The 56,026-nt window shown below is 70.3% G+C and carries 50 protein-coding genes and 6 pseudogenes (2 of these 56 running past the window's edge); 40 read left to right on the plus strand and 16 right to left on the minus strand.

What is annotated here, in order from left to right; all coding sequences use genetic code 11:
• A protein-coding gene (locus AB0O76_RS05515; RefSeq protein WP_365485774.1) for an ROK family protein crosses the window boundary here: on the plus strand, positions 1-229 show its 3' end. 752 nt of this gene lie to the left of the window's left edge; the window shows 229 of its 981 coding nt (coding positions 753-981); its start codon lies off the left edge, out of view; its stop codon occupies positions 227-229.
• 106 nt (positions 230-335) lie between these two features.
• Here the strand turns inward: AB0O76_RS05515 and AB0O76_RS05520 are convergent, their stop codons facing one another.
• Positions 336-2,420: an NPCBM/NEW2 domain-containing protein gene (locus AB0O76_RS05520; RefSeq protein WP_365485776.1), complete on the minus strand. Its 2,085-nt coding sequence runs from the start codon at positions 2,418-2,420 to the stop codon at positions 336-338.
• A gap of 267 nt (positions 2,421-2,687) precedes the next feature.
• Between AB0O76_RS05520 and AB0O76_RS05525 the strand changes: the two genes are divergently transcribed.
• Genes AB0O76_RS05525 through AB0O76_RS05540 form a run of 4 tightly spaced genes read left to right on the plus strand, consistent with a single transcriptional unit; the run spans position 2,688 to position 6,486 of the window.
• Positions 2,688-3,956, plus strand: a complete 1,269-nt coding sequence (locus AB0O76_RS05525) for an ABC transporter substrate-binding protein (protein WP_365485778.1) — start codon at positions 2,688-2,690, stop codon at positions 3,954-3,956.
• Between the two features lie 19 nt (positions 3,957-3,975).
• Positions 3,976-4,890, plus strand: a complete 915-nt coding sequence (locus AB0O76_RS05530; RefSeq protein WP_365485780.1) for a sugar ABC transporter permease — start codon at positions 3,976-3,978, stop codon at positions 4,888-4,890.
• Entirely contained in the window at positions 4,887-5,813 is a 927-nt protein-coding gene (locus AB0O76_RS05535; protein WP_365485782.1) for a carbohydrate ABC transporter permease, read from the plus strand. The genes AB0O76_RS05530 and AB0O76_RS05535 overlap by 4 nt, the downstream gene beginning before the upstream one ends.
• A 55-nt stretch (positions 5,814-5,868) precedes the next feature.
• On the plus strand, positions 5,869-6,486 hold the full coding sequence (locus tag AB0O76_RS05540) for a GNAT family N-acetyltransferase (protein ID WP_365485784.1): 618 nt from the start codon (positions 5,869-5,871) through the stop codon (positions 6,484-6,486).
• A 37-nt stretch (positions 6,487-6,523) separates the two neighbouring features.
• On the opposite strand, the gene cpt is transcribed toward AB0O76_RS05540, so the two are convergent.
• Positions 6,524-7,057, minus strand: coding sequence for a chloramphenicol phosphotransferase CPT (gene cpt / locus AB0O76_RS05545; RefSeq protein ID WP_365485786.1), 534 nt, complete (start codon positions 7,055-7,057; stop codon positions 6,524-6,526).
• A gap of 91 nt (positions 7,058-7,148) precedes the next feature.
• Positions 7,149-7,529 (minus strand): STAS domain-containing protein, encoded by a 381-nt coding sequence (locus AB0O76_RS05550; protein ID WP_365485788.1) that lies wholly within the window; start codon positions 7,527-7,529, stop codon positions 7,149-7,151.
• Between the two features lie 306 nt (positions 7,530-7,835).
• Here AB0O76_RS05550 and AB0O76_RS05555 point away from each other — a divergent pair, with 306 nt between their 5' ends.
• Complete coding sequence (locus tag AB0O76_RS05555) at positions 7,836-8,903, plus strand: NUDIX domain-containing protein (protein WP_365485790.1); 1,068 nt, start codon at positions 7,836-7,838, stop codon at positions 8,901-8,903.
• Between the two features lie 42 nt (positions 8,904-8,945).
• Here AB0O76_RS05555 and AB0O76_RS05560 read toward each other — a convergent pair whose 3' ends face one another.
• Positions 8,946-9,467: a CGNR zinc finger domain-containing protein gene (locus tag AB0O76_RS05560; RefSeq protein WP_365485792.1), complete on the minus strand. Its 522-nt coding sequence runs from the start codon at positions 9,465-9,467 to the stop codon at positions 8,946-8,948.
• 26 nt (positions 9,468-9,493) lie between these two features.
• On the opposite strand from AB0O76_RS05560, the gene AB0O76_RS05565 reads away from it, so the two are divergent.
• Positions 9,494-10,036 (plus strand): GNAT family N-acetyltransferase, encoded by a 543-nt coding sequence (locus AB0O76_RS05565; RefSeq protein ID WP_365485794.1) that lies wholly within the window; start codon positions 9,494-9,496, stop codon positions 10,034-10,036.
• Positions 10,033-11,262, plus strand: coding sequence for an MFS transporter (locus AB0O76_RS05570; protein WP_365485796.1), 1,230 nt, complete (start codon positions 10,033-10,035; stop codon positions 11,260-11,262). Before AB0O76_RS05565 ends, AB0O76_RS05570 begins: the two co-directional genes overlap by 4 nt.
• A gap of 23 nt (positions 11,263-11,285) precedes the next feature.
• On the opposite strand, the gene AB0O76_RS05575 is transcribed toward AB0O76_RS05570, so the two are convergent.
• Positions 11,286-12,641, minus strand: coding sequence for a dipeptidase (locus tag AB0O76_RS05575; RefSeq protein ID WP_365485798.1), 1,356 nt, complete (start codon positions 12,639-12,641; stop codon positions 11,286-11,288).
• 135 nt (positions 12,642-12,776) lie between these two features.
• On the opposite strand from AB0O76_RS05575, the gene AB0O76_RS05580 reads away from it, so the two are divergent.
• Entirely contained in the window at positions 12,777-13,979 is a 1,203-nt protein-coding gene (locus AB0O76_RS05580) for a geranylgeranyl reductase family protein (RefSeq protein ID WP_365485800.1), read from the plus strand.
• 57 nt (positions 13,980-14,036) lie between these two features.
• On the opposite strand, the gene AB0O76_RS05585 is transcribed toward AB0O76_RS05580, so the two are convergent.
• The gene (locus AB0O76_RS05585; RefSeq protein ID WP_365485802.1) at positions 14,037-14,498 is read right to left on the minus strand and encodes a nitroreductase family deazaflavin-dependent oxidoreductase; all 462 of its coding nucleotides are present in this window, start codon (positions 14,496-14,498) and stop codon (positions 14,037-14,039) included.
• A gap of 155 nt (positions 14,499-14,653) precedes the next feature.
• Here AB0O76_RS05585 and AB0O76_RS05590 point away from each other — a divergent pair, with 155 nt between their 5' ends.
• Entirely contained in the window at positions 14,654-15,352 is a 699-nt protein-coding gene (locus AB0O76_RS05590) for a TetR/AcrR family transcriptional regulator (RefSeq protein ID WP_365485804.1), read from the plus strand.
• 10 nt (positions 15,353-15,362) lie between these two features.
• On the opposite strand, the gene AB0O76_RS05595 is transcribed toward AB0O76_RS05590, so the two are convergent.
• Complete coding sequence (locus AB0O76_RS05595; protein WP_365485806.1) at positions 15,363-16,292, minus strand: BTAD domain-containing putative transcriptional regulator; 930 nt, start codon at positions 16,290-16,292, stop codon at positions 15,363-15,365.
• Positions 16,293-16,412: 120 nt separating this feature from the next.
• Between AB0O76_RS05595 and AB0O76_RS05600 the strand changes: the two genes are divergently transcribed.
• The 3 genes from AB0O76_RS05600 to AB0O76_RS05610 are packed head-to-tail and all read left to right on the plus strand — an operon-like array spanning position 16,413 to position 20,550.
• Positions 16,413-18,578: an MMPL family transporter gene (locus AB0O76_RS05600; RefSeq protein ID WP_365485808.1), complete on the plus strand. Its 2,166-nt coding sequence runs from the start codon at positions 16,413-16,415 to the stop codon at positions 18,576-18,578.
• Between the two features lie 53 nt (positions 18,579-18,631).
• Positions 18,632-19,888 (plus strand): sensor histidine kinase, encoded by a 1,257-nt coding sequence (locus AB0O76_RS05605; RefSeq protein WP_365485810.1) that lies wholly within the window; start codon positions 18,632-18,634, stop codon positions 19,886-19,888.
• Positions 19,885-20,550 (plus strand): response regulator transcription factor, encoded by a 666-nt coding sequence (locus AB0O76_RS05610; protein WP_365485812.1) that lies wholly within the window; start codon positions 19,885-19,887, stop codon positions 20,548-20,550. The genes AB0O76_RS05605 and AB0O76_RS05610 overlap by 4 nt, the downstream gene beginning before the upstream one ends.
• Here AB0O76_RS05610 and AB0O76_RS05615 read toward each other — a convergent pair.
• Positions 20,511-20,828, minus strand: a complete 318-nt coding sequence (locus AB0O76_RS05615; protein ID WP_365485814.1) for a DUF6332 family protein — start codon at positions 20,826-20,828, stop codon at positions 20,511-20,513. The two genes, AB0O76_RS05610 and AB0O76_RS05615, sit on opposite strands and share 40 nt — an antisense overlap.
• An 86-nt stretch (positions 20,829-20,914) precedes the next feature.
• Positions 20,915-22,414, minus strand: a complete 1,500-nt coding sequence (locus AB0O76_RS05620; RefSeq protein WP_365485816.1) for an MFS transporter — start codon at positions 22,412-22,414, stop codon at positions 20,915-20,917.
• An 89-nt stretch (positions 22,415-22,503) separates the two neighbouring features.
• On the opposite strand from AB0O76_RS05620, the gene AB0O76_RS05625 reads away from it, so the two are divergent.
• Positions 22,504-22,908, plus strand: a complete 405-nt coding sequence (locus AB0O76_RS05625) for a MarR family transcriptional regulator (RefSeq protein ID WP_365485818.1) — start codon at positions 22,504-22,506, stop codon at positions 22,906-22,908.
• An 18-nt stretch (positions 22,909-22,926) separates the two neighbouring features.
• Here AB0O76_RS05625 and AB0O76_RS05630 read toward each other — a convergent pair whose 3' ends face one another.
• On the minus strand, positions 22,927-23,670 hold the full coding sequence (locus AB0O76_RS05630; RefSeq protein ID WP_365485820.1) for a maleylpyruvate isomerase family mycothiol-dependent enzyme: 744 nt from the start codon (positions 23,668-23,670) through the stop codon (positions 22,927-22,929).
• A gap of 447 nt (positions 23,671-24,117) precedes the next feature.
• Between AB0O76_RS05630 and AB0O76_RS05635 the strand changes: the two are divergent.
• The 9 genes and pseudogenes from AB0O76_RS05635 to AB0O76_RS05675 form a co-directional block, all read left to right on the plus strand.
• A pseudogene (locus AB0O76_RS05635) lies at positions 24,118-24,426 on the plus strand (hypothetical protein); the annotation flags it as partial.
• Positions 24,427-24,531: 105 nt separating this feature from the next.
• Complete coding sequence (gene gdhA / locus AB0O76_RS05640; protein ID WP_365486329.1) at positions 24,532-25,878, plus strand: NADP-specific glutamate dehydrogenase; 1,347 nt, start codon at positions 24,532-24,534, stop codon at positions 25,876-25,878.
• 120 nt (positions 25,879-25,998) lie between these two features.
• On the plus strand, positions 25,999-27,756 hold the full coding sequence (locus AB0O76_RS05645) for an ABC transporter ATP-binding protein (RefSeq protein WP_365485822.1): 1,758 nt from the start codon (positions 25,999-26,001) through the stop codon (positions 27,754-27,756).
• 126 nt (positions 27,757-27,882) lie between these two features.
• Entirely contained in the window at positions 27,883-28,026 is a 144-nt protein-coding gene (locus tag AB0O76_RS05650; RefSeq protein WP_266869467.1) for a hypothetical protein, read from the plus strand.
• An 85-nt stretch (positions 28,027-28,111) separates the two neighbouring features.
• Positions 28,112-29,851, plus strand: a complete 1,740-nt coding sequence (locus AB0O76_RS05655) for an asparagine synthase-related protein (RefSeq protein WP_365485824.1) — start codon at positions 28,112-28,114, stop codon at positions 29,849-29,851.
• Complete coding sequence (locus tag AB0O76_RS05660; protein WP_365485826.1) at positions 29,829-30,107, plus strand: PqqD family protein; 279 nt, start codon at positions 29,829-29,831, stop codon at positions 30,105-30,107. Before AB0O76_RS05655 ends, AB0O76_RS05660 begins: the two co-directional genes overlap by 23 nt.
• Positions 30,104-30,640 carry a lasso peptide biosynthesis protein gene (locus tag AB0O76_RS05665; RefSeq protein ID WP_365485828.1) on the plus strand — a complete coding sequence of 179 codons (537 nt, stop codon included), beginning with the start codon at positions 30,104-30,106 and terminating at the stop codon, positions 30,638-30,640. Before AB0O76_RS05660 ends, AB0O76_RS05665 begins: the two co-directional genes overlap by 4 nt.
• A 13-nt stretch (positions 30,641-30,653) precedes the next feature.
• Positions 30,654-31,436 (plus strand): class I SAM-dependent methyltransferase, encoded by a 783-nt coding sequence (locus AB0O76_RS05670; protein WP_365485830.1) that lies wholly within the window; start codon positions 30,654-30,656, stop codon positions 31,434-31,436.
• Between the two features lie 287 nt (positions 31,437-31,723).
• Positions 31,724-32,266, plus strand: coding sequence for a hypothetical protein (locus AB0O76_RS05675; protein ID WP_365485832.1), 543 nt, complete (start codon positions 31,724-31,726; stop codon positions 32,264-32,266).
• 321 nt (positions 32,267-32,587) lie between these two features.
• Here the strand turns inward: AB0O76_RS05675 and AB0O76_RS05680 are convergent.
• Positions 32,588-33,050 (minus strand): annotated as a pseudogene (locus tag AB0O76_RS05680) (polyphosphate kinase 2); the annotation flags it as partial.
• 245 nt (positions 33,051-33,295) lie between these two features.
• Between AB0O76_RS05680 and gap the strand changes: the two are divergent.
• The 3 genes from gap to AB0O76_RS05695 are packed head-to-tail and all read left to right on the plus strand — an operon-like array spanning position 33,296 to position 37,442.
• Entirely contained in the window at positions 33,296-34,306 is a 1,011-nt protein-coding gene (gene gap, locus AB0O76_RS05685; protein WP_365485834.1) for a type I glyceraldehyde-3-phosphate dehydrogenase, read from the plus strand.
• Entirely contained in the window at positions 34,249-35,040 is a 792-nt protein-coding gene (locus AB0O76_RS05690) for a beta-phosphoglucomutase family hydrolase (RefSeq protein WP_365485836.1), read from the plus strand. Before gap ends, AB0O76_RS05690 begins: the two co-directional genes overlap by 58 nt.
• Positions 35,037-37,442 (plus strand): glycosyl hydrolase family 65 protein, encoded by a 2,406-nt coding sequence (locus AB0O76_RS05695; RefSeq protein ID WP_365485838.1) that lies wholly within the window; start codon positions 35,037-35,039, stop codon positions 37,440-37,442. Before AB0O76_RS05690 ends, AB0O76_RS05695 begins: the two co-directional genes overlap by 4 nt.
• Before the next feature lie 122 nt (positions 37,443-37,564).
• Here the strand turns inward: AB0O76_RS05695 and AB0O76_RS05700 are convergent, their stop codons facing one another.
• The 3 genes from AB0O76_RS05700 to AB0O76_RS05710 form a co-directional block, all read right to left on the minus strand.
• The gene (locus tag AB0O76_RS05700) at positions 37,565-38,422 is read right to left on the minus strand and encodes a universal stress protein (protein ID WP_365485840.1); all 858 of its coding nucleotides are present in this window, start codon (positions 38,420-38,422) and stop codon (positions 37,565-37,567) included.
• A 30-nt stretch (positions 38,423-38,452) separates the two neighbouring features.
• Positions 38,453-40,804 carry a phosphoketolase family protein gene (locus AB0O76_RS05705; RefSeq protein ID WP_365485841.1) on the minus strand — a complete coding sequence of 784 codons (2,352 nt, stop codon included), beginning with the start codon at positions 40,802-40,804 and terminating at the stop codon, positions 38,453-38,455.
• Positions 40,805-40,890: 86 nt separating this feature from the next.
• The gene (locus AB0O76_RS05710) at positions 40,891-41,757 is read right to left on the minus strand and encodes a universal stress protein (RefSeq protein ID WP_365485843.1); all 867 of its coding nucleotides are present in this window, start codon (positions 41,755-41,757) and stop codon (positions 40,891-40,893) included.
• 169 nt (positions 41,758-41,926) lie between these two features.
• On the opposite strand from AB0O76_RS05710, the pseudogene AB0O76_RS05715 reads away from it, so the two are divergent.
• The 12 genes and pseudogenes from AB0O76_RS05715 to AB0O76_RS05770 form a co-directional block, all read left to right on the plus strand.
• Positions 41,927-42,295, plus strand: a pseudogene (locus tag AB0O76_RS05715) (hydrogenase maturation protease); the annotation flags it as partial.
• A gap of 89 nt (positions 42,296-42,384) precedes the next feature.
• Entirely contained in the window at positions 42,385-43,215 is an 831-nt protein-coding gene (locus tag AB0O76_RS05720) for an acylphosphatase (RefSeq protein WP_365485845.1), read from the plus strand.
• 96 nt (positions 43,216-43,311) lie between these two features.
• The gene (locus AB0O76_RS05725) at positions 43,312-46,005 is read left to right on the plus strand and encodes a GNAT family N-acetyltransferase (protein WP_365485847.1); all 2,694 of its coding nucleotides are present in this window, start codon (positions 43,312-43,314) and stop codon (positions 46,003-46,005) included.
• 45 nt (positions 46,006-46,050) lie between these two features.
• Positions 46,051-46,782, plus strand: coding sequence for a CBS domain-containing protein (locus AB0O76_RS05730; RefSeq protein WP_365485849.1), 732 nt, complete (start codon positions 46,051-46,053; stop codon positions 46,780-46,782).
• 4 nt (positions 46,783-46,786) lie between these two features.
• The gene (locus AB0O76_RS05735) at positions 46,787-47,380 is read left to right on the plus strand and encodes a DUF3592 domain-containing protein (RefSeq protein WP_365485851.1); all 594 of its coding nucleotides are present in this window, start codon (positions 46,787-46,789) and stop codon (positions 47,378-47,380) included.
• Positions 47,381-47,503: 123 nt separating this feature from the next.
• Positions 47,504-48,186 (plus strand): annotated as a pseudogene (locus AB0O76_RS05740) (hypothetical protein).
• A complete protein-coding gene (locus tag AB0O76_RS05745) occupies positions 48,183-48,647 on the plus strand; it encodes a cyclic nucleotide-binding domain-containing protein (protein WP_365485853.1) in 465 nt (154 codons plus the stop codon). Before AB0O76_RS05740 ends, AB0O76_RS05745 begins: the two are co-directional and overlap by 4 nt.
• Positions 48,648-48,680: 33 nt before the next feature.
• Positions 48,681-48,992 (plus strand): annotated as a pseudogene (locus AB0O76_RS05750) (nickel-dependent hydrogenase large subunit); the annotation flags it as partial.
• A 34-nt stretch (positions 48,993-49,026) separates the two neighbouring features.
• Positions 49,027-49,680, plus strand: a complete 654-nt coding sequence (locus AB0O76_RS05755; RefSeq protein WP_365485855.1) for a CBS domain-containing protein — start codon at positions 49,027-49,029, stop codon at positions 49,678-49,680.
• Positions 49,677-50,642: pseudogene (hypD, locus tag AB0O76_RS05760) on the plus strand (hydrogenase formation protein HypD). Before AB0O76_RS05755 ends, hypD begins: the two are co-directional and overlap by 4 nt.
• A complete protein-coding gene (gene hypE, locus AB0O76_RS05765; protein WP_365485857.1) occupies positions 50,639-51,589 on the plus strand; it encodes a hydrogenase expression/formation protein HypE in 951 nt (316 codons plus the stop codon). Before hypD ends, hypE begins: the two are co-directional and overlap by 4 nt.
• A 105-nt stretch (positions 51,590-51,694) precedes the next feature.
• Positions 51,695-52,381 carry a response regulator transcription factor gene (locus tag AB0O76_RS05770; protein WP_365485859.1) on the plus strand — a complete coding sequence of 229 codons (687 nt, stop codon included), beginning with the start codon at positions 51,695-51,697 and terminating at the stop codon, positions 52,379-52,381.
• A gap of 45 nt (positions 52,382-52,426) precedes the next feature.
• Here AB0O76_RS05770 and AB0O76_RS05775 read toward each other — a convergent pair whose 3' ends face one another.
• Both AB0O76_RS05775 and AB0O76_RS05780 read right to left on the minus strand, forming a co-directional pair.
• Positions 52,427-54,148, minus strand: a complete 1,722-nt coding sequence (locus tag AB0O76_RS05775; protein WP_365485861.1) for a GAF domain-containing protein — start codon at positions 54,146-54,148, stop codon at positions 52,427-52,429.
• 569 nt (positions 54,149-54,717) lie between these two features.
• Positions 54,718-55,185 (minus strand): cyclic nucleotide-binding domain-containing protein, encoded by a 468-nt coding sequence (locus tag AB0O76_RS05780; RefSeq protein WP_365485863.1) that lies wholly within the window; start codon positions 55,183-55,185, stop codon positions 54,718-54,720.
• A gap of 354 nt (positions 55,186-55,539) precedes the next feature.
• Between AB0O76_RS05780 and AB0O76_RS05785 the strand changes: the two genes are divergently transcribed.
• Positions 55,540-55,917 carry a SulP family inorganic anion transporter gene (locus AB0O76_RS05785; protein WP_365485865.1) on the plus strand — a complete coding sequence of 126 codons (378 nt, stop codon included), beginning with the start codon at positions 55,540-55,542 and terminating at the stop codon, positions 55,915-55,917.
• Between the two features lie 82 nt (positions 55,918-55,999).
• A protein-coding gene (locus AB0O76_RS05790) for an STAS domain-containing protein (RefSeq protein ID WP_365485867.1) crosses the window boundary here: on the plus strand, positions 56,000-56,026 show its beginning. 282 nt of this gene lie beyond the right edge of the window; only the first 27 of its 309 coding nucleotides appear in the window; the start codon lies at positions 56,000-56,002; its stop codon lies off the right edge, out of view.

A 56,026-nucleotide genomic window follows, 5' to 3' on the forward strand; every position in this document is an offset into this window, starting at 1 on the left:
CGCCGTCATCGGCGGCGGCGTGGCGCAGGCGGGCGACGTCCTTTTCACCCCGCTGCGTCGCGCCCTGCGCGACTACGCCACGCTCTCCTTCGTACGCGAACTCACCGTGGCTCCCGCGCTGATGAGCACGGACGCGGGCCTGGTGGGCGCGGCGGCGGCCGCGCTCGGCGGCAAGCGGCTGAGCGTGGCGCCGACGCAGCCCACGGTCCTCGAGAGCCGGACGGGCTGAGGCGCTGACGGTTTCAGCCCGGGCCGGAGATACATCCAGCCCATCCGGCGCTTGAGGATGAACTCGGCGAAGCCGGTGACAGACGGCAACCGAGTGGCGCCAAGGCTCAGCAGCCCAGCACAGGCTCCGCCCAGTCCGCGTGATCCGAGTCGGTCCCGTCACCGCCGTCGGTGACGACGAGCCGTACCGTCTGCGCACCGCTCACGTCGGCCGAAAGGCCCTGCGCGGGATGGGCGTTGGTCAGCACGCCCGTCGACGCCGCCTTCTTGCCGTCGGCCCAGATCTCGAAGACGACCGAACCCTTGAGGCCCTTCTCGTCGTCGACGCCCACCTTGGCCGTGACCTTCTCGCAGGCCCCGCCGGTGTAGTACTCGATGCTGCTCGACGCGTGGGCGCCGAGCCCCTTGGCGTACACCACCCCGTTGACGGTCATCGGATTGCCGTCGCCGGCCGCGGTCTCGCCGTTGCTCATGTCCCTTTCGACCGGGCCCCAGCCGTTGACCGTGGAGAGCCACGGCAGGTCGCTCATCGCCGAACTGCCCGCGGGCGGGGCCACGACGACATGCGCCGTCAGCGGCAGCGAGCTCTGGGCGCGGGCGCCGGAGGGGGAGCGATAGGCCGTCTTGACGGTCAGGTCGTACGCACCCGGGGACGCGCCCTGAGGCGCGGTCACCGACCACGACGTACTGAGGGACTTGCCGGTGCTCAGGGAGCTCGCGGTGGACGGTGACGTCGCCCTGATCTGCCAGCCGGACGGTCCGCTGATGGTGGCCGACACCTTCTGCGCGGGTGTGCGGCCGAGGTTGGTGACCTTCGACGTCAGCTCGGTCGGCTTGCCGGCCTCCATGAACGGGGCGCCGCCCAGGCCGAGTTCGACGGCAGGTGGCTGCTGCGCCCACTTGCCGTCCGCCGACACACGGAAGAGCACGGTGCCGTGCGCGGGGACGGTCGCCGAGATCGCGCCCGCCGTGTTGTAGCTCTTGTGCTGCCACAGGTCGCGCAGCGTGTAGCCGTCCGCGTCCGGGAGGCCGACGGCCTTCGCCGATGTGGCGATCGACTGGGTGCTGCCCGTCTCGTTGAAGAGTGCGACGGCCCGGCTGCCGTCCTTCATCTCCTTGGCGACGACCCAACGGCCGCCCTCGGAGGAGAGCACCTCGCCCTGCTTGCCCAGCGGATCCTGGTCGACGGCGATGACTTCCTTGTTGCCGATGATCTCGAAGGTCTCGGGCGTGGCCTTGCGCAGGTCCGAGCCGATGAGCAGCGGCGCGGCCATGACGGACCACATCGAGAAGTGCGTGCGGTACTCGGTGTCCGACATCCCGCCGTTGCCGACCTCCAGCATGTCCGGGTCGTTCCAGTTCCCAGGACCCGCGTACTTCGCGAGCGGCAGGTTCTGCTTCATGATCGACAGCATCGAGCTCCAGTTGTCGCTGATGTCGCCGGTGGTGCGCCACAGATGGCCTACGTCGGAGGCCCACTCCCAGGGCTTGTTCTCACCCCATTCGCAGATGCTGTAGACGATGGGGCGGCCGGTGGCCTTCAGCGCGTCGCGCATCGCGATGTAGCGCTTCTTGGCGTCGACGCCCTGGTTGTTGCAGTTGTCGTACTTGAGGTAGTCGACGCCCCAGTCGGCGAACTGCCGTGCGTCGCTGACCTCATGGCCGAGGGATCCGGGGAAGCCCGCTTCGTTGCAGGTCTTGGTGCCGGCGCTGGTGTAGATGCCGAGCTTCAGCCCCTTGGCGTGCACATAGTCGGCAACTGCCTTGATTCCATGGGGGAATCGCTTGGGATCGGGGACCAACTTGCCGTTCGCGTCCCGTTCGGGCAGCGCCCAGCAGTCGTCGAGATTGACGTACTGATAGCCGGCGTCCTTGAGGCCCTTCTCGACGAAGATGTCCGCGATTCCCTTGACCATCGACTCGTCGAACTCGGCCCTGCAGTGGGTGGAGTTCCAGTTGTTGAAGCCCATGGGCGGGGTGAGGGCGAGATCGTCGGGGAGCTTCGACTCGGCACCGGTCGAGGAGACGGGGGCGGGGACGGGGGCGGGGACGGGGGCGGCTCCGCCCCGGGCGTCCATTGCCTGTGCCGCGGCCGGTGCCGAGAGGCCGCCGCCGCACAGCAGCGCGGCGGCGAGCGACCCGACGACTCTTCGGCGGATGGTGCGGGGGGTGCGGGGAGTGAGGTGACGCATCGTTACATTCCTCCGTACTCGCAGGAGTTGGGGGCTGCATGTACGTGTCAGAGGTGCGCGCTTACGGTAGAGCGTGTTGGACTCTGTTGGAAGGGGAGTGGTAACGGTTCGGACAGTCGAACGCCGAAACCCTTGACTGTGGTGGCACTTGGGAGTGGTATCCCAACCCTCGCGTTCGGTTGTGTTCGGTTGCACCCCGAGGAGGGGGACATGGCACAGTCATCGTTCAGTGATCCTGCTGCGCGTCGAAGCATGTCAGGACATCGGATGTCCCGGCGGAATCTGCTACGGGGTGCCGCCGTCGGCACCGGAGCGGTCACCCTTCCGGCCCTGCTCACGGCCTGCGGCGACGGCCCCGGCGGCAACAAGGACGAAGTCACGATGGGCTCCAACTCCTCGGACGCGGTGCCCAAGAAGGCGTTCGCCGCCGCCTTCGACGCGTACGAGAAGAAGTCGGGGAAGACCGTCAAGGTCAACACGACAGAGCACAACGAGTTCCAGCAGAACATCACGCGCTATCTGCAGGGATCACCCGACGACGTCTTCATGTGGTTCGCCGGTTACCGCATGCAGTACTTCGCGGAGAAGGGCCTGCTGATCGACGTGAGCGATGTGTGGAAGGGATTCAGCGGCTTCTCGGACGCGCTGAAGGCTCAGTCGACGCACGACGGCAAGCAGTACTTCGTGCCGTACTACTACTACCCATGGGCCGTCTTCCACCGGAAGAGCCTCTTCGAGAAGCAGGGCTACGAACAGGCCAAGACCTGGGACGACTTCATCGCCCTCGCCAAGAAGATGAGCAAGGACGGAATCCCGGTCTCCTTCTGTGACAAGGACGGCTGGCCCGCGATGGGCACCTTCGACTACATCAACATGCGCCTCAACGGATACGAGTTCCACAAGAACCTGATGGCCGGCGAGGAAGCCTGGACGGACACCAAGGTCAAGAAGGTCTTCGACCTCTGGCGCGAACTCATGCCGTACTACCAGAAGGGCGCGCTCGGCCGGACCTGGGAAGAGGCCGGACAAGGCCTTCAGCAGCGCAAGACGGGCATGGCCGTCTTCGGAATGCCGCACCCCGGCCAGCAGTTCCCGGCGAAGGAACGCGACGACATCGACTTCTTCGCCTTCCCCGAGATCGACCCGGCGTACGGGCAGGACGCCGTGGAGGCGCCCATCGACGGATTCCTGGTCGCGAAGAAGTCGAAGAACGTCGACGGCGCCAAGGAACTCCTGAAGTGGCTCGGGACGCCGAAGGCCGAGGACATCTATCTGGCCGGTGACCCCAACAACATCGCGGTCAACGACGGGGCCGACACCAGTAAGTACAGCGCGCTGCAGAAGAAGTCGGCCGAACTCGTCGCCGGCGCCCAGCAGATATCGCAGTTCCTCGACCGGGACACCCGGCCCGACTTCGCACAGACCGTCATGATCAAGGCCCTCCAGGACTTCATCGACGATCCGAACGACGTCGACGGACTCGTCAAGAGCATCGAGCGGCAGAAGAAGGACATCTTCTCGTCGGACGTCAGCTGAGTAGTGGGGATCGCGTTCCGTGCCGCAGAACATCGCGCGGCGCGCCGGACGGCGGGGCCCACGGCGCTTCTCACGCCGTGACATCGCCGTCCTCAGCGTGCTGCTGGGAATTCCCGTCCTCATCGACATCGTCATCATCTGGGGCCCGACCCTGGCCTCCATCGGCCTGTCCTTCACCGCTTGGGACGGCATAGGCGACATCCAGTGGGTCGGCGGAAAGAACTACGAGAACCTGGTCGACAACTATCCCGCCTTCTGGCCGGCGGTCCGCCACAACCTGCTGTGGATTGCCTTCCTCGGCTTCGTGGCAACGCCGTTCGGCCTGCTCCTCGCGGTCGTCATCGACCGAGGAGTTCGCTTCAGCCGCTTCTACCAGTCCGTGTTCTACATGCCGGTGGTGCTCTCGCTCGCCGTGGTCGGATTCATGGCCCAGCTGATCCTCGGCACCGACCAGGGCGTGGTCAACACCGTTCTCAACGACCGCAACGACCCGATCGACTGGCTCGGAAACTCCGACATCAACATCTGGATGATGATGCTCGCCGCGAGCTGGCGGCACACGGGCTACGTGATGATCCTCTATCTGGCAGGCCTGAAATCCGTCGATCCCGCCTTGAAGGAGGCGGCGCAGATCGACGGCGCCAACGCCCGCCAGACGTTCTTCCGCGTCGTCTTCCCGACCCTGCGCCCCGTGAATGTCATCGTCGGCGTCATCACGGTCATCGAGGCATTGCGCGCGTTCGACATCGTGTACGCGGTGAACAAGGGCCGCAATGGCCTGGAACTGCTCTCCGTACTCATCACCGACAACATCATCGGCGAGGCCAGCCGCATCGGATTCGGCTCGGCCATCGCGGTCGTCCTGCTGACCGTCTCCCTGGGATTCATCGTGACGTTCCTGGTCCAAGAGCTGCGAGGTGCGCGCGACCGATGACCGCCGACATCCACACCACGGCTCCCGCCGCCGTTCCGGCACCACCCTCCCGGAAACCCCCCGGTCGCGGGCGACGCCCGGGCCGGTTCGGCGTGCACATCTTCCTCGCGGCCGTCTCCCTGGCGTTCCTTGCCCCGCTCCTCCTTGCGGTCTACGCCTCCCTGCGCCCGTACGAGGAGACGGCTCAGAACGGCTACTTCTCGTTCCCCGATCGCCTCTCCTTCGACTACTACCGCCAGGCCTACAGCGATTCCGGCATGGGCAAGTACTTCACCAACACCTTGCTCATCGCGGTGCCGGCGGTCATCATCACGCTGTTCCTCGCTGCGTTCGTCGCCTTCGCCGTGTCCCGGCTGCGCATTCGCGGCGGAATGCTCCTGCTGATGTTCTTCACCGCGGGCAACCTGCTGCCTCCGCAGGTCCTGGTAACCCCGCTGTACGTGCTGTTCCTGAAGATTCCGCTGCCCTGGTGGATGTCCGATTCCCTCACCCTGTACGACTCGTACTGGGCGATCATCATCGTCAACATCGGCTTCCAGGTGGGCTTCTGCGTCTTCGTCCTCTCGAATTTCATGCGGACGCTGCCGCAGGAGATCCTGGAGGCGGCGATCGTGGACGGCGCGGGCGTATGGACCCAGTTCTGGCGCATCACGCTGCCGCTGTGCCGCCCCGCGCTCGCGGCCCTCGGAACGCTCGAATTCACCTGGATCTACAACGACTTCCTCTGGGCCCTGATCTTCATTTCCGACCCCGACAAACTCCCGATCACGTCATCGCTGAACAACCTGAGGGGCCAGTTCTTCACGGACTACAACTTGCTGGCCGCAGGATCGGTCCTGGTGGCCCTGCCCACGGTCCTCGTCTTCCTGCTGCTGCAACGGCACTTCATCGCGGGGCTGACGCTGGGGTCGAGCAAGGGGTGAGGGAGACCGGCCTCCGAAAGACCCCGAGGCCAACGAAGATCATCGGGGGTGCAGAATGACCCGTATGCCTATAACGAGCACCCCGAAGACGGCGACGGTCGACGACGCTCAGCTGGTGAGCCGGACCCTGGCCCGTGCCTTCGGCGACGACCCTATGATGCGCTGGTTCTTCCCTGAAGATGCCTCTCACGAGGCGGGACTTGGCCGGTACTTCACCACGCTGTTCACCCGGCAGTACGCGCTGCACGGCGTGTGCGAGCGCACCGATGCGGCGGCCGCCTTCTGGGTGGCGCCGGAGGGGCAGGAGAAGGCCGTTCCCGACGCGGAGACCGTCCAGGAGCTCCAGGACATCCTGGGCGACCGGGCAGGGCTGTTCCGTGACGCGGTCCAGGCGGCCGCCGAGCACGGGCCGAAGGAGGCTCACTGGTACCTGGCGGTGATCGGCGCCGACCCGGCAGCGCGGGGCCAGGGGCACGGGGCGGCGCTGCTGCGCTCCGGGCTTGCCCGGGCCGACGCGGCAGGTCTGCCCGTCTACCTGGAGTCCTCCAAGCCCGCCAACATCCCCGTCTACGAACACTTCGGCTTCACCGTCCGTGAGGAGGCGCAACTGCCGGGCGGTGGACCGGTGTTGTGGTCCATGCGGCGCGAGCCCCGCCCCGGCGCGGGCGCCTGACGGACACCGGGCTCATGCCTCGGCCGCGATAGCTGCGTCAGCGGATTCGGGCGGCGATGGTCTGGGCGCACACCAGCGACTCGGTGTGCGTCGTGTCCACCTCCAGGTCGTACGTCACACCCTTGTGTACGGCGTCCGCTTGCAGCGCGGCCATGCCCTGGGCCCGGTCGCCACGCGCGATCTCGCGGCCCGCGGCGACCCCGCTCTCGCAGCGCACGCCGACCCACAGCACGTCCAGCTCGCCCAGGGCCTTCTGCCAGCGCTCCTGTGAGGAGACTCCGCCGAGAAAGACGTCGTCGACGATGATCCTGGCGCCGGCACGGGCCATCGCCACGATGCCCTCCGTCCAGGCCGCCTCCAGCTCGCGGAAGTCCGCCCCGACGCTCACCCCGCCGTCCGCCGCGATCTCGATCCCCTCGTCCGACGCCTGCATCCTCGCGGGCATCGCGTCGACGAAGGAATCGACTCCGAACGCCAGCCACGGATCCGGAAGAACGGCCTGCAGGCACCGCACGATCCCGGACTTCCCCGAGCTTGACCCGCCATTGACAATGATCATCTGAGTCGCCACGCCGCCAGGGTAGGAGTTCTCCCGCGCCGTACGAAACGGATTTCCGTGGATGCCCGTTGAGGGCCGCTGCTATAGCCCTCGGCCAGTAGGCCTACCCCGCCGCGTCCAGCGCCGCCCGCAGGGTAGGCGCAGGAGACAGCATGGCCGTGAGCCCGGCGATGCTGAAGATGCGAAGCGTCAGGGCGTGGGTGCAGACCACGGACAGGTGGCCGCCTCTGGTCGTCGTACGGCGGTGTGCGCGGACCAGCAGGGAGATGCCGGAGCAGTCGAAGAAGGTGATCTGGCGCAGGTCGATGATCACGGTCCGGGCGGGGCCCGCGGTGATGGGGTCGATCAGCGGGTTCACCCGCGGGTAGGTCAACAGGTCGATGTCGCCGTGGAGTTCGACCACGACCGCGCCATTGAGTCCGTACACGCGAGGCGGTGGGTCGGAATCCTCGAAGGCGAATTCGTCCAGTGCGTCGAGCTGCATGGGTCCCCCCAGTGCCGAGGACGACCGGACCCTTGCGGGGGAACCGGGCCGTGTCGGAAGAGCCGGAATCAAGAGGTCACCAGGGGCTGGGGCGCCTGGCGGATCACGCTAGCGGTGGACGGCGCACCCTGGAGTGCGGGAACGATTCATGCAGTCCCACTGCCACCCAATAGGGTGAAATGCAAGTGAACCGCTTGACACTCCCGGTCGGCTTTCGGCCTGGGTATTGGCCGCCTCATCAGGGCCTGGTTTCCGTGGCAGGGTGTTGCGGGCAAGCCACAGGGGGCCAACAGAAGAGGGGGAACCGTGATCGTCTGGATCAACGGCGCGTTCGGTGCGGGCAAGACCAGCGCCGCACGGGAACTGATCGAGCTGATCCCGAACAGCACACTCTTCGACCCCGAGGTCATCGGCGGCGGACTGCCCGATCTGCTGCCGCCCAAGCACCTCGCCGAGGTGAGCGACTTCCAGGATCTGCCGATCTGGCGGAGGCTCGTCGTGGACACCGCCGCGGCGTTGCTCGCCGAGGTCGGCGGGGTACTCGTGGTGCCGATGACCCTGCTGCGCCAGGACTACCGCGACGAGATCTTCGGCGGGCTCGCCTCGCGCAGGATCGCCGTACGGCATGTCGTCCTGGCCCCGGACGAAACGATCCTGCGGGAGCGGATAACCAAGCGAATAGCCGAGCGGACAACCAGCAGGCCCGTACCGGCGGACCTGCCCGACGGCGAGCTGCGGGTGCGGCAGGGGGCGTTCGACCACATCGGGCCCTACCGTGCGGCCCTCGCGGGCTGGCTCGGCGTGGATGCCCTGTGCGTCGACACCAGCGCGCTCACTCCCTACGAGACCGCCGAGCGCGTCGCCGACGCCGTACGCACGGGTGCCGCGTCCGTCTGCGACATCGTGCAGACCCCGGAGCCCACCGCGGAGACTCTCGCCGCCGGAGTGCTGCTCTTCGACGAGCACGACCGGGTGCTGCTCGTCGACCCGACGTACAAGGCCGGTTGGGAGTTCCCCGGCGGCGTCGTCGAACCGGGCGAGGCTCCCGCGCGCGCGGGTGTGCGCGAGGTCGCGGAGGAGACGGGCATCCACCTCGCCGAAGCCCCCCGGCTCCTCGTCGTCGACTGGGAGCCGCCCCTGCCGCCCGGCTATGGAGGGATGCGCTTCCTCTTCGACGGCGGGCACCTCGACGGCGATGAGGCGCGGCGGATGCTGCTGCCGGGACCGGAGCTGCGCGACTGCCGGTTCGTCACCGAGGAGGAAGCGGCCCGGCTGCTGCCTCCCGTGCGCTACGAACGGCTGCGCTGGGCGCTGCGGGCGCGCGAGCGCGGGATCCCGCTGTACCTGGAGGCGAGCGTTCCGGTCGGTCGGTAGGAAGTTCCGGCGGTTCGGGGCCGGAGAGCGCCTAGGGTCCGCTCAGGCGGCGGAGCGTGCGCGGTGCCGGCGTACCGCGTCGCGGTTGGCGCACCGCTGGGAGCAGTAGCGCTGCCGACCGGTGCGGGAGGTGTCGGCGAAGATCGTGGTGCACTCCGTCACGTCGCACCGCCGCAGCCGGTGCATGCCGCGCCCCGCCAGGTGCAGCGCCGTGCCCACGGAGATCAGCGAGAACAGCACGGAGCCGATCGGCTTCCGGTCGTCGCGGTAGTGCAGGTGCCAGCCCGTGTCCGCGTGGTCGGTCAGGCGCGGGTAGGCGGCGGCCTCCGCCAGCATTCGGTTGACCAGCTCGGCGCGCTCGTTCTCGTCGGAGGCGTCGACGACCTTCTCCCACGCCTCCAGTGCGGCCAGGGTCCGGTCCAGGTCCCGCGGCGTGACCGGGCGCTCCAGCGTCAGCCCGGCGGCACGGCAGCGGTCCGCGAGGTCCTCGGGACTTGCCGGGCGGCGGTTGGCCAGGTCCGCGGCCAGGTTCACGGCATCCTCGCCGTAAGGGTTGAGGTGCATAAGACCATTACACCACCGTGGACGGCATGAGTCAGCACACGGGACACCATCACCCTGCGACCTCCCCCAGAGAGCACACCGCCGTACGACAGGCGGTCGATGACGACATCGCGGAGCTCGTACGTCTGCGGGCGTCGCTCTTCGACGACCTGGGCGGCGACTTCTTCAACCCCGCGTCGGCGGGCGACGATTGGCGGGTCGCCCTGGTCGCCGTACTGAAGGAGAAGCTGGCATCGGACGACACGCGGATCCTCGTCGTGGACGGCGACGGCGACGGCGGCAGTGACAGCGGCGGCGGGCTCGCCGCCTGTGGCATCGGGACCGTCGACCAGTGGTTCCCCGGGCCGCACTCGCGCAACGGCCGGGTCGGCCATGTGATCGGCGTGGTCACCGACCCGGCGCACCGGCGGCGCGGCCACAGCCGCGCGATCATGCGGGAGTTGCTCGGCTGGTTCCGGGAGCGGGACGTCTCCCGCGTGGACCTGTCCGCGTCGGCTGAGGGGGAGCCGCTCTATCGCGAACTCGGCTTCGTCAACCACCCCGACCCGTCGCTGTACTGGCGCCCATGACCACCGATCAGCAAGTGCCCGTTCGCAGCGCGTGGCGGTACCGGTGGACCATCCTCGGCATCGCCACCTTCACCCAGGCCGCCGCCGGCTTCTTCGTACAGGGCATCGGGGCGATGGGCATCCACCTGCAGCGTGAACTGAGCCTGAGTACGGCCCAGTTGGGGCTGCTGCTCTCGGCGGCCCAACTGGTGCCGCTGGTCGGGTTGTTGGTGGCCGGAGAGCTGCTTGACCGCGTCAGCGAGCGATGGGTCGTCGGGGCCGGCGCCTGTGTCGTCGGCGTGGGCCTGCTGCTCGGCAGCGCGGCGCCCGGATACGTACCCCTCCTCTGTGTCCTGCTCGTCGTCGGCGCGGGATACAGCACGATTCAGCCCGGCGGGAGCAAGTCGGTCGCGGCCTGGTTCGACGCGTCCCGGCGGGGGACGGCGATGGGCATCCGCCAGGCCGGACTGCCGCTGGGCGCCGCCCTCGCATCGGCCGTACTGCCCCTCGTCGCCGAGGACTTCGGCTGGCGGGCGACACTCGTGGCCGGTGGTCTTATCGCGCTCCTTGGGGCCGCCGTGTTCATGGGGTTCTACCGCCGGCCGCCCACCGATGGGGCTCAGCGGCAGGACGACAGCGGCCCGCACGCCTCGCTCAGGGAGCAGCTCGACGCTCGGCTCGGGATGCTCCGCGAACCGGCCATGGTGAAGATCATGCTGTCCGGGACCAGCCTGATCACGGTGCAGTACGCCGTCGGGGTCCTGACCGTGCTGCACCTCCACAGGACGACAGGGTTGGCGGCGGGCACGGCGGCCCTCGTCCTCGTGGTGGCCCAGGGCGTCGGCGTCGCCGGTCGTGTCTGCCTGGCGGCCTGGAGCGACCGCAGCGGCTCCGGGCGCTACGCCTCCGTCATGATCTGCATGATCGCCGTCATCGCGGGGACGGTCGCGCTCATGACGCCCGCGGGGAGGTCACCCGCGGTGGCGTGCGCCGTCTTCGTCTGGCTCGGGTTCTTCGGCTACGGCTGGTACGGCCCGTGGGTCGCCTACGTCGCTGAATCGGCGCCGCCGGGCAAGACGGGATTCGCCCTTGGCCTTGCCATGTCCGTCAACCAGATCGCCATCGTCCTTGCGCCGCCGGCCATCGGCCTGCTGATCGACCTCACGGGCAGCTTCACACCGGCGTGGGGCGTTCTCGCCGCGATGACCGCCGTGGCCCTGACGGTCACGGCTCACAGCTCACGGTGAACGCCCACGCGCCGGTGCCCGAGTCAGCTCGCCGCGTACTTCTGAAGGAACAGTGCCTCGGCGACCGAGAGCCGCTCCAACTCCTCGGGCGACACGCTCTCGTTGACCGCGTGGATCTGCGCCTCGGGCTCGCTGAGACCGATCAGCAGGATCTCCGCCTGCGGGTAGAGCGCGGCGAGGGTGTTGCACAGCGGGATCGATCCGCCCTGCCCCGCGTACTGCATCTCCTCGCCCGGGTACGCCTCGCCCATCGCCTCCGCCATCGCCGCGTACGCCGGACTCGTGGTGTCCGCGCGGAACGCCTGGCCCTGCCCGATCTGCTCGGTGGTCACCTGCGCGCCCCACGGCGTGTGCGCCTCCACGTGCGCCTGCAGCAGCTTGGTGGCCTCTGCCGCGTCCACGCCCGGCGGCACCCGCAGGCTGATCAGCGCCCGCGCGCCCGCCTGCACGGACGGTGTCGCGCCGACCACCGGCGGGCAGTCGATGCCGAGCACCGTGACGGCCGGGCGGGCCCAGATGCGGTCGGCGACCGTGCCCGCGCCGATCAGCTCGACACCGTCGAGGACCTTGGCGTCCTTGCGGAAGGCGTCCTCTTCGTACTGAAGACCGTCCCACACCTCGTCACCGGTGAGCCCGTCGACCGTCGTCGAACCGTCATCGGCGCGCAGCGAGTCGAGCACCCGCACCAGCGCCGCGAGCGCGTCCGGGGCCGCGCCGCCGAACTGCCCCGAGTGCAGATTGCCCCCCAGGGTGTCGACGCGGACGCGTACGAGGGTCATGCCGCGCAGGGTCGCGGTGACCGTCGGCAGACCTACCCGGAAGTTGCCGGCGTCACCGATGACGATCGTGTCGGCCGTGAGCAGGTCCGGGTGCTGCTCGGCGTACCGCTCGAGACCGCCCGTGCCCATCTCCTCCGAACCCTCCGCGATCACCTTCACGGTCACCGGGACGCCGCCGTTCGCCTTCAGGGCGCGCAGCGCGAGCAGGTGCATGATGACGCCGCCCTTGCAGTCGGCGCTGCCGCGCCCGTACCAGCGTCCCTCGCGCTCCGTCAGCTCGAACGGCGGGGTCGTCCACGCAGCCTCGTCGAGCGGGGGCTGCACGTCGTAGTGCGCGTAGAGCAGGACGGTGGGCGCGCCCTCGGGTCCTGGCAGCACGCCGTACACGGACTGGGTGCCGTCGGGAGTGTCGAGCAGCGCCACGTCCTGGAAACCCTCGGCGCGCAGCGCGTCCGCCACCCAGTTCGCTGCGGCCTCGCTCTCGCTCCTGGGGAACTGGTCGAAGTCCGCCACCGACTTGAAGGCCACCAGTTCAGTGAGCTCCGCCTTCGCCTTCGGCATGAGTGAGGCGACGGTCTCGGCGATCGGATTCGGCGACATGGGCACGCTCCTCGTAGGTGCGACGTTGTACGTATGTGGGTGCTGTGATCCTCCCACAGGAGGGGGTCAGGGGTGCCCGCCGTAGGATGCCGTGGAAAGCGCGGCCAACAGCTGGATCGGGAGCGGTAGACCAACGTGAGCAGCGAGAACTCAGCGGACGACGCGCAGTACGTGTGGGACGTCGTCGTGGTGGGAGCAGGGCCCGCGGGGGCGTCGGCGGCCTACGCGGCGGCGGTCGCGGGACGCAGCGTCCTCGTCCTGGAGAAGGCCGAACTGCCCCGCTACAAAACGTGTGGCGGCGGCATCATCGGCCCGTCGCGCGACGCGCTCCCGCCCGGTTTCGAACTGCCCTTCAGAGACCGGGTGCACGCGGTGACGTTCTCCCTCGACGGCAAGTTCGCCCGCACCCGCCGCTCGAAGAAGATGCTCTTCGGGCTCATCAACCGCCCCGAGTTCGACCAGCAACTGGTCGAGCACGCGCAGAAGGCGGGCGCCGAACTGTGCACGGGCGTCACCGTCGCGCGCGTGGAGCAGCACGGCTCCGCGGTGCCCGACCGGCGCACCGTCGCGGTCGTCCTGCAGAGCGGTGAGACGGTCCTCTCGCGCGCGGTCGTCGGCGCCGACGGCAGCGCCAGCCGCATAGGAGCGCATGTCGGCGTGAAGCTCGACCAGGTGGACCTCGGTCTGGAGGCCGAGATCCCGGTGCCGCCGAGCGTCGCCGAGGACTGGGCGGGCCGGGTGCTCATCGACTGGGGCCCCATGCCCGGCAGTTACGGATGGGTGTTCCCCAAGGGGGACACGCTCACCGTCGGCGTGATCTCCGCGCGCGGTGAAGGCGCCGCCACCAAGCGGTATTTGGAGGACTTCATCGCCCGCCTCGGCCTCGCCGGCTTCGAGCCGAGCATCTCCTCGGGCCATCTGACGCGCTGCCGCAGCGACGACTCGCCGCTCTCGCGCGGCCGGGTCGTGGTGTGCGGTGACGCGGCGGGGCTCCTGGAGCCGTGGACCCGCGAGGGCATCTCCTTCGCCCTGCGCTCGGGCCGTCTCGCGGGGGAGTGGGCGGTGCGGATCGGCGAGGCGCACGACGCGGTCGACGCCCGCCGCCAGGCCCTGAACTACGCCTTCGCCGTCAAGGCGGGACTCGGTGTGGAGATGAGCGTCGGGCGGCGCATGCTGACCGCTTTCGAGCGCCGCCCCGGCGTGCTGCACGCGGCGATCACCGGCTTCCGGCCCGCGTGGAACGCGTTCGCGAGGATCACCCGCGGCTCGACGACACTCGGCGAGCTGGTGCGGAACCATCCGCTGGCGGGGCGGGCGCTCTCCGCGATCGACCGGTAGCCGGGGCTGTCCAGAACTCCCGGACTCGGGGCCCGGCCGCCTGTGGGTGGCCGGGCCTCAGTGCGTGACGGTGATCCGGAAGACGGGGTGGTCGACCGCGGCCTCCTCGATCTCCGCGTCCGTCGACTTGGCGGTGACGCCCTTGAAGTACTGGTTGACCTCCCAGCCCCACTTCTCCAGATAGCCGCGGAGCACCGGCAGCTTCTCGGCGTCGGGGATCTCCACGGCGGTGAACGTACGGACCTTGCGCCCGACCCGCAGCTCCCCGCCGCCCGCCGCCCGCATATTGCGCACCCACTGCGAGTGCCCGCGGGCCGAGACCAGGTACTGCCCGCCTTCGTACGTGAACGGGTTGACCGGTACGCGCTGCATCTGGCCGCTCTTGCGGCCGCGTACGGAGAGCTCGGCGGAGCCCGCCAGGCTGATGCCGCGCCGCGCCAGCCACCCGATCACGCCGTTGAGCCGGACGTTGAGGGGGCTGCCCTTGAGGTAGTAGGGGGAGGGAGAGGGCGAAGACATGGCGACCACCTACGCTGGAAGCGATTCCGAGAGCACTGCTCTCGCTTTAGAGCAGTGTGCACGAGATCGGTGATCCAAAGCAAGAGCAGTGCTCTCGAAAGTGTGAGGTGCTCTCGTTTCAGCGCACTGCTCCGAGAACGTGGCACACTGCCTGCATGAGTAGTGCCACGAGCGGAGCCAGGGCCCGCGCCCGAGTCGAAGTCACCGCGGCCATCAAGGACGAGGCGCGCAGACAGCTGGCGGCCGATGGTGCGGCCAAGCTGTCGCTGCGGGCCGTGGCCCGCGAGCTCGGCATGGTGTCCTCCGCGCTCTACCGCTACTTCCCCAGCCGCGACGAGCTCCTGACCGCGCTCATCATCGATGCCTACGACTCCCTCGGCGCGGCCGCCGAGGCCGCGCACGCCGAGGTGGCCTCATCCGTGCCCGTGCGGCGGTGGACGGTGACGTGCGAGGCGGTGCGGGCCTGGGCACTCGCCCATCCGCACGAGTACGCCCTCATCTACGGCTCGCCCGTGCCGGGCTACAGCGCGCCCCGGTCCACCGTCGAAGCGGCCTCGCGCGTGGGTCTTCTGCTGATCGGGATCGTGCGCGACGCGCACCGGGAGCGTGGTGTCGCGGTGCGGAAGCTGCCCGCGGGGCTGCGCTCCGAGGCCGAGCGGATGGCTGCGGATCTGGCCCCCGATCTGCCGCCGGCGGTGATCGCGGCGATGGTCGCGGCGTGGGCGCAGCTCTTCGGGCTCGTGGGCTTCGAGGTGTTCGGGCAGTTCAACCGCGTCGTCGAGGAACGCTCGGAGTTCTTCTCGTATGCGGCTAAGCAACTCGCCCATGGCGTGGGGTTGTTGGAGCAGGAGTAGGCGCACAGCCTCAGGCGGCGGAGGTCGAGGGGGACGTCGAGGCCGGTGTGTGCGGCGCCAGCAGGGCCGGGTCCTGGCGCAGCATCCGTTCATGCAGTGACCGCAGCGCGGGCCCCGGGTCCGCGCCCATCGCCTCCGCGATCCGGTGCCGCGCGGCCTCGTAGGCGAGCAACGCGTCCGATGAACGGCCGCTGCGGTACAGGGCGTTCATCAGGAGTTCGACCGGACGTTCGCGCAGCGGGTGGGCCGCCACGAGCCGGACGAGTTCGTGGACGTACTCGAAGGAACGGCCGAGCTCGATCTCCCCGGCGATCCTGGCCTCCAGGACGGTGAGCCGCTTCTCGCGCCAGCGCAGCCGTTCCGCCGCCAGATACGGTGCGCCGAGCCCCTCGGCGAACTCGCCGCGCCACAACGCCTCGGCCCGGTCGATGAGTTCACCCGCGTGCCGCAGCTGCCCTGCGTCCCGCGCGGCGAGCGCCGCGTCGATCGCCTGCCGACGCTCCCGCAGGTCGTCGATCACGGCACCGGAGAGCCGGTAGCCGCTGCCGGTCCAGGCCAGCGCGGGCACCGCCCCACCGGCGGCCCCGGTCCCGGCCCCGGTCCCGGTCCCGGTCCCGGTCCCGGCCTCGGTCCCGGCCTCGGTCCTGGCCTTGGCCCCGGTCCCGGTCCCGGCCTTGGCCCCGGCCTCGGTCCCGGCCCCGCCCGCGAAGGCCCGCCGCAGCCCCGACACGTACTTCTGCACCAAGTTCCGTACGTGGACGGGCGGTTCGTCGCCCCACACCGCGTCGACCAGGCCCTCGTACGAGATCGGGCGCCCCTCCTGGAGCAGCAGCACCGCGAGCACCGCCCGCTGCTTGGGCGGCCCCAGCGGCACCTCTTCGCCGCCGCGCAACGCCCGTAGCGGACCCAGAAGTTCGAAGCGCATCCCGTCACAAGGCATCGGCCGAGCGTAACCCGGCGCCGGCGTTCCAGTGGATCTTCCAGTGAGCCTTCCAGCGGTGACCGCGACCGTGGCGGCACCGGATCCCGCACGGGGATCCCGGGAGAGAGGCAGACAGCGATGCTCACCCGGCTCGGCCGATGCGTGGTGCGGCACAGCCGCGCCGTACTGATCGGCGTGCTCCTGGCCTTCCTCGGCCTCGGCGCCTATGGGGCGGGCGCCCAGGCCGACCTCGACTTGGCGCGCTGGGACTCGCCGGGTACGGAATCCGTGCGCGCGGGGGACATCCTGCGCGAGGAGTACGGCACCGGGAACCCCAACCTCGCCCTGCTCGTCACGGCCCGCGACGCGGACGTCGACTCGCCGCGCACGACCGCCGCGGCCCGTCGACTTGCCGCCGAGGTGCGGGGCATCCCCGGTGTCACGGACGTCAGCTCCTACTGGACCGGAAGCAGCCCGGCCCTGCGCGCCGCCGACGGCGACCGCGCCCTGATCCTCGCCCGCCTGGAGGGAAGCGCCACCGACGCGCGCGAGCGGCTCGCCGCCATCTCTCCCCAACTCGCCCGCACCTCATCTGAGTTGACCGTCGACGTAGGCGGCCAGGAGGAGATCTCACGACAAGTCGGCGAGCAGGCCCGCACCGACTTCCTGCGCGCCGAGATCCTCGCCCTGCCCGCCGTGGTGCTCCTGCTGATCCTCGTCTACCGGCGCACGGTCGCCGCGCTGCTCACCGTCGGCGTCGGCCTGCTGTCCATCGTGGGCACGCTCGCGGGACTGCGGGCGATCGCGCAGCTCACCGAGGTGTCGACGTTCGCGGCCAACCTCGCGCTCGTCCTAGGCCTGGGGCTCGGCATCGACTACAGCCTCTTCGTCATCAACCGCTACCGCGAGGAGCGGCACGCGGGCCACGCCCAGGATGACGCGGTGGTCCGGGCGACCTCCGCCGCCGGGCGCACCGTGATCTTCAGCGGGGTCACGGTGGCGGTCTCGCTCAGCGCGCTGCTTGTCTTCCCGTTCTTCTTCCTCAGCTCGTTCGCGTACGCGGGTGTCCTCGTCGTGGTCACCGCGGTGGCCGGAGCGCTGCTCCTGCTGCCCGCCGCCCTCGCCCGCTGGGGGCATCGCGTGGAGCGCCCGCAGGTCGCGGCGAGTGGCATCTGGCAGCGGATCGCGCGCGCCGCCATGCGCCGCCCCCTCGCCGCCGGGGGTGCCGTCATCGGCGTACTGCTCCTTGCCGCTTCACCACTCCTCGGCCTGCGCTTCGGGCTTCCGGACGAGCGGACCCTGCCGTCGGGCACCTCGTCCCGCACGACGTCCGAGACCATCCACAAGGAGTTCCCCGCCGAGCCGACGGACACTGTTCAGATCGTGCTCCGCGAGGCGGCCGATGCGCGGGACACGCAGGCGTACGCCGCCGAACTCTCCCGGATCCAGGGCGTGTTCCAGGTCGACGCGCCCACCGGCCGCTACCAGGACGGCCACCACACAGGACCGTCGGGCATCCCGTCCCGCGACGGCGGCGCACGCCTGGCCGTCGTCCCGGCCCAGGCGGCGATGTACGGCGACGTGCCCGCCTTCGTCGAGCGGATCCGCGACACCCGGGCCCCCGCTCCCGCCCTGGTCGGCGGCTACCCGGCGGAGACCACCGACTTCCGCGCGACCCTCCTTGACCGGCTGCCGTACGCCGTCGGCCTGATCCTCCTGGCCACCTTCGGCGTCCTCTTCCTGATGACCGGCAGCCTTCTCCTGCCGGCCAAGGCGACCGTGCTCAATCTGCTCAGCCTGTCGGTGATGTTCGGCTGCCTGGTGTGGGTGTTCCAGGAGGGCCATCTGTCGGGGCTGCTCGGCTTCACGCCCACCGGGTCGATCGAGCCGAGCATCCCGGTGCTGATGTTCTGCGTCGCCTACGGCCTGTCGATGGACTACGAGGTGTTCATGCTGGCCCGCATCAAGGAGGAGTACGAGCGGGTCGGCGACACCGAGCCGGCGGTCGCCGCCGGGATCCGGCGCAGCGCGCCGCTGATCACCGCGGCGGCCGGAATCCTCGCGCTCTCCTTCCTGGCGTACGCGACCGGAGGTGTCGTCTTCCTCAAGGAGCTCGGCGTGGGCACGGCCCTGACGATCCTCGTGGACGCCACGCTCATCCGCGTCGTGCTGCTGCCGGTCGCCATGCGCCTGGCGGGCCGCGCCAACTGGTGGGCGCCGGGACCCCTGCGCAGACTGCACCGGCGCTTCGGCCTGCGGGAAGAGGCGCCCGCCCCCGAGATACTCCAGCGGGAGTACGCGTGATCGCCACGCACGGCTGACGCCCCGCGGCCACCGTGCGGTCTAGCGTGGCCGACATGGACGAGCAGCGCGAACACAGGCGCGGCGGTCCGCCCCTGCCTTGGGGCGGACCGCCGATGTGGCGGCATGGCCCGCCCTGGTGGAACCACTGGGACGAGGCGGCGGAGGGCGGCAGGCTGCCGTGGCTGACGACGCTGGTGCTCACCGTGTTCGTGCAGGTCGGTTCGCGGTTCGCCGCGGAGGGCCAACTCGACCGGGAGGACCTGGACATCCCGGCCCGGCTGATCCTGCTGGCCGGGACCGCATCGCTCCTGCTGCGCCACCGCCACCCCGTCCCCGTGGCCTACTTCACGGCCGCGACCGCGCTGCTCTATCTGGGGGCCGGATACGCGTACGGCCCGGTCCTGGTCACGGTGGCGGTCGGCTGCTTCGCGGCGGTGGTCTCGGGGCACCGGCGGGCGGCATGGGGGGCCGTCGGCATGCTGTGGGCCGGGCATCTGGTGGTCGCGCACTGGCTCTACCGGTGGCTGCCCCCGGACGACGACAACGCGCGGACCTGGGGGGAGGAGACCGTCGTCGCCGTCTGGGTCGTCGCGATCATCGCGGTGTCCGAGCTGGCCCGCGTACGCCGTGAGCAGTGGATGAAGGAGCGCGCCGAGCGGGCGCAGGCCGCCAAGAGGCGGGCCGACGAGGAGCGCCTGCGCATGGCGCGCGAACTGCACGACGTCCTCGCGCACAGCATCTCCGTCATCAACGTCCAGGCGGGCGTCGGGCTCGCCCTGCTCGACTCCGACCCCGAGCAGGCGCGCACCGCGCTGACCACCATCAAGGCCGCCAGCAAGGAGGCGCTGGGGGAGGTGCGTCAGGTCCTCGACACCTTGCGTGCGCCCGGTGACGCGCCGCGAGCCCCGGCGCCCGGCCTCGACCGGCTGCCCGAGCTGGTGCAGCAGGCCGCGAGTACGGGCCTCACCGTCGACGTCGACAGCCAGGGGTCGGCGGTGAAGCTGCCGCCCGGCGCGGATCTGGCCGCCTTCCGGATCGTCCAGGAGGCCCTGACGAACGTCGTACGGCACTCCGGATCGCGGCACGCGCGCGTACTTGTGCGCTACGAGAAGGCGGCGCTCACCCTGCGCGTGGACGACGACGGGCCCGCCACCGGCGCCGACGCGGGCGGCAGCGGCAACGGTCTTGCCGGGATGCGGGAGCGTGCCGCCGCCCTGGGTGGCACGATCGAGGCGGGCCCGCGCCCCGACGGAGGCTTCCGGGTCACCGCGGTACTGCCCACCCGCACAGCACCTCAGGAGGACGAGTGATCCGCGTACTGCTCGCCGACGACCAGTCCCTTGTCCGAGCCGGTTTCAAGGCACTGCTCGACGCCCAGCGGGACATCGAGGTCGCCGGGGAGGCGGCGGACGGCGAGGAAGCGGTCCGCATGGTGCGCGAACTGCGCCCCGACGTCGTCCTGATGGACATCCGCATGCCCCTGCTCGACGGGCTCGCCGCGACCCGCAGGATCACCGACGAGCCGGACCTGGACGGCGTCAAGGTGGTCATGCTGACCACCTTCGAGCTCGACGAGTACGTCTTCGAGGCGATCCGCTCGGGAGCCTCGGGCTTCCTGGTCAAGGACACCGAGCCCGAGGAACTGCTGCGCGCCGTACGCGCGGTGGTCGACGGCGACGCGCTGCTCTCGCCGGGCGTGACGCGCCGCCTCATCGCCGAGTTCGCGGCCCGCTCCAAGGAGCCCGCGGCCGCCGAGCCGCTCGGCGAACTCACCGAGCGGGAGCGGGAGGTGATGGCGCTGGTCGGCATCGGCCTCTCGAACGAGGAGATCGCGCGCCGCCTGGTGGTCAGCCCGCTCACCGCCAAGACCCATGTGAGCCGCACGATGGTGAAGCTCGGCGCCCGTGACCGCGCCCAACTGGTGGTCCTGGCCTACGAGTCGGGCTTGGTGCGGCCCGGCTGGCTGGGTTGATCGGCCTTGGGCTGATCCACCTTGGGCCGATCCACCTTGGGCCGACCCGCCCGCCGGTACCGCACGAGGATCGTCACCACGGACGCCACGAAGACCGTGGCCGCGACGATCGCGCCGACGCGGTTGAGGGTGTGTTCCGAGGGTGACGTCACACCGAAGAAGTGGACCGGCGCCGTCACCGCGATGAAGACGGCGCCCGCGAGGCTCGTGGCGACGAACAGCGCGAAGCCGGTTTCGACGGTGGCCGCGTCCCGCTCGGCCTGTGTCCTTCGCCCCATGCCCCGAGTGTCCGGGGTGCGCCTCCGGCGGGCAAGGAACTGCCCGCCGGAGACCGGGAGTTGATGTTCACGACGGTGAGTCGAGGTCAGTCGCGGACGGCCACCGGCTCCCGCTCGTCCTCCTGGGACGCCTCCTGGGACGGCGACTTGGCGACGACGACCGAATCCTGCGTACGTCGTGTCCGCAGCCCGGTGAGGGTGACCAGGAGTCCGGCGACCGCGATCGCGGTGACGACGATCAGGCCGGGCCGGTAACTGTCGAGCACGGCCTGCGGCGAGGAACCCGCCCCGTCACCTGCCGCGGTGATCACGGCGGTCACGACGGCGAGGAAGATCGCGCCGCCCACCTGGATCGAGGTGTTCAGGAGCCCCGACACCATGCCCTGCTCGTCGTCGTCCACGCCGTTGGTGGCCTGGATGTTGAGCGAGGGGAAGACCAGGGCGCAGGCGAAGCCGAGCAGGATCATCGAGGGCAGCACCATCGACGCGTACGACGGGGTCAGACTGACCCGCAGGAACAGCACGTACGAGGCGACGAGCAGCGCGAAGCCCGCCACGATGACCCGCGGGGTGCCGAACCGGTCGATGACCGAGCCGACCTTCGTCGAGGAGAGCGCGACGAGCGCGCCGGCCGGCAGGAAGGCAAGCGCCGTTTCCAGGGCCGACCAGCCGAGCAGCGACTGGAAGTACTGCGTGGCGAGGAACTGGAAGGAGACATACCCGCCGAAGAACGTCATCGCGCCGATCTGCGCCCGGAGTTGAGGCCCCGAGCGCAGCACACCGAGGCGGATCAGCGGGCTCGGGGTGCGCAGTTCGATGCGTACGAAGACGGCGAGCAGCACTGCGGCGACGAGGAACGACAGGAGCGTGCGGGCCGACGCCCAGCCGGCTTCCGGGGCCTCGACCACGGTGAAGACGAGCAGCAGCATGGTCGCCGTGCCGGTGACGGCGCCCGGCACGTCGTATCCGCCGGTGTTCTTCTCGCGGGCGCTGCGCGGGATCAGCTTGAGACCGGCGATCAGCGCGATGACGGCGATGGGCGCGGGCAGCAGCATCGTCAGGCGCCAGCTGGCCTCGGTGAGCAGACCGGAGAGGACCAGGCCCATGGAGAAGCCGGTGGCGGCGCACGTGGTGTAGATGGTGAGCGCGCGGTTGCGGACGGGGCCCTCGGCGAAGGTCGTCGTGATGATGGAGAGTCCGGCGGGCGCGGTGAACGCGGCGCTCAGCCCCTTGATGAAGCGGCTCGCGATAAGCAGCGGGCCCGAGTCGACGAAGCCGCCGAGCAGCGAGGCGAGCGCGAAGACGGCGAGCGCGATCAGGAAGACCCGGCGCCGTCCGAGCAGGTCGGCGGCGCGGCCACCGAGGAGAAGGAGGCCTCCGTAGCCGAGGATGTAGCCGCTGACGACCCACTGCAGGGTCGATGTGGAGAGGTTCAGTTCGGAGCCGATGGAGGGCAGGGCGACGCCGACCATCGATACGTCGAGTGCGTCGAGGAACATCGCGGCGCAGAGCACGAGGAGAGTGCCCCACAGGCGCGGGGACCAGCGCTCCGGGGACGCGGAGTCGGCTGTGAGCGGAGAAGTCATGCGCAGCACAGTACATGCACATGCATTGACTGCAAGTGCATTTAATTCCGATGCAACAATGGGGGCTTTTTCTGCTACCGTGCGATGTCATGGCGGCGAAAACGGCCGAGCAGGCGCTCGTGGACCAATGGCGCGACATCCTCGCGGTGCACGCACGTACTCTGTGCGAACTCGATCGCGCCCTGCATGAGCACGGCCTCGGGGCGAGCGACTTCGAAGTCCTCGACGTGCTGTCCGAGGGCGCGGCCGAGGACGGCACCGACGCCTACCGCGTCCAGGAGATCGCCGGCCGGGTGCATCTGAGCCAGAGCGCACTGTCCCGCCTCGTCGGCCGCCTGGAGAAGGACGGCCTGGTGGAGCGCGGGATGTGCAGCGAGGACCGGCGCGGGGTGCGGGTGTGCCTCACGGAGAAGGGGCGCGCGCTGCACACGCAGGTGCGGCCGCTGCAGCGCGAGGTCCTTGGCAGGATGCTGACGGAGCCCAGCGCCAAGTAGCCCTCCCTCCGCGGGGCTCTATACGCCGGACGTCTCGCGCCACAGTGTGGCGAGCGCGGGGTCACCGCCGATGTGCGGGAAGGGCGCGCGGTTCCAGAGCGCTAGGTAGAGCCGAGAGGCGGTCCCGGACAGCTCGCAGTCGACGTCGTCTGTGTCACCGGCGCCGCCTCGCTCGGTGACGGGCGGCTCCTCGGAGAGTCGTACGGTCCACGCGGCGTCCGTATCCCCGTCGGTGGCCCGTACGCGCAACAGGCGGGGCTTCTCGACCCGCACCCTGCTGCGTGAGCGGGCGTGAAACCCGCGGAGCAACTCATCGATCCCGTCCACGGCGAACTCCGTACCGATCGGCGACGGCGCGCCCCCGCGCGCTGACTCGGCGTCCACGCGGTGAATCGTCGTCTCGTTCGCCTGTCGCCGCGCCCAGAACGCGAGCGGTGAGGGCGCGGGCAGAAACGCCCAGCACTGTACGTCGGGCGACGCGGCCCTGAGCGTGCCGACCAGGTCGGCATGCGCCTGCCGGTACCAGTCGACCAGGGCGGGGCCGTCAAGCTCGGGCGGTTCACCCATCGGCCGGGGCGATCCGAACTCCTCGGCGACGAACGCCGCGGCCCAGCGGTGCACGACGCCTGTGTGCCGCAACAGATCACGCACCTGCCAGCCGGGGCAGGTGGCCACCTCGGCGTCCGTTCCTGCCGTGTCGGCGGCGCGGGCCAGCAACTTGCCCTCGGCGTCCAGAACTTGAAGGTGCTGGGAGATCTCCATGGGGGCATTGTGCCGGATGGAGTGCGCTCGACAGTGCTGCAACTGACGGTAGTTGTGTCCCTCGGGGCGGTGCGGGCGAGTCCGCCGTGGGCGCCGGGGCCGAGCGCGGCGAGGAGCACTGCGGCAAGGACGACGGCCAGGAGGCAGAGCAGGGCGCGCCAGGGCTGGTATCCGTAGCGCTCTCCGCGAGGGTGCCGCTGATGGTGACGACCCTGACCCTCCGCCCACAGGACGACGGCCGCGCGGGTGTTGCCATTCGGTGACATGGGGGACAGTGCTGTGACACGGGAGAGGGCAACGCACTTGGGGGGTAGCGGGTCGTATGGGGCAAAGGCGGCTCGGGCCGCCTCTGCCCCAATGGGCAGGCCGACCAAGTGATCCGGGGGAACCCATGAGGACGAACGTACGCATGAACAAGGGACTGATCGCCGCGGCCGCGGCGCTGGCCGGGCCAAGGAGTTCGCGGGCCTCCTGCGCGGGAAGCTCGAAGGGTGCGCGAAGAAGGTGATGCAGGAGGACCCCGGGACCACCGCGAAGCAGAAGTACTACGGAAAAGTGAACGCCGAGGACGGAGCCCACGTCTACGGCGTCCACACCGTGACGTCTTGGGGGGCCTCCGACATCAACCTGTTCTCGGTGGGCCGCGACGGCGCGACGGTGACGCTCGTGACCTGGGGCCGGATGGGCGGCTTCGCGAACGCCCAGGTGACCGACTTCAAGACCACGACCGCCACGGCCGTCAACAAGCTCTACTGATCGCCTCCACCGGCCGTAAGGAGAGACGCAGGCGCTCCGTCATAGGGTGCTGGCACTCCACCCGGCAGCGTTGCCGGGCTTTCGGAACGGGAAGGCCATATGACCATGGATACAAAGGCGTACATCGAGGATGTCTACGGCCAGATCTGCCGGCGCAGCGCGGGGGAGGGGGAGTTCCATCAGGCGGTGGACGAGGTGTTGCGCTCCCTCGCGCCGGTGCTCGAGCGGCATCCCGAGTACGTGGACGCGGGGATCGTGGAGAGGATGTGCGAGCCGGAGCGGCAGGTGATGTTCCGGGTGCCGTGGGTCGACGACCAGGGCGTTGTGCGCGTCAATCGCGGCTTCCGGGTGGAGTTCAACAGTGCGCTCGGGCCCTACAAGGGCGGCCTGCGGTTTCATCCGAGCGTCAATCTCGGCATCGTCAAGTTCCTGGGGTTCGAGCAGATCTTCAAGAACGCGCTGACCGGGATGGCGATCGGCGGCGGCAAGGGCGGAGCCGATTTCGATCCCAAGGGCCGCTCGGACGGCGAGGTGATGCGGTTCTGTCAGGCCTTCATGACCGAGCTGTACCGGCACCTGGGCGAGCACACCGACGTGCCCGCCGGGGACATAGGCGTCGGGGCCCGTGAGATCGGCTATCTCTTCGGCCAGTACAAGCGGATCACCAACCGATACGACGCAGGAGTCCTGACCGGCAAGCCGGTGGCCTGGGGTGGTTCGCACGCCCGTACCGAAGCCACCGGTTACGGCGCCGTCTACTTCGCCCAGGAGATGCTCGCCACCCGCGGCCAGAGCTTCGACGGACGCCGGGTCGTGGTCTCGGGCTCCGGCAATGTCGCCGTCTACGCCATCGAGAAGGTGCATGCCCTGGGCGGCCGCGTGATCGCCTGCTCCGACTCCTCCGGCTACCTCGTCGATGAGGAGGGCATCGACCTGGACCTGCTCAAGGACATCAAGGAGGTCCGCCGCGAACGCATCTCCGCGTACGCCGACGCGAAGCCGACCGCACGCTTCTCCGCCCGCGGCACGGTGTACGACGTCCCCTGCGATCTCGCGCTGCCGTGCGCGACCCAGAACGAACTGCGGCGCGAAGACGCCGCCGCTCTGGTCAAGAACGGTGTGCTCGCCGTCGCCGAGGGGGCCAACATGCCCTGTACGCCCGAGGCCGTCGAGGTGTTCCGGGAGGGCGGGGTGCTCTTCGGTCCCGGCAAGGCCGCCAACGCGGGCGGAGTGGCAACCTCCGCCCTGGAGATGCAGCAGAACGCCGCCCGCGACACCTGGAGCTTCCAGCAGACCGAGTCCCGTCTCGCCGCGATCATGCGGGACGTCCACATTCAGTGCCGCGAGACCGCCGAGACGTACGGCGCCGCCGCGGACGACTACGTCCTCGGCGCCAACATCACCGGCTTCCTCCGAGTTGCGGATGCGATGACCGCGCAGGGAGTGGTCTGAGGTCAGCATCCGGTCCTGGCCGCCATCGGCCAGGACCGGATGCTGTGCCGGCTTGGGTTGTCCTGGATCCTGGGGACGAGTCCGACATCGACGTCCCGGGAACTGCATCGAGGAGACCCATTGGGCGCGCCGCCGTACGAGAAGCCTTCTCCCCGGACTACGCGCCAGATCCTTCTCGGCTATGTGCGGCCCCACCGCCCCGCCTTGGCCGTCGGCGGCCTGCTGGGCCTGGTCGCCGGGGCCACGGGCCTGGTCCTGCCGTTGGCGGCGAAGCGTCTGCTGGACAACCTCGCGCAGGACCGGGCCGTGGCCGGTGCCCTGCTGGCCATGACCGCGCTGGTCGTGGCCAACGCGGCTGTCGGGGCGCTGGGCAGCTATGTGCTCACGCGCACCGCGGAGTCCGTGGTCCTGACGGCCCGTAAGAAACTGGTATCCCACCTGCTGCGCCTGCGGGTGCCGGCGGTGGACCGCATGGAACCGGGCGACCTGATGGCCCGGGTCACCGCGGACACCACCCTGCTGCGCCAGGTCACCACCGAATCGCTGGTCGGTGGTGTCACCGGCGCCCTCACCCTGGCGGCGACCCTGGTGATGATGGGGCTGCTGGACGCCGTGCTGCTCGGAGTCACTCTGGCCGTGTTCGTCATCGCCGGTGCGGTGATCGGTCTGGTGGTGCCGCGGATCAACCGGGCCAGCCACCGGGCCCAGGAGTCCGTCGGCCTCATGGGCGCCGCGCTGGAGCGCGCGCTCGGGGCGCTGCGCACCGTCAAGGCGTCGGGGGCCGAAGACCGCGAGGAGGAGCGCATCCACCAAGCTGCCGCCCAGGCGTGGCGAGCCAGCGTGCGGGCCGCGAAATGGACGGCGCTCGCCGGAAACACCGCCGGGCTCGCCGCACAGACGGCCTTCCTGACGGTGCTGGGTGTCGGCGGCGCCCGAGTCGCTTCCGGAAGCGTCGCCGTGGGTACGCTCGTCGCGTTCTTGTTGTACGTGTACTACCTGATCCCGCCGGTCAATCAGCTGGTGGGGGCGGTCGCCGACTACCAGGTCGGAGCCGCCGCGGTCGCCCGCATCCAGGAGGCCCACCAGCTGCCGGCCGAGTCCGGCGACCCCGTCGCCGACCCGCCACGGCCCGGCACACCACCAGCCGCAGTCGTCTTCGAGCAGGTGCGCTTCCGCTACCGCCCGGAACTGTCCGACGTGCACCACGGCGTCAGCTTCACCATCCCCCCGCGCGGCATGACCGCCTTCGTCGGCCCCTCCGGCGCGGGCAAGACCACCGTGTTCTCCCTCATCGAAAGGTTCTACGAGGCCGACTCCGGCCGCATCCTCCTGGATGGCAAGGACGTCAAGAACTGGCCGATCGCGCAACTGCGCGCCGCGATCGGCTACGTGGAACAGGACGCGCCCGTGCTGTCCGGCACCCTGCGCGAGAACCTCCTCATCGGTGCGCCGCACGCCGATGAACAGCATCTTCGCCAAGCGCTGCGCACCACACGCCTGGACACCATGGTCGCCGCGTTTCCCGAAGGCCTGGACACCCGAGTCGGCCACCGCGGCACCCGGCTGTCGGGAGGCGAACGCCAGCGCGTGGCCATCGCCCGTGCGCTGTTGCGCCGCCCCCGGCTGCTGTTGCTGGACGAGGCCACCTCGCAACTCGACGCGGTCAACGAGGCGGCGCTGCGCGAGACCGTGGCCGAGGCGGCACACGCCACCACGGTCCTCGTGGTGGCGCACAGACTGTCCACCGTGACCATGGCCGACCGCATCGTGGTGATGGACACCGGCCGCGTCAGGGCTGTGGGCACGCACGCCGAACTCCTCGTCGCCGACCCGCTGTACGGGGAGCTGGCCGCCACCCAGTTTCTGGCCACCGACTGAGCGCCGCAAGAGGAGATGTGTGCCTCCAGGTGTTTGCGCAGGGCCGGATACGGCCTTCCGCGCGCTGTGCCGGGGCGGGACGGTGGAGGCCGCACACCCCCACTTGCGACGAGCAAGGAGATGGCCATGGAACATGACACGGGCAAGGAATCGATCACAAAGCGGCCCTATGTGGAGCCTGAGGTCGAGGAGCTGGGCACGGTCGAGGAGCTGACGGCCATGGGTGGCCTGCTCGTACACGACAACCCGGCCCACCGCGTGCTGCTGTGAGTCCATTTCCCTCCCCGGGCAGGCATGCCCGGGGAGGGAGCCGTAGCGACGGACAGCGCTTCGCGCGTACGGAGGGGAGCGTCCGGTGACGGGCACGGGGTCTGTTCTGGTCGGGGACTACACGGGTTGCTGCGGGCAGGTTCATTTCGGTGATCCCGACTCCCGCATCACCTATGTGGCCGCCCCCTTCGGACAACGCCCGGCACCTCCCGAGACGGGCCGCCTCGCCGTGCAGTGGCATGCACCGGACGCTCCTCGGGTTCCGGCCCCTGCGGACCGGGAGCGGCTGCTGCTGTCCGGACCTGTCATGGGGCCGGTGACGCCTGACCGGGCACGGCAGATAGCCTCCGCCCTCAAAAATGCCCGCTACGCCGAACTGGCGCGGCTGCCCGGAGACTTGGCCGGCTGTCTGGTGACCGAGCACAGAGTCTTTCTCTTCCGGAGCGCCACCAGCCGGGAAGGTCTCCTCCATCGCAGGGACGGCGCACTGCTGCGGTGGTCGACCGATCCCACCGATCTGCTCGACGGCCCGGAGGAGTTCGACCACGAGGCGATCTGGCGCTCGTGCCGCGGCGACGAGGTGTTCATCTATGACAACCTCACGCCGGTCCTGCCCGGACAGGTGGTGGTCGTCGACCGCGACCGCGCAACCGTCGTGGAGTACGACCCCGTCGTTCCGCTGGAACTGCCCCGGCACACCACGATGCCGGAATACGCCGAGATCGCCTACGACTTGATTCTGCAGGCGGTGCGCCCGTACACCGGCCGCGGCCGGATCGGCATCCTGCTCAGCGGCGGTCTTGACTCCGGGGCGGTGCTCACGGCCCTGGTGGACTCCGGAGCCGACGTGGTCGCCTACCACCAGGCCACCGATGACCCTCTCGCCGATGAGTCGGGCTACGCACGGGAGATCTGTGACCACCTGGGCGTACCCTTCGTGCCGGTCATGATGGACCACGACGAGGGCTATCTCTCCGAGAAATGGGAGCTCCCGCATCCCTACAACAACATCGCCTTCCGGTGGCAGGAGCAGATCGCCGACCGCATCGAGCGCGACGGAATCACCTTCCTGACCTGGGGTCGCGATGGTGACATGGTCTTCGGCCCGACGCGCTACGGGCTCTACGAGGTACTGCACGGCGATCTCCGCCTGCGAGAGAAGGCGGCGCTGTGCCGGGGGCTGCTGTGCTCACGCTTCGAGTCCTCCCGCATCCTCCGAAGCGCCAGTGCGTCCTCATCCGTTCTGGGCGATCTGGTGCCGACCGGGGACAACGCGCGAGCCACCGATTTCCTCACCCCGCTTCCCGGCGTGCCCGACGACCGGTTCAACGACGCGTACTCGGCCCGGGACCACTGCGTGGACCTCAGCGTCTGGCGACCGCGGGGAATCCAACTGTGCAGTCCCTTGGGCGACAAGGGCATTCGCCGCCTCGCGGCCCGCATGCCGGACGCCTACCGGCTCCTGCCCTACCAGGGGAGGCTGATCACCAAGCCGGTGCTCCGGCTGCTCCTGTCCACCCGGCTCCCGGAGAGGATCTGGCGCCGCTACGGACGGCTGTGGCTGGATTCGCCGCACAAGAACTATGTCCTCAACCACGGCCAGGTACTGGCAGACCTGATCGGGCGCCCGGACGCGCACCTCATTCGGATGGGCATCGTGGATCCGCGGCAGCTCGCCCGTGTGCTGGCCGAGCCGGCGAGCCTGCGCCGCAATGCCGAACAGCTGATCTGCGCCGCCATGACCGAGCTGTTCCTGCGCGGCGACGCACGGCGGGCCTCCGTTACCCAGAAGGGTGTTCGCGATGCCTCTCGTACGGCTGGCTGAGCACGCCGTCTTCGACGACACCGACGGCGCGGGGGTCATTCTCGACACCCGCCGGGGTGTCTACCTGACTCTGAACTCGACGGCCACCCTCATGCTGCGGGCGGCCCTGCACGGCGACACCGTGGACGATGTGGTCGGCCGCCTCCGCGAGCAGATCGACGCCACGGACCAGACCCTCCAATCCGGTCTTGCCAAGCTCACCGGCCAGCTCCGCGACCGTGCGTTGCTGGCCGCCACGCAAGAGGGCCCGCGATGAGCAGAGCCGCCACCACACCGGACGGGGAGTTCTTCCTGTCCGACCTCGACCCGGCCACCACCCCGCCACGCATCCCTCTCCCGCTCCGCGCGTACGCCGTGGGGCGCACCTTCCGCGCGCTGTGGATCTACCGTCGGCACGGCTGGTCAGTGGCGCACCTGTATCTGCGGCGTCTGCGCCCCGGCCCCGGATCGGCGGCACTGGCCGCCCTCCCGGCCGGCACCGCGCTCCGGCTTGCCCGCCGGGAGGTCTTCGCCTCCCAACTGGTCCATCGCACGGTGCTCCCTGACGGTCTCTGCCTGCCGCGCTCCCTCGCGCTGGCCACGTATCTGTCAGCTCTCGGACTGCCCGCTCAAGTGACCATCGCCCGCCTGCGCACAGTGGCCATGCCGAAGAACAGCTTCCACTCCTGGACCGAGCTGTACGGCACCGTGCTCAACGACAATCCCGACGTCCAACTCGGCTACACCGTTCTGCAGCGCGTCGCCGCGTCCGAGGCACCCGCGGCGCCCCGTGCGCGGTCCCGTCCATGACCAAGGAGGGCCCGTGACCGAGGCGAATACCCACATGCGGTGGTTCGAGGACCACGCGGACCATTACGAGGAGTTGGCTATGTACGCGGCCGACTTCGGGCAGCGACTGATCGACTTCGTGGATCCGGCACCGGCGACCCGGCTCCTTGACGTGGGAGCCGGGCGCGGCGCGGCCGCCAGGGCCGCCGTGGCCCGCGGCTGCGTCGTCACCGCGATCGATGTGACACCCGCAATGGTGCGTCGGCTCGCCGCGGACGTACCGGAGATCATCGTCCGGCAGATGGACGTGACACGACTCGATTTTTCCCGCGGCACCTTCGACACGGTTGTCGCTGCCGACGTGCTGGAGATTCTTGAGGACCCCGCGGCAGCGGTGGCCGAAATACGCCGGGTCCTGGCACCGGGCGGGACGGTCGCCTTGTCGGTAAACGGAGCCCGCGCCCGGTGGGAGTGGCTCACCCTGCTGGCCCAGGAGTTCTGGCCCGCCCCAGGCCCTGCCCCCGTCGTAGACGCCGCGACCCCCGCGGACCCGGCCGCCCTGCTGGCCGAGGCCGGATTCATTGAGCTGACGCAACGACAAGTCGCGGCAGCCGTACAGGTGCCCAGCCCATCGGCGCTCTGGGAGCTGCTGGAGTCCCAGATGTCCATGGCCATGGCCGTGGACGAGTCATTGTCGGCCCGACGCGCCGCCGAGTTCCGTCGCCGCTTCTGGGCCGGCGCCGAACACATGCACGCGCACGGCGGCATCATCCTCGACCACAACGCGACACTTCACCGCGCGATCACCCCGGCATGAGCCGGGCAGCATCCGTCACCAGGTCGCCGCCAGCCAGGATGAGGAACAACTCGGCTGCGGCTTGGTCTCGCAAGCGTTCGGCCTGCTGTCTTTGGCGGCGATGGTCAGGTCCAGGCGGAGCACGATCACACGTGCCGAGGGCAACATTGCGGAGGCTGAAGTGGTCCGATGACCTCATGAACTCCCGGTCTCCGGACCGGTGATCGACCCGCGCCCCACCCCCGACGGACGGCATATCGCGTACGTGGTCCAGGACGCGTCCGGTGTTTCGGGCACGGCCGAAAGGCATGGAGATCGCCTTCGGGCGAGCTCTAGCGTGTTCATTTCATCCGGGAGTGCCGCCGCGGCGGCATACGGGGCAGGCCAGCGGGCAGGCTGTTCCGCTCAGCGACAAGAAGATCGAGGAGATCAGGGAGGCGAACGAGCGGTACGGCCCGCTCTCGAAGAGCCAGGTGTTCCGGATCGCCGGGGTCCCCGAGCCCAAGGAATCCATCTCAACGCCGCGGACGGCCCCAGGCGCGGCGAGCACAGCGGAAGAGGGCACGGCCACAAGTCACGGGGAGTGCTCCGTGGTGGAGCTGTGGGGAAACTCGGACGGCAGGTGGGAGTGGGACAACTGGTACAAGCCCTCGGCCGGCCCCGCGGAATTCGGCTTCCTTGAGGTCGACACCGACGGCCTGTGGAGTATCGGGTCCCCGGTTGAGGAATTCGACGGGCCGCACCAGGCCAAAGCGGGATCAACTATTTACGTCGGGCCTGAGGCCGGTAGTCCCCTTTCGGCTCCCCGAAACGGCCTCAAGGACACAACTTTCGCCGTCGAGCGCCTGTAGGCGCCGATCTGGTGCAGCGGGTGTGGAACTTGGCAGACGGCAGTTCCCTGATGTCGCCCGAGTGCCGGTACGCGCGCGTGATGGAGCTGACAGGTGGCCGCCTCCGCCAGCGGCGTTCCCGGGACCGGGTGCGTCGCGTGCCGCCGGCGGATCGAACTGGGCGAGCCTCGAGCCCGCGTCGCGGGACAGCGCTACCCGTACGGCCGACCCGCCGCCCGGGGCCGCAGAGCCGTTGGACCGGGCAATGAACCAACGCCCCTACGAGCACGACTGTCCGTCAACTGCTGGCGCCGGGCTCCCCCTCGCCCAGCGAGCCGTCAACTACGCCAAGGGCAGCTCGGCACGCCCTACGTCTGGGGTGGTGACGGCCCCTGCGGCGTGATCGGGGACGTACGACTGGAGGTCCCGTGGCGGCCGTTGGTATCCCGTGTTCGGGGGCCGGGGCGGAAGGCTTAGCTCCGGTGGTGGCACATCGTGGTACGGGACGGTCGACAGTAGATGGGCGATCATGTTCAGGCGTGCGCTGTTCCTGCGCCGCGTCGCTGACCGAGAACCAGTACTTGCGCAGCAGTAGGCCGTCCTCCACCAAGAGGCGTTCGAAGATCGGGCACTGGTGGAGGAAGCGCTGGTGCTCGGCCTTGGAGCAGAAGCCCATGACGTGCTCGACGCCCGCGCGGTTGTACCAACTCCGGTCGAAGAGGACGATCTCCCCCGCCGTGGGGAGGTGTTCCGTGTAGCGCTGGAAGTACCACTGGCTGCGTTCGCGCGAGGTGGGCGCGGGCAAGTCACGCACCCGCCTCCGGCCATCGAACGTCCGTGTCGCGAAACGACATTACGGAGGAATCCGGCGCCGAATGGGTCCCGATCGGCCCCTGCCCCGGGCAGCCCGGCGGTGGGAGCGTGACACGAAGCGCACTCGGAGGGCCCACGCCCGCAGTCCGGACCGGGCTGACCGACACGGCGGATCTGTTGGTACTCGGCCATCGGCACCGAGGGTGACAACCCGCCTGTCACGATGAGGAGTTGCTCATGACCATCCGCCTGGGGATCAACGGATTCGGCCGTATCGGCCGCACCTGTCTGCGCGCTGCCCTGGACCGGCGCGAGAGCGACGCCATCGAGGTGGTCGCGGTCAACGACATCGCCGCGCCCGCGACCCTGGCGCACCTGCTCGAGTACGACTCCACGTACGGCAGGCTGCGGACGGACATCTCGCACGACGACACGTCGATCACCGCGGACGGCCGACGCATCGCCGTCTCGGCGGAACGCGATCCCGCCACCCTCGACTGGAGCGGACACCGCACCGACATCGTGATCGAGTCCACCGGCCGCTTCCGCGACCGGGACGCCGTCGCGCTGCACCTCAAGGCGGGCGCGCGCAAGGTGCTGCTCTCCGCGCCGGGCAAGAACGCCGACACGACCATCGTGATGGGCGTCAATCACGAAACGTACGAGCCGGACCGGCATCATGTGGTTTCCGCGGCCTCCTGCACCACCAACTGCGTCGTGCCGATGGTGACTGTGCTTCACGAGCACTTCGGCATCACCAAGGGACTGATGACCACCATTCACGGCTACACCAACGATCAGGCGCTCCTGGACGGGCCGCACAAGGACCTGCGCCGTGGCCGTTCGGCCGCGCTGAGCATCATCCCGACCAGTACCGGCGCCGCCCGCGCCGTCGGCCAGGTCGTGCCCGAACTCGACGGTGTGCTCGACGGCCTCGCGGTCCGCGTGCCGGTCGAGGACGGATCGCTCACCGATCTGACGGTGGTGTTGCGGCGTGAGGCCACCGCGGAGCAGGTCAACGCCGCGTTCGAGGAGGCGGCGGACGGACGGCTGCGGGACGTCCTGCGGGTGTCGCACGCCCCGATCGTCTCCCGTGACGTGATCGGCGACGCGGCTTCCTGCGTCTTCGACCCGGCCCTCACCCAGGCGCACGGAGACCTGGTCAAGGTCTTCGGTTGGTACGACAACGAATGGGCCTACTGCCAAAGGCTGTTGGACCTGACCACCTACGTAGCCGCGCGCCTGTGATCCCGGCCGCGCTGCGGGGCGTACGGGGAGTCGTCCTGGACACCGACGGGGTGATCACCGACTCGGCACGGGTGCACGCCGAAGCGTGGAAGCGGGCCTTCGACGCGTTCCTCGTGGAGCATCCGCCCGAACTGCCCGAGCAGCGAAGGCCGTTCGACGTGCGCGAGGACTACCTGCGGTACGTCGACGGCAAGTCGCGCCTGGATGGCGCCGCGTCCTTCCTGGCCTCGCGCGGGCTGCGGCTGCCCGCCGAGACAGTGGAGGCGGTGGCCGCGGACAAGGAGCGCCGCTATGTCGAGCGGCTGCGCAAGGGCGGCATCGACGCCTACCCGGGCACCGTCCGCCTGCTGCGTGACCTGCGCGGCGAAGGCATCGCGCTCGCGGCGGCCTCCGCCTCCCGGCATGCACGTGAACTCCTCCAGCACGCCGGGGTGTTGTCGCGCTTCGACGCACTCGTCGACGGCGCGGAGGCGGCCCGGCTCGGACTCGCGGGGAAGCCGGATCCGGCGCTGTTCCTGGAGGCGGCGCGCCGCATCGGCGTGCCCGCGGCGGACGCCGTCGTCGTCGAGGACGCGTTGGCCGGTGTCGAGGCGGGGCGGCGCGGCGGGTTCCGTGTGGTGATCGGCGTGGACAGGAACGCGACGGCCCGCACCAGGGCGGCTCTGTTGCGGCACGGCGCGGACATCGTCGTGGACGACCTCGGGGAACTGCTTGGCGAAGGTGGGAGGCCATGAAGGAGAAGATCGAGGACTGGATCTGGGAGTACGAGGGGTACGACCCGGCGAAGGAGAGGCTCAGGGAGTCGCTCTGCACGCTCGGCAACGGCTACTTCGCCACGCGGGGTGCCGCCCCCGAGTGCCCGGCCGACGACGTGCACTACCCCGGGACGTACGTGGCGGGCTGCTACAACCGGCTCACCTCGCACGTCGCGGACCGCCAGGTCGAGAACGAGGACATGGTCAACCTGCCCGACTGGCTGCCCCTGCGCTACCGCCTGAAGGACCGGGACGAGGCGGGGGAGTGGCTCACCCCGGACTCGACCACGCTCGTCGCGCTGCGACAGACCCTGAACCTGCAGTCCGGCGTCCTTGAACGCAACCTCCGGTACGAGGACGGGCGCGGGCAAGGGCGGGTGCTTGCCGTGCGCCAGCTGCGCATCGTCCATATGGCCGACCCCCATCTCGCGCTCCTGCGCACCGAGTTCACCGTCGATGGCCCGCCCGTCACCCTGGAGGTCGAGGCGGCGCTGGATGGGACCGTCACCAACGCGGGAGTGTCGCGCTATCGGCAGCTGAACTCCGACCACCTCACGCACGTCCACACCGGAAGCGACGACGACGCGGACACCGTGTGGCTGCGCTGTCGCACCACCACGTCCGATGTCCGGGTGGGAATGGCCGCCCGGACGACGACGGGGGGCTCCGCGCGGGCGGTGACGCGGCAGGAGGCCGGGCGGGCCGTCCAGCGTTTCGAGCTCGACCTGGAACCCGGGCGCACCGTCACCGTCGACAAGACCATCGCCCTGTACACCTCCCACGACCCGGCGATCAGCGACCCCCTGCAGGCGGCCGTCGATCGGGTCGGCCGGGCGCCCGGCTTCGACGAACTGCTCGACTCGCACCTCACCGCATGGGACCAGCTGTGGCGCAGGGCCGAACTGGACGTGCCCGGCGAGGCGGGCCGTATCCTGCGCCTGCACCACTTCCATGTCCTGCAGACGCTCTCCCCGCACACCGCTGACCTGGACGTCGGTGTCCCCGCGCGAGGCCTGCACGGCGAGGCGTACCGCGGCCATGTCTTCTGGGACGAGCTGTTCGTCCTGCCTTACCTCAACCTGCACTTCCCCGAAGTCTCGCGCGCACTGCTCACCTACCGGCACCGACGCCTGGAACGGGCGTGCACCGCCGCACGCGATGCCGGCCGCGCAGGGGCCATGTTCCCCTGGCAGAGCGGCAGCGACGGCCGTGAGGAGACACAGGAGCTGCACCTCAACCCGCGCTCGGGGCGCTGGCTGCCGGACAATTCCCGGCTCCAGCACCATGTGGGCTCGGCCGTGGCCTACAACGTGTGGCGCTACTGCGAGGCGAGCGGGGACGCCGAGTTCCTGCACACCAAGGGCGCCGAGATGCTGCTCCAGATCGCTCGCTTCTGGGCGGACTCGGCAACGTACGACGAGAACCTCGCTCGGCACCGAATCCGCGGCGTGGTCGGTCCCGACGAATACCACGACGCCTACCCGGACGCGTCGGAGCCGGGGCTCGACGACAACGCGTACACGAATGTCACGGCGGCCTGGGTCCTCGCCAGGGCCCTGGATGTGCTGCGTGGTCTGCCCGAGCCGCGGCGGCGGGAACTCGTGGAGAGGATCGGGCTCGACGGCGGGGAGATCGAACTGTGGGAGGACGTGTCGCGCACCCTGCATGTGCCGTTCCACGAGGGGGTGATCAGCCAGTTCGAGGGATACGGCGACCTGGCGGAGCTGGACTGGGACGGATACCGCGACCGCTATGGCGACATCCGCCGCCTCGACCGGATCCTGGAGGCCGAGGACGACACGGTCAACCGCTACCAGGCCTCCAAGCAAGCCGATGTGCTGATGCTCGGATACCTCTTCTCCCCGGCCGAACTCCGCTCCCTCTTCGACCGGTTGGGGTACGCGCTGGACGCGGACACCTGGCAGCGCACGGTCGACCACTATCTGCGGCGGACCAGCCACGGTTCCACGCTCAGCGGCCTCGTGCACGGCTGGGTCCTTGCCAGGGTGCGGCGCGCGGGAGCCTGGAAGTTCGTTCAGGAGGCGTTGGAGGGCGACATCGCCGACCTGCAGGGCGGCACCACGGGCGAGGGCATCCACCTCGGCGCCATGGCGGGCACGCTCGACCTCGTGCAACGGGGCCTGACCGGCCTGGAGGCGCGGGGAGGCGCCCTCTGGTTGGACCCGGTGCCGCTCCCGGAACTCTCCGAGTACGGCTTCGCACTGCGCTACCAGGGGCACTGGGGCATTCGGCTGCGCATGCGACCGGGCAGGCTGCACGTCGCCGTGCCCGCCTCCGACCGCTCGCCCATCGACATCGAACTGCCGGGCCGGGCCGTCTCGGTCGCGCCGGGGGAGTCGTGTGACCTGTCGTTGTCCTGACGACGTGGGCGGAGAACGGAGCCGAGCTGAGGCCAACCGGTGGGCAGCGGTGAGTCCGGCGCTGCTGGGATCCGCCGCAGAGCTGTTGGTGGCCGCGTCGCCCTCAGCGGGGCGGGTAGCCATCAGGAGTGCGGAACGATCGCGACCGGGCACCGGGTGCGATGTATCGCCGCGTGAGCGGTGCGTCCGAGGCGCGCCCCTGCAGAGATGCGGCGGCCGACGACGAGCAGGCCGGCGTCCGCAGCGGCCTTGACCAGATGATGGCCGGCCAGACCGTGCACGAGCCGCTCGGTGACCTGCGTCCCTGGGAACTTGTGCCGCCAGGGAGTGAGCGAGGCCGAGAGAAGGCGGGACTTCGCCACCGTGGGATCGGTGGCGTCAGCGGTGGGGACGAGAGGAACCGCCCAGGTGTGCACGACATGGAGCGGCGCGTGGCGCGAGGCCGCAGCGAGGAAGGCGAATTCCAGCAGCTCGTCGCAGGGCCGGTCCAGGTCGAGGCCGAGCACGACCGGGCGGCGGTTCGGGCCTGCTGCCGAGCCTTCACGATCGTCCTCGGGTTTTCCTCCCGCCCGTACCAGGACGACCGGGCAGTCGGCCCGGGCCGCGACGGCCAGGGCCACCGAGCCGACCAAGACGCCGGCGAGCGCGCCGAAGCCGCGTGAACCGAGCACCAGCAGGGCCGAGGATTCGGTCGCTGCCAACAGTGCCTGCACCGGTGGTCCGGTGACCTGCTCGTCCAGGATCCCCAGGGCGGGGTGCGCGTAGGAGAGCTGAACGACGGCGCGGTCGAGCGCACCGCTCTCGCGGTGGAAAGGCACCTCGGTCTCCGGCGGATGGCTTCGCTCCGAGGGCACGTCGTAGGCATGGACGAGGTGCAGCGGCAGGTCGCGGCGCAGGGCTTCTCGGGCCGCCAAGGCCGCGGCTTCCAGGCTCTCGGGCGAGCCGTCGATGCCTGCGGTGACGGTCAGTTGCGTGAGCATGGTGCGCACCTCCACGGTGCGTTCGGAGGGTCAGCCGTTCCAGGTCCAGTCGGCGACCTCGGGGAGGTCGGTGCCGTGGGCGCGGATCCAGGCGTGGTGGCGGGTGCGGGTGTCGGCCATGGTCTGGCGGACGGCCGCGGCGCGTACGGCGAGGCCGGGGACGCGGTCGATGACGTCCATCACGAGGCGGTAGCGGTCCAGGTCGTTGCGTACGACCATGTCGAACGGCGTGGTCGTGGTGCCCGCCTCCTTGTAGCCGCGGACGTGCAGGTTGCCGTGTCCGGTGCGGCGGTAGGCGAGGCGGTGGATCAGCCAGGGGTAGCCGTGGTAGGCGAAGATGACGGGCTTGTCGGGGGTGAACAGGGCGTCGTACTCGGAGTCGGGCATGCCGTGCGGGTGTTCCTCGCGGGGAAGGAGTCGCGTCATGTCTACGACGTTGACCGTGCGGACGGCGAGGTCGGGCAGGTGCCGGCGCAACAGCTGGGCCGCGGCGAGGACTTCCTGGGTGGGGACGTCGCCCGCGCAGGCGAGCACCACATCGGGCTCGCGCCCGCCCGTCTCCGATCCGGCCCACTCCCAGATGCCGGCACCACGGGCGCAGTGGGTGCGGGCCTCGTCCAGGGAGAGCCAGTCGAAGCAGGGCTGCTTACCCGCGACGACGACGTTGACGTAGTCGCGGCTGTGCAGGACGTGTTCGGCGACGGAGAGCAGGGTGTTGGCGTCCGGCGGCAGGTAGACGCGGACGACCTCGGGGCTCTTGTTGAGTACGTGGTCGACGAAGCCGGGGTCCTGGTGCGAGAAGCCGTTGTGGTCCTGGCGCCAGACGTGCGAGGTCAGCAGGTAGTTGAGGGAGGGGACCGGCGCGCGCCACGGCAGCAGGCGGGATGTCTTCAGCCATTTGATGTGCTGGTTGACCATCGAGTCGACGATGTGGACGAACGCTTCGTAGCAGGAGAAGAGACCGTGGCGGCCGGTGAGGGTGTAGCCCTCCAGCCAGCCCTGGCAGAGGTGTTCGGAGAGGATCTCGGTGACGCGCCCGTCCCCGGTGAGGTGTTCGTCGGTGGGGAGGGTCTGGGCCTGCCAGGCCTTGCCGGTGACGTCGAAGAGCGCGCCGAGCCGGTTGGAGGCCGTCTCGTCGGGACCCACGACGCGGAAGTCACGGCGCTCGGCTGTCTCCGCCATGACGTGGGCGATGAGACCGCCGAGGACCCGGGTGGGTTCGTGCAGCGTGGTGCCGGGCTTCTCGACGGGGACGGCGAAGTGCTCAAGGGGCGGGAGGGGAAGTGCGCGGGTGAGCAGGCCGCCGTTGGCGTGCGGGTTCGAGCCCAGGCGGCGGTGGCCTTCCGGGATGCAGTCGAGGACTTCGGGGGTGGGGAGGCCGTGCTCGTCGAAGAGTTCCTCCGGCCGGTAGGAGCGCAGCCACGCCTCCAACTGGGCGAGGTGTTCCGGGTTTTCGCGTACTCCGGAGAGCGGGACCTGGTGGGAGCGCCAAGTTCCCTCGACCGGCACGCCGTCCACGCTCGCCGGCCCGGTCCAGCCCTTCGGCGTACGGAGCACGATCACCGGCCAGCGCGCGCGGCCGTGCGCGCCGCCGTTCCGGGCGGCCTGCTGGATGGCGGTGATGCGGTCCAGGGCCTGGTCCATGACCTTGGACATCGCCTGGTGGACCTTGCGTGGGTCGTCGCCGCTGACGTGCAGCGGTTCGTGGCCGTATCCCTTGAGGAGGGCGTCCAGTTCGGCCTCCGGGATGCGCGAGAGCACCGTCGGGTTGGCGATCTTGTAGCCGTTGAGGTGGAGGATCGGCAGGACAGCGCCGTCGTGGACCGGGTCGAGGAACTTGTTGGAGTGCCAGGAGGCGGCCAGCGGTCCTGTCTCGGCCTCGCCGTCACCGATGACGCAGGTGACCAGGAGGTGCGGGTTGTCGAAGGCGGCTCCGTAGGCGTGCGCGAGGGAGTAGCCGAGTTCGCCGCCCTCGTGGATCGACCCGGGCGTCTCCGGAGCCACGTGGCTCGGCACCCCGCCGGGGAAGGAGAACTGGCGGAACAGCTTCGCCATGCCTGACGCGTCCCGCGTGATGTCGGGGTACGTCTGGCTGTAGGAGCCCTCCAGCCAGGAGTTGGCCAGCACGGCCGGGCCGCCGTGCCCCGGCCCCCACAGGCACACCGCGTCCAGGTCACGCTCTTTGATGACGCGGTTGAGGTGGGTGTGCACGAGGTTGAGGCCGGGGGAGGTGCCCCAGTGGCCGAGCAGGCGCGGCTTGATGTGTTCGGGCCGCAGCGGTTCGGTCAGCAGGGGGTTGCTCATCAGGTAGATCTGGCCGACGGCCAGGTAGTTCGCAGCGCGCCAGTGGGCGTCCAGCGTGGTCAGTCGTACGTGTGCCACGGTGCCTCCCGTGTCTCGTGTGGGGTGTGTCAGGGCGTAAAGGCGCTCTGGTCAGCTGTGGGTGTGTCAGGGCGTGCGGCTTGTGGTCAGGCGTGCGGGACGACGGCGACGGGACAGGCCGCGTGGTGCAGCACGGCGTGGTTGACGGGGCCGAGTTGCATGCCGACGTGTCCCTTGCGGCGGCGGGCGCCGACCACCAGGAGATCGGCCGTGCGGGCGGCGTCGAGGAGGGCGGTGCGCGCGTGCCCCTCGACGGTCCGGCCGCGGACCGTCATGCCGGAGCGGGCGGCGGCCGCCGCGCCCCGCACGGCCTCCTCGACCAGCTGCTCGGCCCGGCGCCGATGGTCGTCGTTCGTCGGGGCGGGGAAGTCGGGCATCTCCCGGGCGGGGCAGCGCCAGGCGTGAACGGCGATCACGGCGGCGTTCCGCACCTGAGCCTCGTGCAGGGCGAACCGCACCGCATGGGCGGCCTCTTCGGGATCGTCCACGCCGACCGCGACGGTGCTGAGTCCGCCGGTCACCTTCCCTTCGGTGCCGCGTACGACGATCACCGGTGAGGCGGCGTGCGCGGCGACGGACAGACTCACCGAGCCGAGCAGCAGTTCCGCGAGTTCACCGCGCCCGCGACTGCCGACGACGACGCCGCCGGCCTCCGCGCTCAGCCGCGCCAGCGCGGCGGCCGGATCCTCGGACACCACCTCGCTCGTCACTTTCACGGCGGACGCGCGACGCAGGGCGCGCTCCACCGCCGAGGCGGCGATGTGGTCCGAGAGGGCCTGCACGGACGAGCGGTTGATGCCGAAGGACGGCTCGTGTCCTTCGTACCACTCCCACCGCGACGCATGGACGATACGCAGCGGTACCCCGTGCGCCGTGGCCTCGTCCACGGCCCAGTCCAGTGCGGCCAGACTCGGATCCGAGCCGTCGACTCCGACGATCAGGGGCTTGTCCACGATGCCACCACCTTCCGGCATGCCCCTGGCAGGGGCTCCGCTTCGGACGGTTCCACGGAGGAGGCCGGCCGTGGAGGGGCGAACCGGCCCCAGTAGGGGACATTCGGCCCCTACCGAGGCCACCAGCGGATCCGCACAGTGGCAGCACGGCCCGGCGGAAGGAGACGCGATGCCCACCCGGACACATATCGCGGTGATCGGCGTCGGCAACGAGTTCCGGCGCGACGACGGCTTGGTCTTGGCGGTGATCGCCCGGCTCCGCGAGCGCGCCGCCGAACGGCCCCTGCCGGCCGGGACGGTCCTGGCCACCTGCGACGGCGACCCCGCTCGCCTGATCGGCCTGTGGGAGGGATCCGATCTCGCGGTGGTCGTGGACGCCGCGCACACGCACCCCGCCCACCCCGGACGCGTGCACCGGCTGGCTCTCGACGCCGACGCGCTTGACCGGCCCAGGACGACCAGTTCGCACGGGCTCGGGCTCGGCGAGGCCGTCGAACTCGCCCGGGCCCTCGGCCGGTTGCCGGGCCGACTGGTCGTGTAGGCCGTGGTGGAGCCGCTCGCCGAAGACATCGAGGACGAGATCGCGCGGCACCGCGACGCCGCCGCGCGCAGTTGAGAGGGGTGGCCATGCCGGAGCGCCGCGCACTCCGCTTCGAGGTGTTCGGCACCGTGCAGGGGGTCGGCTTCCGGCCCTTCGTGCACCGGCTCGCGACTGGTCTCGGCCTGGACGGTTGGGCCGCCAATGCCGAGGGACATGTACACGGTGAGGTCGCAGGATCGCCGTACGCCGTCGAGGAGTTCACCGCACGGCTGCGCACCGGCGCTCCCGCGCTTGCCCAGGTGCGGCAGGTGCGAGTGACCGCCGTGCGCGGGCAACTCCCGCTGCCCGCGCACGGCTTCACCATCCGGCACAGCGAGGCAGGCCGCGCCACGCACCGAGGCCCGCGAGAGATCCCGCCCGACGCCGTGATCTGTGCCGCCTGCCTGCTGGAGCTCCTGGACCCGACCGATCGCCGGTTCCGCTACCCGTTCATCAACTGCACCGACTGCGGCCCGCGCGCCACCGTCATCGAAGACCTCCCGTACGACCGGATCCGCACCACGATGCGGCGCTTCCCGCGCTGTGCGGCCTGCGCGACGGAGTACGGAGACCCCGCCGACCGGCGCTTCCACGCCGAACCTCTGGCGTGCCCTGACTGCGGGCCACAGCTCTCCTGGGACGCTCGTGACCGCCGAACTCGTCGCGCACGCCGTCGAGGACGGCGCCCCGCGCGGCGCGAGGCGTGCCTCGCCTGCACACCGACGGCCACGGTCGGTACGTACGTCATCGTGCACGTCGGATGTGCCATCACGGAGGTCGACGAAGCCGAGGCCGAACGGACCCTGGACGTGCTGCGGGCGATGGCAGGGGCGGTGGAGGCCGAACTCGGCGAACCGCTGCCCGGCCCGACCACCTAGGGCCGGTCGGCCCCCGGCCCTACCCGGCCAGCCCCTGGGGCGCCGTCCCTCTCCGCCCGATTCTCGAAGGGTCAACCTGCCGTCAGGAGGCCCCAGATGACGCACGACGAGCGAAGCCGACCTCCGGTCCACGCCCTGCTCGCCGACGGGACGACGGCCTGCATACGGGCCGTCCGCCTCGACGATCACTCCCAACTGCGGGGCCTGTACGAGGAGATGTCTCCGGCGAACCTGCGGCTGCGGTTCTTCGCCGCGAGCCGCCGGTCCGCCGTGCAGGCCGCGGACCGGGCCTGCGCCGCTCCCCGCCCCGGATACCGCGCGCTGCTCGCCGAGTCCAAGGACCAGATCATCGGCCTGGCCGAGTACGAGAGGACGGACGAGCCCGAAACCGCCGAGATCTCGCTGGCCGTCGCCGAGGGCCTGCACCACCGGGGGATCGGCACCCTGCTCCTGGAACACCTTGTCTCCGCCGCCCGCGCCGACGGCATCACCGCGTTCACTGCCGATGCGCTCGCCGAGAACCATGAGGTCCTGAAGGTCTTCGCCGACCTCGGACTGCGCACCGCCCGCCGCTTCGACGGTCCCGAACTGCGCTGCACCATCCAGCTGGAGGAGGACGAAACGTACCTGACCGCGGTCGAGGCGCGCGGCAGCACGGCCGACGTGGCCAGTCTCAAGCCGCTGCTGCGGCCCGGCTCGATCGCCGTGGTCGGCGCGGGCCGCAAGGCCGGTTCGGTCGGCCGGGCCGTCCTGCGCAATCTGCGCACCGGCGTCTTCACGCGGCAGCTCTTCGCCGTCAACCCGAGCGTGTCGTCGCTGATGAGCGTGCCCGCCTTCCCGTCGGTCGCCGCGCTGCCCCAGGTCCCCGATCTGGCGGTCCTTGCGGTACCAGCGCGGGCCCTGCCCACCACGGCCGAAGAGTGCGGCAAGGCGGGCGTACGCGCCCTGGTGGTCGTCACGTCCGGCCTGGACGCCGCTGAGGCACACGCCCTGCTGACCGCCTGCCGGAGGTACGGAATGCGCATGGTGGGCCCCAACTGCCTCGGCATCTCCAACACGGACAAGGAGCTGTCGCTGGACTCGACCTTCGCCGCCCGGCATCCGCGCCGCGGCACCGCCGGTGTCGCCGTGCAGTCCGGGGGAGCGGGGATCGCCCTGCTCGACGGCCTGTCCCGGCTTGGCCTCGGCGTCTCCAGCTTCGTCTCGCTCGGCGACAAGTACGACGTGAGCGGCAACGATCTGCTCCAGTGGTGGGAGTGCGACGGCGTCACGGACCTGGCCCTGCTGCACCTGGAGTCCTTCGGAAACCCGCGCGCCTTCTCCCGCACCGCGCGGCGGGTCACCCGGCGCATGCCGGTCCTCACCGTCGACGCGGGCCGCACCGACGCCGGCAGGCGAGCCGCGGGCTCGCACTCCGCCGCGGCCGCCACCCGGACCATGACCCGGCAGGCCCTGTTCACCCAGGCGGGCATCACGGCCACCCGGACGATCGGTGAACTCCTCGAAACCGCCGCCCTGTTGCGCTCCCAGCCCGCACCCACAGGGAACCGCGTCGTCATCGTCACCAACGCGGGCGGCGCGGGCGTCCTCGCGGCCGACGCGTGCGCCGAGGCCGGACTCGCCCTGCCACCGCTCCCGGCAGATCTCGTCGACGACCTGCTCGACGTCCTGCCCGAGGGTGCTTCGACCGCCAACCCGGTCGACGCCACCGCTGCCGTCACCGAGGAGCAGCTCAAGAACTGCGTGGACCGGCTCATGCGACACGGCGGCATCGACGTCGTGCTGGTGGTGCCCGTGCCCACCGCCGTCGCCGCGGCGACCGGCGAGGATCTGGTCCGAGCGCTCACCGGTGGCCCGGCTCGACGCACTCGGACTGTCGCCGCCGTCCGCCTCGACCAGGCACTGCCCGTGCGGCTGCTGCCCGCCACGGGAGGCGGCTCCCTACCCGCCTACGCCGACCCACAGGCAGCCGCACGCGCCCTGGCCCACTCCGTACGCCGCGCCCAGTGGCTGGCGCGTCCGCCCGGCACCGTCCCCGCGCTCGCAGGGGTGGAGACGCAGCACGCCCACGCGGTGGCCGAAACCTGGCTCGCCAGGCACCCCGAAGGCGGCTGTCTTGACCCGCGCGCCTGCGCCGAGCTCCTCGCCTGCTACGGCATACCGCAGCTGCCCTGGGCCTGGGCCGAGACCGAGAACGAAGCAGTCAGTGCAGCGGAGCGGTTGCGCGGTCCGGACTGCAGGGTGGTGCTGAAGGCCCACTGGCCCGGTCTGCTGCACAAGAGCGAGCAGCACGCCATCCACCTCGATCTGCAGGGAGACGCCCATGTGCGGGCCGCCTTCCGGGACTTCGAGACGCGGTTCGCCGGTCTGCTGACCGGCGTGGTGGTCCAGCCGCTCGCCGAGCGCGGCACCGAACTGTTCGCGGGCGTCGTCCAGGACGAGGTCTTCGGCCCGCTGGTCCTGTTCGGGCTCGGCGGCACGGCCACCGAGCTGCTTGCCGACCAGGCCGCCCGGCCGGCCCCGCTGACCGACCTCGATGTCCATGACCTGATCACCTCGCCGCGCTGTGCCCCGCTGCTCTTCGGGCACGGCGGCAGCGGCCCGGTCGACCTCGAAGGCCTGGAGCAACTGCTGCACAGGCTGTCCCGGATGGCCTGCGACCTGCCACAGCTCGTGGAGGCCGAATTCAACCCCGTCCTGGCATGGCCGGGCGGCACCACGGCACTCGACGTGCGTGTACGGCTGCTGCCTCGGACCGCCCACGACCCATATCTGCGCCGACTGCGCTGAGAACGACCGCGCCGAGAGAACGACGGCGCCGAGAAGGAGACAGAGATGAAGCACAGCAAGATCGGTTCGGTGATGACCAGTGAGGTCGTCAGCGCCCAGTACGGAACGCCGTTCAAGGAGGTGGCCAAGCTCCTCGCCGAGTTCCGCATCAGCGGGCTGCCCGTGATCGACGCCGACGACAAGGTGGTCGGAGTGATCTCCGAGACGGACCTGCTCGTGCGCGAGGCGCAGGCCCCCGACCCGTGCCGGCCGTCGCGCCGCTTCCGGCTGCGGCGGATGGCCAAGGGCGGACGGAAGGACCGGGCCAAGGCCACAGCGCGGACAGCGGGACAGCTCATGTCCACGCCGCCCGTTTGCGTACACGCCGACAACACCATTGCCGAGGGCGCCCGTTGCATGGCCCAGCACAAGGTGGAGCGGTTGCCCGTCGTGGACGAGGAGGACCGCCTGGTCGGCATCGTCACCCGGCGCGACCTGCTCCAGGTGTTCCTGCGCGCCGACGACGAGATCCGCCACGAAGTGATCGAACAGGTCCTGGTGCGCACCCTTTGGCTGGCGTCTCAGACCATCAAGATCGACGTTCGGGATGGTGTGGTGACCCTCGAAGGGCAGCTGGAGCGCCGCAGCGAGGTACCCATCGCCCTGCACATGACGCGTGAGATCGACGGAGTCGTCGCGGTCGTCGACAAACTGACCTACCGCGTGGACGACTCCCACCTTCAGCCGAACGACCAGGCGATGCGCGGCGTGGCGGACGACTGGCTGCGCAAACTCTGAGGGCGTGAACACCCGAACCCGGCCGCACAGGCGCCCTGCCGGCTGGCGGTGGCGGAGAAGCCTGCTGCGCCGTCGCAGCGACGTCACCGAGGCGTGGACGGGACTGCTGCTGGGGGCCGCGATGCTGTTCGTCGCGCCCCTGGCCGGGGCGTTCGCAGGGGCCTTCACCTACGACGCCGCGCACGCGAAGGCCGAACGGCAACGGGCCGACGGCCACGTCGTACGGGCCACATTGATCGAGAATGCGCCGGCGGCCAACAGCACCGGTTCCCGTACGACCCACCCGGTCAAGGTGCGATGGACCGATCGCGACGGCACCGCGCACGCGGCCGTCGCCAAGGTCGAGGCAGGCGCCACGACGGGCAGCCGGACCGACGTCTGGCTCGACGCCCACGCCAGGGTCACCACGGCCCCGATGGCCGAAGACGTCCAGTGGGGCACCGCGATCGTCGTGGGCGGCGCGGCGAGCCTCGTGGCGTGGGGGTTCATCGGGGGTGCCTGGATCACCGTACGCCTCGTGGCACACCGTCGGCGCATGGCCGAGTGGGAGCAGGCGTGGGCGCGGACGGAACCGCGGTGGACCGGTCGTGAGACCTGAACCTGGCCCGGCCGGGCCCGAATAGGGCCGCTCGGCCCCTGCTCCGCAGGAGGCTCCTCTTCGAGCCTGGTGAGTGTAGGGAGCCACCCTGACAGAGCCACCCCGACGTGTGGGAGGACGGACATGACGAGCGGCGGAGCCACGGCAGTCCTCGACCGGAACGGCCTGAACGCCCTCGTCGCGGAGCTGAATGTCGACGGCCGCACGGTCGTCGGACCCACCGTCCGCGACGGTGCGATCGTCCTGGCCGAACTCGAATCGGCCGATCAACTCCCGTACGGCTGGGGCGTGGAGCTGGAGGCCGGGCACTACCGTCTGCGGCGCCGCGAGGACGGATCGGCCTTCGCGCACTCCGCAGGCCCCCAGTCCTGGAAGAATTTCCTGCATCCGCAGCGGGAGAAGCTGTGGAGCGCGGACCGCGCCCCCGATGGACCGGAGGGGGGCGTTCCTCCAGGCGGGGCACCGCTTCTTCGTACGTGTAGGCAGCGAGGCGGGCGCGGAACTGCTCGCCAAGCTCCCGCACCGCGAGGCCGACGCCACCACCCGGGATGCGGCCGTCGCCGCGGTCTCCGAGGCCGCCGACAAGATGGGACGGGCCATACGTCGCGTCGCGCTGCCTGACCTGCGGCAACTGCACGATGGTCTGCCCCACCTGCTTCTGCACCACCACCGAAGAGGTCGCCGACCTCAGCTCCGGCTGTGTGGGCTGCGGCCGCTGCATCGTCTGGTGCCCGGTCGGCATCGACATCACCGAAGAAGTGGCGGCCCTCAAGGACGAGGCGGACAAGAAGGAGACAGGGCGATGACCAGCACCACGACCATGATGAGCGCTCTTCCGGTCGAGCACCGCGATCGGCTGATGCGGATCGCCCGGCAGGTGTCCTTCCCGGCCGGGACGCGGATCTTCGAGGAGGGCGGGCACGCCGACCGATTCTGGATCATCCGCACTGGGTCGGTCGTGCTCGACATGCATGTCCCCGGCCGCCGCTCGCCCTCGATCGAGACGCTGGGCCACGGTGAACTGGTCGGCTGGTCCTGGCTGTTCCCGCCGTACGTCTGGCAGCTCGGCGCCGCGGCCCAGAGCCCCGTGCGCGCCCACGAGTTCGACGCCCTCGCGGTCCGGCTGATGTGTGAGGACGATCCGGCCCTGGGTGCGGTCGTCGGCCAGTGGGTGGGGCGCGTCCTTGCCCACCGGCTGCAGTCGGCCAGGACCCGGCTGCTCGACCTGTACGCCCCCTACGGCAGCGGAAGTGGTGTGCGGGGGTGACTGCCACACCGGTTCCGTACCGGGTCGCCGCGCCGCCCGTACACCGAGGTCCCGGCCGCCGCCGGCACCGGACACGGCGCCACGGAGGCCCCGCGCGGACTCCTCTACCACCGCTACCTGCTGGACGCCGATGGCACAGTCACCGACGCCCGCCTCGTACCGCCCACCGCGCAGAACCAGGGCGCCATCGAGGACGACCTGCGCCGCACCGCCCAGTCCGCGATCACCCAAAACGGTGCGACGGACCAGGAGTTGACGCAGCTGTGCGAGCGGGCCATCCGCAACCACGACCCGTGCATCTCCTGCTCCACCCACGTCCTCGACCTGACCGTCGACCGCACCTGACCACTGACCGCACCCAACTCCCCGGGAGGACGCCGTGCTCCACTCTCCGCGCACCGTGAGCGACGTGATGACCCACACCGTCATCGCGGTGGGCCGCGAGGCCCGCTTCAAAGAGATCGTCGAGCTGATGGAGCAGTGGAAGATCAGCGCGCTGCCCGTCGTCGCCGGCGAGGGCCGGGTCATCGGCGTGGTCTCAGAGGCGGACCTGCTGCCCAAGGAGGAGTTCCGCGACAGCGACCCCACGCGATTCGCGCGCAGCCTCTCCGACCTCGCCAAGGCCGGCGGCCTGACCGCGGGCGAGGTGATGAGCACCCCCGCCGTCAGCGTCCACCCGGACACCACCCTCCCGCAGGCCGCCCGCATCATGGCCCTGCGGCACATCAAGCGACTCCCCGTGATCGACGCCCATGGCCTGCTGCAGGGCGTGGTCAGCCGCAGCGACCTGCTGAAGGTGTTCCTGCGCACCGACGAGGAACTCGCGGACGAGGTGACCCGCACCGTGACGGCCTTCCTCTTCCCGGACGGGGCCGTCACGGTCGCGGTCGAAGGCGGCGTGGTCACCCTCGGCGGAGAGATCCGCGACAGGACCCTCGTGCCGGTGGCCGCCCGGCTCACGCGGGCCGTCGAAGGCGTCGTGGACGTGCGCGTGGAACCGGCCGAACCGGCGCCGCGGACACCGCCCCGATGAAGTACCTGGACGAGTACCGCGATCCGGCCCTGGCCCGGCTGCTGCTGGCGGAGCTGGGGCGGACCGCGACGCGCCCCTGGCGGATCATGGAAGTGTGCGGCGGCCAGACCCACACCCTCGTACGGCAGGGGATCGACGAACTGCTGCCCGCGGGCATCCGCATGATCCACGGTCCCGGCTGCCCGGTCTGCGTCACCCCGCTGGAGACCCTCGACCGCGCCATGGCCGTCGCCGCAAGGCCCGGCGTGATCCTCACCAGCTTCGGCGACATGCTGCGCGTCCCCGGCAGCACCACCGACCTGCTCGCCCTGCGGGCACGTGGCGCGGACGTCCCGGTCGTCTACTCGCCGATGGACGCCGTGCACATGGCCGAGAAGAACCTCGACCGCGAAGTCGTCTTCCTGGCCGTCGGGTTCGAGACCACCGCGCCCGCCAACGCCATGGCCGTCCTGCACGCCGTAGACCTCGGCCTCACCAACTTCTCGCTCCTGGTCTGGCCGCGGGGCATGTGTGCGCGGTCATGGGGTGGACGCAGTACGAACCGATCGCCGCGCCGCACCAAGTCCCCGTCGTCGTCACGGGGTTCGAGCCGCTGGACCTCCTGGCGGGCATCCTGATGGCCGTCACCCAGCTCGAAGAGGGCCGCCACGAGGTGGAGAACCAGTACGCAAGGGCCGTGCGCCGCACGGGCAACACCGAAGCTCGGTCCGTCCTCACCCGCGTCTTCCGTATCACCGACCGGGCCTGGCGCGGCATCGGGACACTCCCGGCCAGCGGCTTCGAACTCACCCCGGAATACGCCGACTTCGACGCTCCTGACCGGCGCCCGGCTGCCCACCGACTGCGCCGCCTACGGGGTGCGTTGCACGCCCCGCACCCCGCTCGGCGCCCCCATGGTCTCCAGCGAGGGCACCTGCGCCGCCTTCCACGCCGCAGGACGAACCAGGAGCACACCGGCATGAACCTCGACTGCCCCCTCCCGTACGGCGAGAGCGAACTCATCCAACTGGGCCACGGCGCGGGCGGCAGGCTCACCGCCGAACTGCTCGACGCGCTCGTCCTGCCCGCCATCGGCGGACAGCCGGACGGCCGGCTCGAAGACGCGGCGCTGCTGCCGGGCGATGCCGAACTCGTCGTATCCACCGACTCGTTCGTGGTCAGTCCGCTCGCCTTCCTGGGCGGGGACATCGGATCGCTTGCCGTCCACGGCACGGTCAACGACCTTGCCATGCGCGGCGCGCTGCCCCTTGCCCTCACCCTCGCGGTGATCGCCGAGGAGGGCCTGCCGCTCGCGGAACTCCGTGCCGTCCTGGCCTCCGCGGGGAAAGCCGCACACCAGGCCGGTGTCCCCGTCATCACCGGTGACACCAAGGTCGTCGGGCGCGGCGCAGCCGACCGCCTCTTCCTCAACACGACCGGCATCGGCCGCCGCATCCCCGGCCTGACGCCTTCCGCTGCCGGAGCCCGTCCCGGCGACGTGCTCCTGCTCTCCGGCCCCATCGGGCTGCACGGCACCGCCGTCCTCTCCACCCGCGAAGGGCTCGGCTTCGAGACGGACATCGCCTCCGACACCCGCCCCCTGCACCGCCTCGTCCAGGCACTCGCCCCCTTCGGCAGCGGTATACGCAGCCTGCGTGACCCCACCCGGGGCGGTCTGGCCGCCTCGCTCAACGAGATCGCCGGCGCCTCGGGTGTCGGCGTGGAGATCGAAGAGAGCGCCGTGCCCGTGCCCCGGGCCGTCGCCGCGGCCTGCGACCTGCTCGGCCGCGCGTATCCCGAGGGGGCGGAGGCCGTACCCATCGGACACTGCACAGCAGGGCCTTCCGGCCGGGTCGTACTGCGCACGCTGATCGGCGCGCGCCGGGTGGTCGACATGCCGCTCGGCGAGCAACTCCCGTGCATCTGCTGAGAGATGACACCAGTTGCCGTACCGATCGGGCCCACTCGGCCCTGGTGCGCCACCCCACCCAACCGACACGATCGGAACGGAACCGCCGACCATCAGGGGGCAGTCATGGCCGCACGCGCCTTCTCACCGGAGCACCCGATACGGGTCTTCCTTCTCGACGACCACGAGGTCGTGCGCAGGGGAGTTCACGATCTGCTCGACTCCGAACCCGACATCGAGGTCGTCGGGGAGGCGGGCACCAGTGGACAGGCGCTGGTCCGTGGCCCGGCCCTGCGCCCGGACGTGGCCATCCTCGACATCCGTCTGCCCGACGGCGACGGCATCACCGTCTGCCGTGAACTGCGGTCCAGGATGCCGGAGGTGGCCTGTCTGATGCTGACGTCCTTCGATGACGACGACGCGCTCCTGGACGCGATCATGGCGGGTGCGGCGGGCTACGTCCTGAAGCAGATCAAGGGCACCGACCTGATCGACGCGGTACGTACCGTCGCCTCCGGACAGTCCCTGCTCGACCCGGCCACCACGTCTCGTTTGATGAGCACCCTGCGCGGTCCGGACGCGACGGCCGAGTCGTCGCAGGACGCCAGTCTTGCAGGGCTCTCGGAACGCGAACGGGACATCCTCGCCCTGATCGGCGAAGGCCTCACCAACCGCCAGATCGGCAAGCGGCTCTTCCTCTCCGAGAAGACCGTCAAGAACCACATCTCCCGGCTCCTGGCGAAGCTGGGCGTCGAACGCAGGATCCAGGCCGCGGTGATCGCCGCCCACGTCGATCCGGGCACCCCGCGCTGATTGTTCCCGTTCTTCCCGCGGACTCATTGGGCCGGCCCCGCGGACTCATTGGGCCGGCAGCGCCACCCGCCACTCCAACCGCGTGCCGCCGTCAGGACCGCTGCCCAGAGTCAGCGTGCCGCCAAGACGCTCGGCCCGCTCGGCGATGTTGCGCAGCCCGCTTCGACGCCCGCTCGCGCCGATACCGACGCCGTTGTCCGTCACGGTCAACGTCAGCTGTCCCTTCCCCACGACGAGGGAGATCTCCGCGGCGGACGCCTGTGCGTGCCGGGTGATGTTGGCGAGCGCCTCGCTCAGCACGGCCACGGCATCGTCGGCGACGATGGCCGGCACATCGGTGTCGATCAGGCCCTCCGTACTCAGCGCGGGGGTGAAGCCCAGCGAAGCGATCGCATCCTCCACCGTTCGCGTGGCCCGCGCGCGCAGCCCGGGAACGTGTGCCGCACTCGATTCATGGGCCCGGAGCCCGAAGATGGTCGACCGAATGATCTTTATGGTCGTGTCGAGATCGTCCACCGCCCTCATCAGGCGCTCCGATGCCTCGGGGTGCTGGACGAAACGCTGGGCGCTCTGCAACGTCATGCCGGTCGCGAACAGGCGCTGAATGGCAAGGTCATGGAGATCGCGGGCGATCCGGTCCCGATCCTCGAGCAGGCTCATCTGCTCGGCGTCCCGTCGTCGTTCCGCCAGTTCCAGGGCGAGCGCGGCCTGTCCGGCGAATCCGGGCAGCGGTGCGATCTCGGCCTCGCCGAAGGCGGGGCGCCCGGTCCGCCGGGCAAGGACGAGGACGCCGCGCAGCCCGTCGGCCGTTCCCATCGGGACGGCGACCGCCGGCCCCAGACCCTTCCACCTCTCCGGCGCGAAGGTGACCCGCGGATCGCTGCTCACGTCCGTCGCGGTCACCAGACCGCCGTCGCTCAACGCCGAGCCGGACAGGGTCCCTTCGCGGGGAAGGCGCCGGCCCCGGTGCGCCTCGGAGCCCTCGCCGAGTGCGAGTGCCCCGCGCAGCTCTTCCTCCTCCGCCACCACGAGGTCCACCACACCGATGTCGGCGGAGGTGATCTCCCGGGCGCGCTCGACCATCAACTCCAGTACGCGCGACTCCGAGGCGCCGGACAGCAGGGAGCTGGTGAACTCGGCGCTCGCCGTCAGCCAGCGTTCCCGCAGCCGTGCCTCCTCGTAGAGCCGGGCGTTCTCGATGGCCACGCCCGCCGCCACGGCGAGGGTGGAAAGCACCGCCTCGTCCTCGGTGTCGAACTCGCCTCCGCCGCGTTTCTCGGTGAGATAGAGATTCCCGAACACCTTCTCGCGCACCCGGATGGGCACGCCGAGGAACGAGTGCATCGGCGGATGATGGTCCGGGAAACCGGACGAGGCAGCGTGCTCCGACAGCTCCCGCAGCCGCAACGGCGCGGGATGCCGGATCAGTTCGCCGAGCAGCCCGTGCCCCGAGGGCAGGTCACCGATCTGTGCCCGCACCTCCTCGTTGATCCCCACCGGCAGGAACTCGTCCAGCTTGTCCCCCGCGCCGATGACGCCGAGCGCCCCGTACTCCGCGTCCACCAACGCCACGGCGGCCTCGACGATGCGCCGCAGCACCTGCGGCAGATCCAGCTCCCGACCCACCGACAGGACCGCTTCCAACAGACTGTGCAGCCGGTCCCGGGTCCCGCGCACCGCGTCGATCCGTACCTGAAGCTCTTCGAGCAGCTCATCCAGCCGTAATCGGGGCAACTGCCCCGAGCCAGTGCGCTCTTCCCCACCCATGTGCTGCCTCCGCCGGGATCTGTCAGACAGGGCGATGCAGATATGCCCCACACAGTAGTCATACGGCGACGGATCGCGAGAGGGCGACAAGTCAGGTTCCGGTTGTCCGGACGCGGGGGCACCATCACTTGCGGCACTCGGTCCCGGTTCGCTGCAGTGCCGTGGGATTCCGCGCCGAAGAGCCCGGCGGCCTCGACCTCCCCAGCAGCTCTCCCAGTTCCTGCCGGGCGCAGGGCGGGCCCCCGGGCGAGAGAACGCTCGTACGTCCGCCATGTCTGCCCCTTGCGCGCTGTGCCGCCTGCTGGTTCCGGACCCCCATCAGATTCAGTCATCGGCTCCCGAGGGGTGCCAGCCAGCCACTCAGGGTGACCGCGCCCTGAGTGATATGGACCCACAGCTCGCCGGGAACAACCCTGGGGACAGCAGGCGGTCGGCGGCTGACGACACCCTCGAGACGGCCATCGGCATCGACCACTTCCTTGAACCCCGCGTTCCGCAGGACGGCGACCGCGGGCCGGCTCATCACCTCACTCACGCGGTACGGACCGCGGTGGTGCATGGGATTCTCCTCAGTCCGACGGCGGGTAGCTGCTGCTGCCGTAAGGGCCGTACAGATTGAGCAGGCGCACCCGGGCCGCCTGCAGGCGGTGCCCGATGATCTCGGCCACACGGCAGGCCAGGGCCAGACCGAGCGCAGGATCTGCGGCGCACACGGCCCGTACCGCGACGGCGTCGAACTCGAGCGCCCGCACTGTCGTGGCCGCTTCGGCACCCAGGTGCCATTGATGCGGTGCCGTCAACCAGGACCAGCCCACCAGGTCCCCGGGGCCGAGCGATTCGACCACGGCCGCCTGCCGCCCCGGCACATGGATGTCCAGGTCGACGCGGCCCGTACTGATGATCCAGAAGCGATCGGCGAGCCGGCCTTCGTTGAAGATCCGCTCCCCGGCGGAGAACGTCACTTCGCGGCTGAGTGCCAGCAGGCGCTCACGTCCTTCGGGCGGCAGCACGTTGAGCAGACTGGTCGCGATGGTCATGTCGTCCCTTCCTTCTCAACTGATGGAGAGACCGCTGCGACGCCGGCCCCACTCCGCCAAGGAATCCTCTGCTTCCCATGGTCGCCCCGTTTCCCGCGTGTGCGAGGGGGCCGGGTGTACCCCACTGTGGGACCGACAGGCCCATGTGGCGTCACCAGCGTGCGGAACACGCCGAACAGCGAAGCAGCTCTTGCACAGGGAAGGCGGCGCCCATGGCCCAGCCGCGCGGCAGCGCTGCCCTGCCGGGCCAAGTGGCGCCGGGACTGACGGTGCCGGCCCACTACCGGCGCGCCGACCTGCGCGGCGATCTGCTCGCCGGCCTCACCGTGGCCGCGTATCCGATCCCCCCAGGTGATGGCGTACGCCGCGCCGGCCGGTCTGCCTCCGATCACCGGCCTGTGGGCGGCCCTGCCCGCGATGGCCGTCTACGCCTTGCTCGGCCCGTCCCGGCAGCTTTCGGTCGGGCCCGAGTCGACCACGGCACTGATGACAGCGGTCGTCATCGGCCCGCTCGCCGCCGGGGACCCCGCACGCTACGCCGGTCTGGCCGCCCTCCTCGCAATCATCGTGGGACTCTTCTGCGCCGTTGCCTACGCCGCCCGCCTCGGTTTCGTGGCCGACCTTCTGTCCCGTCCGATCCTGGTCGGCTATATGACAGGAGTCGGCCTGATCATGATCGTCGAACAGTTGCCGAGACTCACCGGTGTCCCTCGCAACGGGGCATCCGCGTGACCGGAGACATCCCCGCAGGGCTGCCGCAGCCCGGGATGCCCCGCACGATGCGATCCAGGGCAAGGTCGAGGGCCCCGCAGGGATGCACGACGTCGACGACTATCCGCAG

This window comes from Streptomyces sp. NPDC086554 (genome assembly GCF_040686095.1).
Taxonomy (GTDB): Bacteria; Actinomycetota; Actinomycetes; order Streptomycetales; family Streptomycetaceae; genus Streptomyces.

Bases quoted from the DNA above. Each gene is read 5' to 3' on its own strand.
- AB0O76_RS05520 (WP_365485776.1), bottom strand. From the start codon at position 2,420: ATGCGTCACCTCACTCCCCGCACCCCCCGCACCATCCGCCGAAGAGTC.
- AB0O76_RS05525 (WP_365485778.1), top strand. From the start codon at position 2,688: ATGTCCCGGCGGAATCTGCTACGGGGTGCCGCCGTCGGCACCGGAGCG.
- AB0O76_RS05535 (WP_365485782.1), top strand. From the start codon at position 4,887: ATGACCGCCGACATCCACACCACGGCTCCCGCCGCCGTTCCGGCACCA.
- AB0O76_RS05540 (WP_365485784.1), top strand. From the start codon at position 5,869: ATGACCCGTATGCCTATAACGAGCACCCCGAAGACGGCGACGGTCGAC.
- AB0O76_RS05550 (WP_365485788.1), bottom strand. From the start codon at position 7,529: ATGCAGCTCGACGCACTGGACGAATTCGCCTTCGAGGATTCCGACCCA.
- AB0O76_RS05560 (WP_365485792.1), bottom strand. From the start codon at position 9,467: ATGCACCTCAACCCTTACGGCGAGGATGCCGTGAACCTGGCCGCGGAC.
- AB0O76_RS05565 (WP_365485794.1), top strand. From the start codon at position 9,494: ATGAGTCAGCACACGGGACACCATCACCCTGCGACCTCCCCCAGAGAG.
- AB0O76_RS05570 (WP_365485796.1), top strand. From the start codon at position 10,033: ATGACCACCGATCAGCAAGTGCCCGTTCGCAGCGCGTGGCGGTACCGG.
- AB0O76_RS05575 (WP_365485798.1), bottom strand. From the start codon at position 12,641: ATGTCGCCGAATCCGATCGCCGAGACCGTCGCCTCACTCATGCCGAAG.
- AB0O76_RS05585 (WP_365485802.1), bottom strand. From the start codon at position 14,498: ATGTCTTCGCCCTCTCCCTCCCCCTACTACCTCAAGGGCAGCCCCCTC.
- AB0O76_RS05590 (WP_365485804.1), top strand. From the start codon at position 14,654: ATGAGTAGTGCCACGAGCGGAGCCAGGGCCCGCGCCCGAGTCGAAGTC.
- AB0O76_RS05595 (WP_365485806.1), bottom strand. From the start codon at position 16,292: ATGCCTTGTGACGGGATGCGCTTCGAACTTCTGGGTCCGCTACGGGCG.
- AB0O76_RS05600 (WP_365485808.1), top strand. From the start codon at position 16,413: ATGCTCACCCGGCTCGGCCGATGCGTGGTGCGGCACAGCCGCGCCGTA.
- AB0O76_RS05605 (WP_365485810.1), top strand. From the start codon at position 18,632: ATGGACGAGCAGCGCGAACACAGGCGCGGCGGTCCGCCCCTGCCTTGG.
- AB0O76_RS05615 (WP_365485814.1), bottom strand. From the start codon at position 20,828: ATGGGGCGAAGGACACAGGCCGAGCGGGACGCGGCCACCGTCGAAACC.
- AB0O76_RS05620 (WP_365485816.1), bottom strand. From the start codon at position 22,414: ATGACTTCTCCGCTCACAGCCGACTCCGCGTCCCCGGAGCGCTGGTCC.
- AB0O76_RS05625 (WP_365485818.1), top strand. From the start codon at position 22,504: ATGGCGGCGAAAACGGCCGAGCAGGCGCTCGTGGACCAATGGCGCGAC.
- AB0O76_RS05630 (WP_365485820.1), bottom strand. From the start codon at position 23,670: ATGGAGATCTCCCAGCACCTTCAAGTTCTGGACGCCGAGGGCAAGTTG.
- gdhA (WP_365486329.1), top strand. From the start codon at position 24,532: ATGGATACAAAGGCGTACATCGAGGATGTCTACGGCCAGATCTGCCGG.
- AB0O76_RS05650 (WP_266869467.1), top strand. From the start codon at position 27,883: ATGGAACATGACACGGGCAAGGAATCGATCACAAAGCGGCCCTATGTG.
- AB0O76_RS05660 (WP_365485826.1), top strand. From the start codon at position 29,829: ATGCCTCTCGTACGGCTGGCTGAGCACGCCGTCTTCGACGACACCGAC.
- AB0O76_RS05665 (WP_365485828.1), top strand. From the start codon at position 30,104: ATGAGCAGAGCCGCCACCACACCGGACGGGGAGTTCTTCCTGTCCGAC.
- AB0O76_RS05675 (WP_365485832.1), top strand. From the start codon at position 31,724: ATGGAGATCGCCTTCGGGCGAGCTCTAGCGTGTTCATTTCATCCGGGA.
- gap (WP_365485834.1), top strand. From the start codon at position 33,296: ATGACCATCCGCCTGGGGATCAACGGATTCGGCCGTATCGGCCGCACC.
- AB0O76_RS05690 (WP_365485836.1), top strand. From the start codon at position 34,249: ATGGGCCTACTGCCAAAGGCTGTTGGACCTGACCACCTACGTAGCCGC.
- AB0O76_RS05695 (WP_365485838.1), top strand. From the start codon at position 35,037: ATGAAGGAGAAGATCGAGGACTGGATCTGGGAGTACGAGGGGTACGAC.
- AB0O76_RS05700 (WP_365485840.1), bottom strand. From the start codon at position 38,422: ATGCTCACGCAACTGACCGTCACCGCAGGCATCGACGGCTCGCCCGAG.
- AB0O76_RS05720 (WP_365485845.1), top strand. From the start codon at position 42,385: ATGCCGGAGCGCCGCGCACTCCGCTTCGAGGTGTTCGGCACCGTGCAG.
- AB0O76_RS05725 (WP_365485847.1), top strand. From the start codon at position 43,312: ATGACGCACGACGAGCGAAGCCGACCTCCGGTCCACGCCCTGCTCGCC.
- AB0O76_RS05730 (WP_365485849.1), top strand. From the start codon at position 46,051: ATGAAGCACAGCAAGATCGGTTCGGTGATGACCAGTGAGGTCGTCAGC.
- AB0O76_RS05745 (WP_365485853.1), top strand. From the start codon at position 48,183: ATGACCAGCACCACGACCATGATGAGCGCTCTTCCGGTCGAGCACCGC.
- hypE (WP_365485857.1), top strand. From the start codon at position 50,639: ATGAACCTCGACTGCCCCCTCCCGTACGGCGAGAGCGAACTCATCCAA.
- AB0O76_RS05770 (WP_365485859.1), top strand. From the start codon at position 51,695: ATGGCCGCACGCGCCTTCTCACCGGAGCACCCGATACGGGTCTTCCTT.
- AB0O76_RS05775 (WP_365485861.1), bottom strand. From the start codon at position 54,148: ATGGGTGGGGAAGAGCGCACTGGCTCGGGGCAGTTGCCCCGATTACGG.
- AB0O76_RS05780 (WP_365485863.1), bottom strand. From the start codon at position 55,185: ATGACCATCGCGACCAGTCTGCTCAACGTGCTGCCGCCCGAAGGACGT.
- AB0O76_RS05785 (WP_365485865.1), top strand. From the start codon at position 55,540: ATGGCGTACGCCGCGCCGGCCGGTCTGCCTCCGATCACCGGCCTGTGG.